The 57,671-nt window shown below is 70.1% G+C and carries 46 protein-coding genes (2 of these 46 running past the window's edge); 33 read left to right on the forward strand and 13 right to left on the reverse strand.

What is annotated here, in order from left to right; genetic code table 11:
• Positions 1–550 carry the 5' portion of a helix-turn-helix domain-containing protein gene (locus ABXJ52_RS22055; RefSeq protein WP_367049175.1) on the reverse strand. It extends 77 nt beyond the left edge of the window, so 550 of the gene's 627 nt are visible here — the first part of the coding sequence; the start codon lies at positions 548–550; its stop codon lies beyond the left edge, outside the window.
• A gap of 191 nt (positions 551–741) precedes the next feature.
• Between ABXJ52_RS22055 and ABXJ52_RS22060 the strand changes: the two genes are divergently transcribed.
• The gene (locus ABXJ52_RS22060) at positions 742–2,232 is read left to right on the forward strand and encodes an MFS transporter (protein ID WP_367049177.1); all 1,491 of its coding nucleotides are present in this window, start codon (positions 742–744) and stop codon (positions 2,230–2,232) included.
• A gap of 379 nt (positions 2,233–2,611) precedes the next feature.
• On the opposite strand, the gene ABXJ52_RS22065 is transcribed toward ABXJ52_RS22060, so the two are convergent.
• A complete protein-coding gene (locus tag ABXJ52_RS22065) occupies positions 2,612–3,856 on the reverse strand; it encodes a methyltransferase domain-containing protein (RefSeq protein ID WP_367049179.1) in 1,245 nt (414 codons plus the stop codon).
• A gap of 82 nt (positions 3,857–3,938) precedes the next feature.
• Between ABXJ52_RS22065 and ABXJ52_RS22070 the strand changes: the two genes are divergently transcribed.
• The 3 genes from ABXJ52_RS22070 to groL all read left to right on the forward strand — a co-directional run bounded on the left by ABXJ52_RS22070 (position 3,939) and on the right by groL (position 7,513).
• Positions 3,939–4,892, forward strand: a complete 954-nt coding sequence (locus ABXJ52_RS22070; protein ID WP_367044339.1) for a polysaccharide deacetylase family protein — start codon at positions 3,939–3,941, stop codon at positions 4,890–4,892.
• Between the two features lie 566 nt (positions 4,893–5,458).
• On the forward strand, positions 5,459–5,767 hold the full coding sequence (gene groES, locus ABXJ52_RS22075) for a co-chaperone GroES (protein ID WP_006347174.1): 309 nt from the start codon (positions 5,459–5,461) through the stop codon (positions 5,765–5,767).
• Between the two features lie 120 nt (positions 5,768–5,887).
• Positions 5,888–7,513 (forward strand): chaperonin GroEL, encoded by a 1,626-nt coding sequence (gene groL, locus ABXJ52_RS22080; RefSeq protein ID WP_367044340.1) that lies wholly within the window; start codon positions 5,888–5,890, stop codon positions 7,511–7,513.
• Positions 7,514–7,658: 145 nt separating this feature from the next.
• On the opposite strand, the gene ABXJ52_RS22085 is transcribed toward groL, so the two are convergent.
• Positions 7,659–8,432, reverse strand: a complete 774-nt coding sequence (locus ABXJ52_RS22085; protein ID WP_367044341.1) for an SDR family oxidoreductase — start codon at positions 8,430–8,432, stop codon at positions 7,659–7,661.
• Between the two features lie 33 nt (positions 8,433–8,465).
• Positions 8,466–9,143 carry an MOSC domain-containing protein gene (locus tag ABXJ52_RS22090; protein WP_367044342.1) on the reverse strand — a complete coding sequence of 226 codons (678 nt, stop codon included), beginning with the start codon at positions 9,141–9,143 and terminating at the stop codon, positions 8,466–8,468.
• A gap of 79 nt (positions 9,144–9,222) precedes the next feature.
• Between ABXJ52_RS22090 and ABXJ52_RS22095 the strand changes: the two genes are divergently transcribed.
• The gene (locus tag ABXJ52_RS22095) at positions 9,223–10,119 is read left to right on the forward strand and encodes a LysR family transcriptional regulator (RefSeq protein WP_367044343.1); all 897 of its coding nucleotides are present in this window, start codon (positions 9,223–9,225) and stop codon (positions 10,117–10,119) included.
• A 49-nt stretch (positions 10,120–10,168) separates the two neighbouring features.
• Here the strand turns inward: ABXJ52_RS22095 and ABXJ52_RS22100 are convergent, their stop codons facing one another.
• Positions 10,169–10,531, reverse strand: a complete 363-nt coding sequence (locus ABXJ52_RS22100; protein ID WP_367044344.1) for a WhiB family transcriptional regulator — start codon at positions 10,529–10,531, stop codon at positions 10,169–10,171.
• A 390-nt stretch (positions 10,532–10,921) separates the two neighbouring features.
• Here ABXJ52_RS22100 and ABXJ52_RS22105 point away from each other — a divergent pair, with 390 nt between their 5' ends.
• The 4 genes from ABXJ52_RS22105 (at position 10,922) to ABXJ52_RS22120 (ending at position 15,315) form a co-directional block, all read left to right on the forward strand.
• Positions 10,922–11,533, forward strand: coding sequence for a response regulator transcription factor (locus tag ABXJ52_RS22105; protein ID WP_003948568.1), 612 nt, complete (start codon positions 10,922–10,924; stop codon positions 11,531–11,533).
• A gap of 266 nt (positions 11,534–11,799) precedes the next feature.
• The gene (locus ABXJ52_RS22110; protein WP_160506701.1) at positions 11,800–12,375 is read left to right on the forward strand and encodes a sigma-70 family RNA polymerase sigma factor; all 576 of its coding nucleotides are present in this window, start codon (positions 11,800–11,802) and stop codon (positions 12,373–12,375) included.
• 152 nt (positions 12,376–12,527) lie between these two features.
• Positions 12,528–14,042 (forward strand): IMP dehydrogenase, encoded by a 1,515-nt coding sequence (gene guaB / locus ABXJ52_RS22115; protein WP_367044347.1) that lies wholly within the window; start codon positions 12,528–12,530, stop codon positions 14,040–14,042.
• Between the two features lie 148 nt (positions 14,043–14,190).
• A complete protein-coding gene (locus ABXJ52_RS22120) occupies positions 14,191–15,315 on the forward strand; it encodes a GuaB3 family IMP dehydrogenase-related protein (RefSeq protein ID WP_344528435.1) in 1,125 nt (374 codons plus the stop codon).
• 93 nt (positions 15,316–15,408) lie between these two features.
• Here ABXJ52_RS22120 and ABXJ52_RS22125 read toward each other — a convergent pair whose 3' ends face one another.
• Positions 15,409–16,662: a nucleotide sugar dehydrogenase gene (locus ABXJ52_RS22125; RefSeq protein WP_367044349.1), complete on the reverse strand. Its 1,254-nt coding sequence runs from the start codon at positions 16,660–16,662 to the stop codon at positions 15,409–15,411.
• A gap of 261 nt (positions 16,663–16,923) precedes the next feature.
• Between ABXJ52_RS22125 and ABXJ52_RS22130 the strand changes: the two genes are divergently transcribed.
• Positions 16,924–18,630 carry a glycerol-3-phosphate dehydrogenase/oxidase gene (locus ABXJ52_RS22130; protein WP_367044350.1) on the forward strand — a complete coding sequence of 569 codons (1,707 nt, stop codon included), beginning with the start codon at positions 16,924–16,926 and terminating at the stop codon, positions 18,628–18,630.
• 26 nt (positions 18,631–18,656) lie between these two features.
• Here the strand turns inward: ABXJ52_RS22130 and ABXJ52_RS22135 are convergent, their stop codons facing one another.
• On the reverse strand, positions 18,657–19,883 hold the full coding sequence (locus ABXJ52_RS22135) for a serine hydrolase domain-containing protein (protein ID WP_367044351.1): 1,227 nt from the start codon (positions 19,881–19,883) through the stop codon (positions 18,657–18,659).
• A 135-nt stretch (positions 19,884–20,018) separates the two neighbouring features.
• Between ABXJ52_RS22135 and ABXJ52_RS22140 the strand changes: the two genes are divergently transcribed.
• The 7 genes from ABXJ52_RS22140 (at position 20,019) to ABXJ52_RS22170 (ending at position 34,400) form a co-directional block, all read left to right on the forward strand.
• The gene (locus ABXJ52_RS22140; protein ID WP_367044352.1) at positions 20,019–22,241 is read left to right on the forward strand and encodes a protein kinase; all 2,223 of its coding nucleotides are present in this window, start codon (positions 20,019–20,021) and stop codon (positions 22,239–22,241) included.
• A gap of 152 nt (positions 22,242–22,393) precedes the next feature.
• Complete coding sequence (locus ABXJ52_RS22145; RefSeq protein WP_367044354.1) at positions 22,394–25,306, forward strand: protein kinase; 2,913 nt, start codon at positions 22,394–22,396, stop codon at positions 25,304–25,306.
• Between the two features lie 133 nt (positions 25,307–25,439).
• The gene (locus ABXJ52_RS22150) at positions 25,440–27,161 is read left to right on the forward strand and encodes a serine/threonine-protein kinase (protein ID WP_367049181.1); all 1,722 of its coding nucleotides are present in this window, start codon (positions 25,440–25,442) and stop codon (positions 27,159–27,161) included.
• A 103-nt stretch (positions 27,162–27,264) separates the two neighbouring features.
• A complete protein-coding gene (locus ABXJ52_RS22155) occupies positions 27,265–28,893 on the forward strand; it encodes a serine/threonine-protein kinase (protein WP_367044355.1) in 1,629 nt (542 codons plus the stop codon).
• An 81-nt stretch (positions 28,894–28,974) separates the two neighbouring features.
• A complete protein-coding gene (locus ABXJ52_RS22160) occupies positions 28,975–30,708 on the forward strand; it encodes a serine/threonine-protein kinase (protein ID WP_367044356.1) in 1,734 nt (577 codons plus the stop codon).
• 176 nt (positions 30,709–30,884) lie between these two features.
• Positions 30,885–32,501: a succinic semialdehyde dehydrogenase gene (locus ABXJ52_RS22165; RefSeq protein WP_367044358.1), complete on the forward strand. Its 1,617-nt coding sequence runs from the start codon at positions 30,885–30,887 to the stop codon at positions 32,499–32,501.
• Between the two features lie 27 nt (positions 32,502–32,528).
• Positions 32,529–34,400: a GMC family oxidoreductase gene (locus ABXJ52_RS22170; RefSeq protein ID WP_367044359.1), complete on the forward strand. Its 1,872-nt coding sequence runs from the start codon at positions 32,529–32,531 to the stop codon at positions 34,398–34,400.
• A gap of 119 nt (positions 34,401–34,519) precedes the next feature.
• Here ABXJ52_RS22170 and ABXJ52_RS22175 read toward each other — a convergent pair whose 3' ends face one another.
• Positions 34,520–35,530 (reverse strand): LAETG motif-containing sortase-dependent surface protein, encoded by a 1,011-nt coding sequence (locus ABXJ52_RS22175; RefSeq protein WP_367044361.1) that lies wholly within the window; start codon positions 35,528–35,530, stop codon positions 34,520–34,522.
• A gap of 250 nt (positions 35,531–35,780) precedes the next feature.
• Between ABXJ52_RS22175 and ABXJ52_RS22180 the strand changes: the two genes are divergently transcribed.
• On the forward strand, positions 35,781–36,194 hold the full coding sequence (locus ABXJ52_RS22180; protein ID WP_367044362.1) for a hypothetical protein: 414 nt from the start codon (positions 35,781–35,783) through the stop codon (positions 36,192–36,194).
• A gap of 149 nt (positions 36,195–36,343) precedes the next feature.
• Positions 36,344–37,162 (forward strand): hypothetical protein, encoded by an 819-nt coding sequence (locus ABXJ52_RS22185; RefSeq protein ID WP_367044363.1) that lies wholly within the window; start codon positions 36,344–36,346, stop codon positions 37,160–37,162.
• Positions 37,163–37,914: 752 nt separating this feature from the next.
• Here ABXJ52_RS22185 and ABXJ52_RS22190 read toward each other — a convergent pair.
• Positions 37,915–38,229, reverse strand: coding sequence for a chorismate mutase (locus ABXJ52_RS22190; protein WP_367044364.1), 315 nt, complete (start codon positions 38,227–38,229; stop codon positions 37,915–37,917).
• Between the two features lie 449 nt (positions 38,230–38,678).
• Between ABXJ52_RS22190 and guaA the strand changes: the two genes are divergently transcribed.
• Positions 38,679–40,262: a glutamine-hydrolyzing GMP synthase gene (guaA, locus tag ABXJ52_RS22195; protein WP_367044365.1), complete on the forward strand. Its 1,584-nt coding sequence runs from the start codon at positions 38,679–38,681 to the stop codon at positions 40,260–40,262.
• A gap of 74 nt (positions 40,263–40,336) precedes the next feature.
• Here guaA and ABXJ52_RS22200 read toward each other — a convergent pair whose 3' ends face one another.
• Entirely contained in the window at positions 40,337–40,864 is a 528-nt protein-coding gene (locus ABXJ52_RS22200) for a pyridoxamine 5'-phosphate oxidase family protein (protein ID WP_367044366.1), read from the reverse strand.
• A 163-nt stretch (positions 40,865–41,027) separates the two neighbouring features.
• On the opposite strand from ABXJ52_RS22200, the gene ABXJ52_RS22205 reads away from it, so the two are divergent.
• The 3 genes from ABXJ52_RS22205 (at position 41,028) to ABXJ52_RS22215 (ending at position 43,905) form a co-directional block, all read left to right on the forward strand.
• The gene (locus ABXJ52_RS22205; protein ID WP_367044367.1) at positions 41,028–41,813 is read left to right on the forward strand and encodes a class II aldolase/adducin family protein; all 786 of its coding nucleotides are present in this window, start codon (positions 41,028–41,030) and stop codon (positions 41,811–41,813) included.
• A 169-nt stretch (positions 41,814–41,982) separates the two neighbouring features.
• Positions 41,983–43,248, forward strand: coding sequence for a hypothetical protein (locus ABXJ52_RS22210; protein ID WP_367044368.1), 1,266 nt, complete (start codon positions 41,983–41,985; stop codon positions 43,246–43,248).
• A gap of 132 nt (positions 43,249–43,380) precedes the next feature.
• Positions 43,381–43,905 carry a DoxX family protein gene (locus tag ABXJ52_RS22215; protein WP_367044369.1) on the forward strand — a complete coding sequence of 175 codons (525 nt, stop codon included), beginning with the start codon at positions 43,381–43,383 and terminating at the stop codon, positions 43,903–43,905.
• Between the two features lie 3 nt (positions 43,906–43,908).
• On the opposite strand, the gene ABXJ52_RS22220 is transcribed toward ABXJ52_RS22215, so the two are convergent.
• Together ABXJ52_RS22220 and ABXJ52_RS22225 are read right to left on the reverse strand one after the other, a co-directional pair.
• Positions 43,909–44,142 (reverse strand): hypothetical protein, encoded by a 234-nt coding sequence (locus ABXJ52_RS22220; RefSeq protein WP_367044370.1) that lies wholly within the window; start codon positions 44,140–44,142, stop codon positions 43,909–43,911.
• Positions 44,129–45,466 (reverse strand): PspC domain-containing protein, encoded by a 1,338-nt coding sequence (locus ABXJ52_RS22225; protein ID WP_367044371.1) that lies wholly within the window; start codon positions 45,464–45,466, stop codon positions 44,129–44,131. Before ABXJ52_RS22225 ends, ABXJ52_RS22220 begins: the two co-directional genes overlap by 14 nt.
• Positions 45,467–45,650: 184 nt before the next feature.
• Between ABXJ52_RS22225 and ABXJ52_RS22230 the strand changes: the two genes are divergently transcribed.
• The 6 genes from ABXJ52_RS22230 (at position 45,651) to ABXJ52_RS22255 (ending at position 53,929) form a co-directional block, all read left to right on the forward strand.
• Positions 45,651–46,940, forward strand: a complete 1,290-nt coding sequence (locus ABXJ52_RS22230) for a PspC domain-containing protein (RefSeq protein ID WP_367044372.1) — start codon at positions 45,651–45,653, stop codon at positions 46,938–46,940.
• On the forward strand, positions 46,937–47,728 hold the full coding sequence (locus ABXJ52_RS22235; RefSeq protein WP_367044373.1) for a response regulator transcription factor: 792 nt from the start codon (positions 46,937–46,939) through the stop codon (positions 47,726–47,728). Before ABXJ52_RS22230 ends, ABXJ52_RS22235 begins: the two co-directional genes overlap by 4 nt.
• A 66-nt stretch (positions 47,729–47,794) precedes the next feature.
• On the forward strand, positions 47,795–49,054 hold the full coding sequence (locus ABXJ52_RS22240; RefSeq protein WP_367044374.1) for an ATP-binding protein: 1,260 nt from the start codon (positions 47,795–47,797) through the stop codon (positions 49,052–49,054).
• A gap of 50 nt (positions 49,055–49,104) precedes the next feature.
• Positions 49,105–49,761: an RloB family protein gene (locus ABXJ52_RS22245; protein WP_367044375.1), complete on the forward strand. Its 657-nt coding sequence runs from the start codon at positions 49,105–49,107 to the stop codon at positions 49,759–49,761.
• 99 nt (positions 49,762–49,860) lie between these two features.
• Positions 49,861–52,704, forward strand: a complete 2,844-nt coding sequence (locus tag ABXJ52_RS22250; protein WP_367044376.1) for a class I SAM-dependent DNA methyltransferase — start codon at positions 49,861–49,863, stop codon at positions 52,702–52,704.
• On the forward strand, positions 52,694–53,929 hold the full coding sequence (locus ABXJ52_RS22255) for a restriction endonuclease subunit S (protein ID WP_367044377.1): 1,236 nt from the start codon (positions 52,694–52,696) through the stop codon (positions 53,927–53,929). The genes ABXJ52_RS22250 and ABXJ52_RS22255 overlap by 11 nt, the downstream gene beginning before the upstream one ends.
• A 2-nt stretch (positions 53,930–53,931) precedes the next feature.
• On the opposite strand, the gene ABXJ52_RS22260 is transcribed toward ABXJ52_RS22255, so the two are convergent.
• The gene (locus ABXJ52_RS22260) at positions 53,932–54,384 is read right to left on the reverse strand and encodes an ATP-binding protein (protein WP_367044378.1); all 453 of its coding nucleotides are present in this window, start codon (positions 54,382–54,384) and stop codon (positions 53,932–53,934) included.
• A 130-nt stretch (positions 54,385–54,514) separates the two neighbouring features.
• Here ABXJ52_RS22260 and ABXJ52_RS22265 point away from each other — a divergent pair, with 130 nt between their 5' ends.
• The 4 genes from ABXJ52_RS22265 to ABXJ52_RS22280 all read left to right on the forward strand — a co-directional run.
• Positions 54,515–55,324, forward strand: coding sequence for a helix-turn-helix transcriptional regulator (locus ABXJ52_RS22265; protein ID WP_367044379.1), 810 nt, complete (start codon positions 54,515–54,517; stop codon positions 55,322–55,324).
• Positions 55,321–55,569, forward strand: coding sequence for a DUF397 domain-containing protein (locus ABXJ52_RS22270; RefSeq protein WP_367044380.1), 249 nt, complete (start codon positions 55,321–55,323; stop codon positions 55,567–55,569). Before ABXJ52_RS22265 ends, ABXJ52_RS22270 begins: the two co-directional genes overlap by 4 nt.
• Before the next feature lie 365 nt (positions 55,570–55,934).
• Positions 55,935–56,927, forward strand: coding sequence for a hypothetical protein (locus tag ABXJ52_RS22275; RefSeq protein WP_367044381.1), 993 nt, complete (start codon positions 55,935–55,937; stop codon positions 56,925–56,927).
• Positions 56,928–57,062: 135 nt separating this feature from the next.
• Positions 57,063–57,671: the start of a type I restriction endonuclease gene (locus tag ABXJ52_RS22280; protein WP_367044382.1), read on the forward strand. Its footprint extends 3,060 nt past the window's final position; the window shows 609 of its 3,669 coding nt (coding positions 1–609); the start codon lies at positions 57,063–57,065; its stop codon lies beyond the right edge, outside the window.

Here is a 57,671-nt window from a genome sequence, read left to right on the forward strand (position 1 = left end):
GTTCCAGCCAGCGGCCGGCGAGCGCGGCCATGTGGGGGAGCTCCTCGGCGTCCGCCTCGGTGAGCATGGCGGGGAAGTGACGCTTGCGGTCCGGCTCATCGGCGCGGCGGTCCATCGCGCCGCGGAAGACCAGGTCACCGTAGACGCAGTACCAGATGGTGCGATAGGCGGCGACGGCCTGGGGCTGGGTCAGTCCGCAGGCCACGCACGTGGCGATGATCTCCTCGACCATCCACAGGGCGCCCCTGTCGGTGAGGTCGCCGAGGCCGAGCACCTCGACCACCCACGGCATCCGGGCCAGCGTGCCGTGCATGTGCAGGGACACCGCGAGCAGCCGGTCGCGCGGGTCGTCGGGGAGTTCGGGGCGCGGGACCGAGTCGGCCGTGCCGGACAGGGTGAGCATCAGGAGCTCGTCCTTGTCGCGTACGTGGTGGTACAACGCCATCGGGGTCGTGCCGACCTCCTTGGCGACCCGGCGCATGCTCAGGGCGGCGACGCCCTCCTCCTGGAGGATGCGGCGCGCGATGCCGACGATCGTGTCGAGGTCGATGCGGCTGGGCCGCCCCCGCTTCTTCTTCTCACCCGGCTTCTGGCCGCCCGGCGTCTCGCCGGGCCTCTCTCCCGGCTTCGCTGCTTCTGGCGCTGGCTTCTCTGCTTCCACGTGGCTCATTGTCGCGCCCGTGCCGGGCGGGTGACGCATGCCGATGTGTTTTCTATACGCGTATAGTAATGTGCGTGGACATGGTGAATACCGCTGACTCGAAGTCCTCGGGGGCGCGTTGGCTGCTGCCTGTGCTGCTCACCGTGCAGTTCCTGGTCTCTCTCGACATGTCCGTCGTGAACATCGCGCTGCCCGACATCGGCGACGACCTCGGCTTCGGGGCCGACTCGCTGCTCTGGGTCGTCAACGCCTACGCGCTCGCCTTCGGCGGCCTCCTCATGCTGGGCGGGCGCCTCGCCGACGTGGTGGGGCGGCGGCGAACCCTGACCGCCGGGTTCGCGGTCTTCGGGCTCGCGAGCCTGGTGGGCGGCCTGGCCCAGGCCCCGGGGCAGCTCGTTGCGGCGCGGGCCGTGCAGGGGGTGGGCGCGGCGGCCCTCGCACCCGTGGCGCTCGCGCTGATCACCGTCAACTACGCCGCCGGGCCCGCGCGTTCACGGGCGCTCGGACTCTGGGGCGCCGCGGGCGCGCTCGGCGGCGCGGTCGGGGTCATGGCGGGCGGATTGCTGACGGACGTGGCGGGCTGGCGTTCGGTGATGCTGATCAACGTCCCCGTGGTGCTCGCCGCGCTCCTCCTCTCCCGGCACGGCGTGCCCGCCGACCGGCGCACCGGGCCCGCGCCGCGCCTGGACGTGGTGGGGGCGCTGCTCGTCACGGCCGGCATGACGGTGCTCGTCCTCGGCCTCGTCCGCTCTCAGACGCACGCGTGGGGCTCCGGGGCGACCCTGGGAACGCTCACCGCTGCCGCCGCGCTGCTCGGCGCGTTCACCGCCGTCGAGTCCCGCCGACGCGAGCCGCTGCTCCGGCTCGGTCTGCTCGGGAACCGTCCCGTGCTCTCCGCGAACGCGTTCGCGCTGCTGATGTCGTCGGGCCAGTTCGCCGCCTTCTACTTCACCTCGCTCTACCTCCAGGAGGTCATGTCGTACGGGCCGACGCGGGCGGGGGCGGCGTTCCTGCCGTTCTGCGTGGGCATCGTCGCCGGATCGGCGATCTCGGCGCGGACGGCGGGGCGGTTCGGGGAGCGGGCGCTTCTGGTGACCGGGGGGCTTCTCGGCGCGGCGGGGTTCGCCTGGTTCGCCCTCGCGGTCGGCCCCTCCGGGACGTTCCTTGGATCCGTCGTGGGGCCATCGCTCGTGGCGAGCGTCGGCATCGGCATGTGCTTCGTGCCGCTGGGTACGGCGGCGACGTCCGGTGTCGCCGCCGAGGAGACCGGCATGGCATCGGGGCTGCTCAACAGCTCCCGCCAGCTGGGCGGTTCGCTGGGGCTCGCGGTCCTGGTGACGGTGGCGTCGGGCGTCACCGGGGACGGCCGGGGGCCGGGTGCGCTCGCGGCCGGGTACGCGACCGCGTTCGGCGTCGCCGCGGCGCTGCTCGCGTCGGCGGCCGTCGCCACGGCGGTGCTGCATCGCGCGCCCACGCGGCCGCGGCCTGCGCGGCCGGACGCGAAAGAAGATTCGTCGCAGACTCTGGGCGACGACGTCGGTCCGGGGGTCTCCCGTTCGACGCATGGGTGAGATGGGTGAGAGGCGAGGAGAAGTCCTCCGCCGCCACCCGATGGGGCATAGGCGCGGGCGGAGTTCGAGCGGGAGGCGGGGGTCACGCGCAATCGCGGGGGCGGAAGTTGCTGCTGGGGAGGGCCGGACGACAGCCTGTCCGGCGTTTGAGGACGAGCTCGGCGGAGCCGGTGATGAAGGGGGGCAGACCCGGGCCCGGGACGCGGCGCCTGCGGCACGGGGGCCGGGGCCGCGGCTGGGTGCCTGCGGTCCGGAGTCGGGGAGGCCGGGTGTCTGGGAGCCCGCGGTCAGGAGTCAGGGAGGCCGGATGCCTGGGAGCCCGTGGCCAGGAGCCGGGGAGGCCGGGTGCCCGGGAGTCCGCGGCCCGGTGCCCGGGGTTTCAGGTGTTTGCCACCGGCTGCCCGATCAGCATCGTCGGCGCCCCCGCCACCCGCGTCAGGAACACCGTCGCCGCGTTCTTGCCCTGCGGCTTCACCTTGCGGCGTAGTTCCTCCGGTTCCACCGCTGAGCCCCGCTTCTTCACCGTCAGGGTGCCGACCTCCCGCTCCCGCAGCAACGCCTTCAACTTCTTCACACCGAAGGGGAGTTGGTCGGTGATCTCGTAAGCCGCCGCGTACGGCGTCGGGTGCAGGGAGTCGGAGGTGGCGTACGCGATGGTCTCGTCGATCAGGCCGCCCTTCACCCGCGTGGCCACCTCCGCCACCAGGTGCGCACGGATGACGGCGCCGTCCGGCTCGTACAGATAGCGCCCGACCGTCCGCACCCGCGGGTCCGGCAGCATCGCGTCGAGCGAGGACCACAGCGACGCCCCCGAGGGCAGCAGCGTGGCGCGGTGCGAGGAGGGGGTGTCCGTGCCGAACCACAGCACCGCCTCCTTCACGTCCCCGGCGTCCGAGATCCACTCGGCCGCGGCGTCTGCGGGGATCGCCTCGTGCGGGATCCCGGGGGCGATCTTCAGCGCCGCGTGCGGAGCCGTGCGGGCGGCCTCGATCGCCCAGGAGAGCGGCGGGGAGTAGGCCTCGGGGTCGAAGATGCGGCCCCGCCCGCCCCGCCGCGCCGGGTCGACGAAGACCGCGTCGTACGCGGACGTGTCGACCTCGGTGACGTCGGCCTCGCGCACCTCGATGAGATCCCCGAGCCCGAGCGCCTCCGCGTTCGCGCGCGCCACCGCGCAGGTCAGCGGGTCGCGGTCGACGGCGAGGACGGTGACACCGGCACGGGCCAGGGCGATCGCGTCGCCGCCGATGCCGCAGCACAGGTCGGCCAGGGCGCGGACGCCGAGGGCCTTGAAGCTCTCCGCGCGATGCACGGCCACGCTCGTACGGGTCGCCTGTTCGACGCCGTTCGGGGTGAAGAACATCCGGCCCGCGTCCTCGGCCCCGAACTTCGCCACCGCACGCCGCCGCAGCCGCGCCTGCGCGAGCACCGCCGTGACCAGTTCCGCCGGGTGCCCGCGGCGCAGGCGGGTCGCGACGGCCAGCTCCCGGGCCGGGTCGGCCTCCCGCACCTCGTCGAGATCGAGCAGGGCCCGGCCTTCGGGGGTGAGGAGCGCGGAGAAGGAGGCCAGGGCAGTCGGGGCAGTCGGGGCAGTCGGATCACGGTCGAGGTCGTTCACCCGGCCCATTGTGGGCCAGTCGGTGGATGGTGTGCGTCCGGCGGCGGTGTCGGCCGGGCAGCGGGGCTGTGAGCTGCAAAGATCCGGCGCCATGCAACTAGTACGACAAAACGACAAATTCAGGGCGAGGCGGAAGGGGCGGGGCCGGGCGCAGGGCCGGGTCAGGGGCCGGGTGCGGGCCGGGGCCGCCGTGCTGACCGCCGCCGCCATCGTCTCCGGCTGCGCCTCGGGCGACGACGGCGGAGCGAACCCCGCCCCCGGTCAGCAGCGCCTGGACGCACCGCCCGCCCGCGCCCTCGACTCCTACGCCCACAAACTCCGCGTCACCCAGGTCGCCCGCGCCGCGGCCGCGAAACGCTGGGGCCTGGCCAAGCCCCCGCTGGCCGCGCCGCCCGCCCCGGCCAAGAAGCCGGCGATCACCACCCGCAAGGGGTTCGAGGTGAAGGGGCAGGCGAGTCTGCCGCCGGTCTTCACGACCATCCCGACCAAGAAGAAGGTCGTCTTCCTGACCATCGACGACGGCGCCGAGAAGGACCCGGCGCTGCTCAAGATGATGAGCGAACTGCAGATCCCGTACACCGCGTTCCTCAGCGACTACCTGGTCAAGGAGGACTACGGCTACTTCAAGAAGATGCAGTCCCGCGGGGTCGCGCTCAACAACCACACCCTGAACCACCCCTACCTGCCGGGACTCTCGTACAAGCAGCAGCGGCGCGAGATCTGCGGCATGCAGGACGTCATCCACAAGCGGTACGGCAAACGCCCCGAGCTCTTCCGGCCGCCGTACGGCAACTACAACGCGGACTCGCTGCGCGCCGCCAAGTCCTGCGGCATCAAGGCCGTCCCGCTGTGGGCGTCCGAGGCGTTCCCCGACCGCATGGACTGGCGCGAGTGGGACCGGGACCTGCACCCCGGCGACATCATCCTCACGCACTTCCGGGGACGCGAGGACTGGAAGGGCACGATGCCCGACATGATCCGCAAGGTCATGAAGACGGTCACCGACAAGGGGTACGCGGTGGCCAGGCTGGAGGACTACCTGTGACCGGGCGGGCGCGGGCGCGGCGGTTCCTCGCCGGCGCGCTCGCGGCAGGCGTGCTCGCGCCCGCGCTGCTCACGGGGTGCGCGCAGTCGGTCGACCCGATCGAGAGGCTGGGGCGGAAGGCGGCGGAGAAGGTCCCGCCGAAGAAGCCCGGTGCGTCGCCCAGCTGCCCTCCGCCTGCGGGGGCGCCGGAAACGGGACGGCGGTTGACGACGGATGCGGGGCGGCGGTCGACGACGGAGGCGGGGCGGCGCACGGCTGCGGAGAAGGGGCACACGGTCACGGATTCGGGGCGGAGCACGGCCACGGAGGCGGAACCGCCGACCGCGGGGACGCGTTGTCCCGAGGGGCGCGGGGGCCGCTCGGCGTCACCACCCGGATAAGACCCGCGTCAGCGAATTAGCAGTCCGCTTGACCGAGTGCTAATCGTCGTCCTAGTGTCAACCCTGGCACTCACCACTGGAGAGTGCCAACAGCGACGGGCAGGTCCGGCACCCGCGACGACGGATCCACCTGGTCGCCACCCCAGACTGTTAACCCCGTAGATCTCCGAAGGGGGAGACCGGATCGTGACGACCGCCAGCTCCAAGGTTGCCATCAAGCCGCTCGAGGACCGCATTGTGGTCCAGCCGCTCGACGCCGAGCAGACCACGGCCTCTGGCCTGGTCATTCCGGACACCGCGAAGGAGAAGCCCCAGGAGGGTGCTGTCCTCGCCGTGGGCCCGGGCCGCTTCGAGAACGGCGAGCGCCTGCCGCTCGACGTGAAGGTCGGCGATGTCGTGCTGTACAGCAAGTACGGCGGCACCGAGGTGAAGTACAACGGCGACGAGTACCTCGTCCTCTCGGCTCGCGACGTGCTCGCGATCGTCGAGAAGTAATTCACCTGCTTCACCAGTATTGCTTTTGAGCTTCGCCCCTGGTCACCCCGCTGCTGATTGCCGGGCGGCGAGGGGCGAAGTTCGTTAAACCCGATTTTTCGAGAGGGCTGAACCGCTCCCATGGCGAAGATCCTGAAGTTCGACGAGGACGCCCGTCGCGCCCTCGAGCGCGGCGTCAACAAGCTTGCCGACACGGTCAAGGTGACGATCGGCCCCCGCGGCCGCAACGTCGTCATCGACAAGAAGTTCGGCGCTCCCACCATCACCAACGACGGCGTCACCATCGCCCGTGAGGTCGAGGTCGAGGACCCGTACGAGAACCTCGGCGCCCAGCTCGTCAAGGAGGTGGCGACCAAGACCAACGACATCGCGGGTGACGGCACCACCACCGCGACCGTGCTCGCCCAGGCCCTGGTCAAGGAAGGCCTGCGCAACGTCGCCGCCGGCGCCTCCCCGGCCGCCCTGAAGAAGGGCATCGACGCCGCCGTCGCGGCCGTCGCCGCGGAGCTCCTCGCCACCGCGCGCCCGATCGACGACAAGGCCGACATCGCGGCCGTCGCCGGTCTGTCCGCCCAGGACCCGCAGGTCGGCGAGCTCATCGCCGAGGCGATGGACAAGGTCGGCAAGGACGGTGTCATCACCGTCGAGGAGTCCAACACCTTCGGTCTGGAGCTGGACTTCACCGAGGGCATGGCCTTCGACAAGGGCTACCTGTCCCCGTACATGGTGTCCGACCAGGAGCGTATGGAGGCCGTCCTCGACGACCCGTACATCCTGATCCACCAGGGCAAGATCTCGTCCATCCAGGACCTGCTGCCGCTGCTCGAGAAGGTCATCCAGACCAACGCCTCGAAGCCGCTCCTGATCATCGCCGAGGACGTCGAGGGCGAGGCCCTTTCGACCCTGGTCGTGAACAAGATCCGCGGCACCTTCAACGCCGTCGCGGTGAAGGCCCCCGGCTTCGGCGACCGCCGCAAGGCCATGCTCGGTGACCTCGCCACCCTCACCGGCGGCACCGTCATCGCCGAAGAGGTCGGCCTCAAGCTCGACCAGGTCGGCCTCGACGTGCTCGGCACCGCCCGCCGCGTGACCATCACCAAGGACGACACCACGGTCGTCGACGGTGGCGGCGACGCCTCCGAGGTGCAGGGCCGCGTCAACCAGATCAAGGCCGAGATCGAGGCCACGGACTCCGACTGGGACCGCGAGAAGCTCCAGGAGCGCCTCGCGAAGCTGGCCGGCGGCGTGTGCGTCATCAAGGTCGGCGCCGCCACCGAGGTGGAGCTGAAGGAGAAGAAGCACCGTCTGGAGGACGCCATCTCCGCGACCCGCGCCGCGGTCGAGGAGGGCATCGTCTCCGGTGGTGGCTCCGCTCTGGTGCACGCCGCCAAGGTGCTCGGTGACTCCCTCGGCAAGGAGGGCGACGAGGCCACCGGTGTCGCCGTCGTCCGCCGCGCCGCCGTCGAGCCGCTGCGCTGGATCGCCGAGAACGCCGGCCTCGAGGGCTACGTCATCACCTCGAAGGTCGCCGAGCTCGACAAGGGCTTCGGCTTCAACGCCGCGACCGGCGAGTACGGCGACCTGGTCAAGGCCGGCGTCATCGACCCGGTCAAGGTGACGCGCTCCGCGCTGGAGAACGCCGCGTCCATCGCGTCGCTGCTCCTGACGACCGAGACCCTGGTCGTCGAGAAGCCGGCCGAGGACGAGGGCGACGCCGCGGGCCACGGTCACGGTCACTCGCACTGACCTCGCCTGACGCTGCCGCGTAGCTGAAACGGAGGCCCGGCACCCCACTTCGGGGTGCCGGGCCTCCGTGCGTTCTCGCGTGCGAGCCCGTCGTGGCTTGTCGCGCAGTTCCCCGCGCCCCTTACGGGGCGCTCCTCCGGGGCCTCTACTGCGGGCCGTACTTCCGTCCCGTACGAGAAGTGACCCCGCCCAGCAGCGCCCTCGGCGTCACCTTCACCACGCCCATCAGGGCCTTGTACCGCGGGTCCGGGATGGACAGGGGCTTGCCCCGCGCCAAGTCGGACAGCGCGGCCGCGACCAGCTTGTCCGCGTCGAGCCACATCCACTTGGGGATGTTCGACGTCCCCATCCCGGCGCGCTCATGGAACTCCGTCCGTACGAAGCCGGGGCACAGGGCCATCAGCCGCACCCCGGAACCGGCCAGGTCCTTCGCCGCCCCCTGCGTGAACTGCACGACCCACGCCTTCGAAGCCCCGTATGTACCGCGCGGCACGAACGCCGCCACCGAGGCGACGTTGACGACACCGCCGCGCCCCCGCTCCCGCATCGACTCCGTCGCCGCCGACGTCAGCCGGAGCACCGCCTCGCAGTGCACCTTGAGCATCGTCAGCTCGTCCTCCATCGGCACTTCCAGGTACTGGCCCTTGTTGCCGAAACCGGCGTTGTTCACCAGGAGGTCGACCGCGTTCCTGCGGTCCGCGAGGCGCTTCTCGACGGCGGCGATCCCGTCGTCGGTCGCGAGGTCCGCGGTGAGCACCTCCGCCTCGATGCCGTGCCGGTCGTGCAGTTCGGTCGCCTGCTCCCGCAGCCGCTCGGTGTCGCGTGCCACAAGGACCAGGTTGTGGCCGTCACCGGCGAGCCGCCGGGCGAAGGCCGCGCCGATACCGGCGGTCGATCCCGTAATCAGAGCCGTAGTCATGGACCAAGGCTAGTGAGATCCGAAGACCTCCGGTCACGGCGTCCGTGAACCGTACTTGTCCGCGTACTTACGAGCCGTCTCGATCAACTCGGGATGCAGCGCGCCCCCGGCGGCGAGCAGACTCGGCAGCAGGTGCTTCTCCGTCATCACCGCCCTGAACTGGAGGGCGACGGTGATGTCGTGCTCCGGGCGGTGCGCGATCTCTATCGCGTCCCCGGCGCGGATCTCACCCGGCTCGATCACCCGCAAGTAAGCGCCGGGAGAGCCCTGTTGAGTGAAGCGTTTGACCCACTGCTTCTCGCCGAGATGGCCTTGGAACGTCTGGCAAGGGATGCGGCTTGACGTCACCTCAAGGAGCAGTTCGTCCCCGACGCGCCAGCGCTCGCCGATCTTCGCGCCGCTCACGTCGAGCCCGGACGTCGTGAGGTTCTCGCCGAAGGAACCGTGGGGCAGCGGGTGGCCGAGCAGCCGTTCCCACGCGTCGAGGTCCTCGCGCGCGTAGGCGTACACCGCCTGGTGGTCGCCGCCGTGGTGCCGCGTGTCGCAGACCTCGTCCCCCGCGAGGCCGCTCCCGCCGACGCCCTTGGGGCCGGGCGCCGCCACCCGTACGGCCCCTTCGGCGGGCCGTTTGTCGATGCCGGTGCCGCCCGAGGGCGCGTCGGTGTACTCAACGGCTCGGAACCGGCCCAGATTCACGGAAAGAAGCTTCATGACGGAAGGCTAGGCGAACTCGCTCAAAGCGTCGACGCATTATTGGTCGGCCCACCCAAGCGTCACTTATGCTTGAGCCATGATCGAGGCCCGTCATCTCCGTGTCCTGCGTGCGGTCGCCGCCACCGGCTCCTTCTCCGCCGCGGCGCGCGAGCTCGGCTGCACCCAGCCCGCCGTCAGCCAGCAGATGAAGGCACTCGAGGCCTCCGCGGGCACGACACTGCTGATCCGCACGGGGCGGGAGATGCGCCTGACGCAGGCGGGCGAGGCCCTGGTCCGGCACGCCGCGGGGATCCTGGCGGGGCTGACGGCCGCCGAGGAGGAGGTCGCCGCCATCGCGGGCCTGCGGGCGGGCCGGGTCCGCCTCGTCTCCTTCCCCAGCGGCAGCTCGACGCTGGTGCCGAGCGCCCTGGCCGCTCTGCGCGCGGCGCACCCCGGCACCCGGGTCTCGCTCGAGGAGGCCGAACCGCCGCGCTCGGTCGAGATGTTGCGCGAGGGCGACTGCGACGTGGCGCTCGCTTTCCGCTACGAAGGCGCTGCCGCCGCCGAGGAGTGGGACGACCTGGTCGTGCGGCCCCTGCTCGCCGACCGGCTCGTCGGTCTCGTGCCCGAGGGGCATCGGCTCGCCAAGGCGGACGCGGTCGCCATCGGGGAGCTGGCCGACGAGCCGTGGATCGCGGGCTGTCCGCGCTGTCGCAGGCAGCTGGTCGAGGTCTGCGAGGGGGCGGGGTTCGCGCCCCGCATCGATTTCGCGACCGACGACTATCCGGCGGTGATCGGCCTGGTCGGCGCGGGCCTGGGGGTCGCGGTGCTGCCCGAGCTCGCCATCGAGTCCGTACGCCCCAAGGGTGCACGCACAGTGACGGTGGAGCCTGCCGTGCAGCGTGAGATCGTCGCGCTCACCCTGCCGGATCTGGCGCAGGTACCCGCCGTGGCGGCCACGCTGGACCACCTCGAGCGCGCCGCGGAGCGCTGAGCGCTGCTGGGCGCCACTGGGTGCTGGGCCCTATCGAAGAAACGTTCCTTCAGGTGTGCGTGATCATGCCGCCGCTGGATGCCCTGTGCGTGGCCGTAGCCGTCGCCGAGGGTGCGGACGTCGTGACGAGGCGGTTGCGCGCGCGGCCCATGAGCTCCTCGCGCTCGTCCTCGGTGAGCCCGCCCCAGACGCCGTACGGCTCCCGTACCGCGAGGGCGTGAGCGGCGCACTCCGCGCGTACCGGGCACCTCATGCAGACCTCCTTGGCGGAGTTCTCACGCGCGCTGCGTGCCGCGCCCCGCTCGCCCTCGGGGTGAAAGAAGAGCGAGCTGTCGACCCCTCGGCAGGCCGCGAGGAGCTGCCAGTCCCAGAGATCTGCGTTCGGTCCGGGAAGGCGGGAGAAATCTGCCATTGCTTGTCTCCTGGTAGCCGTTCTGCGCGGATACGGTGCCCACGACCGTACATCTACTGTCTAAGGAGATGAAAATATGACTCATTGGAAAATCTAGCCACAGACACCAGCAAAAGGGAAGGAAGAGGGCTAAATGGGGCATTGGTTGTGATGAAACGTTGAGGGTCTCTTGCGCTACCTGCTCCGTGTCTGCGCCCTCACGTAGAGTGCCGAAGGAGGCCCACCGCCCCGTAACTCTTTCGGGTGACCGTCGTTGAGAGTGCGGAGGCGGTTGAAAGAACAAGCGCTCGGGCAGATGTCCGAGAGCGTCAACCGCACAGGTGACGAATAAGTACCAGCCTGGAGGCTCAAGGTGACGCGCAGCAGCTGTGAGAGCCGCGGAGGACAGTCATGACATCCGTCCTCGTCTGCGACGACTCCCCGCTCGCCCGAGAGGCGCTCCGCCGCGCGGTCGCGACCGTGCCCGGCGTCGAGCGCGTGACGACAGCGGCCAACGGCGAGGAAGTCCTCCGCCGCTGGGGCGCCGACCGCTCGGACCTGATTTTGATGGACGTACGCATGCCCGGTCTGGGCGGCGTGGAGACGGTCAGGCGGCTGCTGTCCGCCGACCCCGGTGCGCGCATCATCATGCTCACCGTGGCCGAGGACCTGGACGGGGTCGCGCTCGCGGTCGCCGCCGGTGCCCGCGGCTATCTCCACAAGGACGCCTCGCGCGCCGAACTGCGCGCGACCGTCACGCAGGCGCTCGCCGACCCGACGTGGCGACTGGCTCCGCGCAGACTGCGCTCGGCCGAGATGGGCGCGGCGCCCACCCTCACCGCGCGTGAGATCCAGGTGCTGGAGGGCATGAGTCACGGCCGGTCGAACGCCGAGATCGGACGTGAGCTTTTTCTCTCCGAGGACACGGTCAAGACCCACGCCCGGCGGCTCTTCAAGAAGCTCGGCGCCTCGGACCGCGCGCACGCGGTGGCGCTCGGTTTCCGCTGGGGCCTGGTCCGATAGGTGTGCCGCCGTGCGGGCACGGCGATCCCCGCCCGCCGTGTGGTGGGCGGGGTGACGGACGCCCGTCGCTCCCTCTCGGGGGAGCGGTTGCCGTTGCTTCGCCGCCGATGCCGCATCCTTGAGATGTGGAGTTCCTCGGGGACAGGTCGGTCGAGCGGGAGGGGAGGGCGCACGAGATGAGTTCCGGCGCACCTGCTCATAACGCTTCGGTGCACAACTACGGACGTGGTGCCACGGATCAATCGGCGCCAAGGCACCATGGACCGATGCGCGATGACAGGACGACGGTGATCGGTGCCCTCGTCCTTCGCGCGGTCGAGGGTGACGAGCAGGCGACGCACGATCTGCTGGCTCATGTGCACCCCCTGGCGCTGCGGTACTGCCGCACCAGACTCTCCCGACTGCCGGGCGACGCACGGCACTTCGTGGAGGACCTGGCACAGGAAGTGTGCGTCGCGGTGCTTCTCGCGCTGCCTCGCTACAAGGACACCGGGCGCCCCTTCGAGGCGTTCGTCTTCGCGATCGCCGCGCACAAGGTCGCCGATCTGCAGCGCGCGGCGATGCGCCATCCCGGGTCCACGGCGGTGCCCTCGGACGAGATGCCGGAGCGGCCCGACGACTCCCTCGGGCCCGAGGAGCGCGCGCTGCTCAGCAGTGACGCCGAGTGGGCCAAGAAGCTCATGGCCAACCTCCCGGAGAACCAGCGCGAGCTGCTGCTCCTGAGGATCGCGGTCGGGCTCACGGCCGAGGAGACCGGGCAGATGCTCGGCATGTCCCCTGGCGCTGTGCGGGTCGCGCAGCATCGCGCGCTCAGTCGGCTGCGGGCACTGGCCGAGCAGTAACGATCAGCGGTCGCTCGGCGAGCGCCGTCGGTGCCCGTTCATGACGTATGAACGTACGAACCTGATCGATGATCTTGATCGTGGAATGAGACACCCTCCGTTCCCGTTAGCATGGACATCCGCACCGATCAAGGCCATTTGGGGAAGGTGTCATGACTGCAAACGGCGGTTCTTCGACGGGGGTACCCGATAAATTCGCGACGCTCGGGCTGACCTACGACGACGTGCTGCTGCTGCCCGGCGCGTCGGAAGTGCTGCCGAACGCGGTCGACACCTCGTCCCGCATCTCCCGCAATGTGCGTGTGAACATCCCGCTGCTCTCGGCGGCCATGGACAAGGTCACCGAGGCCCGCATGGCCATTGCCATGGCGCGGCAGGGCGGCGTGGGCGTGCTGCACCGCAACCTGTCCATCGCGGACCAGGTCAACCAGGTCGACCTCGTGAAGCGTTCCGAGTCCGGCATGGTCACCGACCCGATCACGGTGCACCCGGACGCGACGCTGGCCGAGGCGGACGCGCTGTGTGCGAAGTTCCGCATCAGCGGTGTCCCGGTGACCGATCCGGCGGGCAAGCTGCTCGGTATCGTCACCAACCGCGACATGGCCTTCGAGAACGACCGCAGCCGTCAGGTGCGCGAGGTCATGACGCCGATGCCGCTGGTCACGGGCCAGGTCGGCATCAATGGCGTGGACGCCATGGAGCTGCTGCGCCGTCACAAGATCGAAAAGCTTCCACTGGTCGACGGGGCCGGGGTGCTCAAGGGCCTCATCACCGTCAAGGACTTCAAGAAGGCCGAGCAGTACCCGAACGCGGCCAAGGACGCCGAGGGCCGCCTCCTCGTGGGTGCCGCGGTCGGCGCCAGCCCCGAGGCGCTGGAGCGGGCGCAGGCGCTGGCCGGGGCGGGTGTGGACTTCCTCATCGTCGACACCTCGCACGGGCACAACAGCAACGCGCTGAGCTGGATGGCGAAGATCAAGTCCAGCGTCGGCGTCGACGTCATCGGCGGCAATGTCGCGACGCGTGACGGCGCCCAGGCCCTGGTCGACGCCGGTGTCGACGGTGTCAAGGTCGGTGTGGGCCCCGGCTCCATCTGCACCACGCGTGTGGTCGCCGGTATCGGCGTCCCGCAGGTCACCGCGATCTACGAGGCGGCACTCGCCGCCCGCGCGGCCGGCGTCCCGGTCATCGGCGACGGCGGTCTGCAGTACTCCGGTGACATCGGCAAGGCGCTCGCCGCGGGAGCCGACACGGTGATGCTGGGCAGCCTGCTCGCCGGCTGTGAGGAGTCTCCCGGCGAGCTCATGTTCATCAACGGCAAGCAGTTCAAGTCGTACCGCGGCATGGGTTCCCTCGGGGCGATGCAGTCCCGTGGGCAGGGCCGCTCGTACTCCAAGGACCGCTACTTCCAGGCCGAGGTGGCCTCGGACGACAAGCTCGTTCCCGAGGGCATCGAGGGCCAGGTGCCGTACCGCGGCCCGCTGGCCAACGTGCTGCACCAGCTCGTCGGCGGCCTTCGCCAGACGATGGGCTATGTGGGCGCCGCGTCCATCGACGAGATGGAGACCAAGGGCCGCTTCGTGCGCATCACGTCGGCAGGTCTCAAGGAGAGCCACCCGCACGACATCCAGATGACGGTCGAGGCGCCGAACTACGCGAACAAGCGCTGACCCGTTTTCGCCGCGCACGCGCGCGTGGGGGCGGTCCCGATTCCCGGGGCCGCCCCCTTCGCGCGCGTCGGGGATACTGGAGCGGCAGACCGAGTGCCGAAGTGCCGAAGAAGTGCGAAGTACCGAAGAAAGCTGAAGGGCCACCCACGTGACTGAGATCGAGATCGGGCGCGGCAAGCGCGGCCGCCGGGCGTACGCCTTCGACGACATCGCCGTCGTGCCGAGCCGTCGTACCCGCGACCCGAAGGAGGTCTCGATCGCCTGGCAGATCGACGCCTACCGCTTCGAGCTGCCCTTCCTGGCGGCGCCGATGGACTCGGTCGTCTCGCCGCAGACCGCGATCCGCATCGGTGAGCTCGGTGGACTCGGCGTACTGAACCTCGAGGGCCTGTGGACGCGGTACGAGGACCCGCAGCCGCTGCTCGACGAGATCGCGGAGCTGGACACCGACAACGCCACCCGCCGCCTCCAGGAGATCTACGCCGCTCCGATCCAGGCCGACCTGATCGGGCAGCGCATCAAGGAGGTGCGCGACTCGGGCGTGGTCACCGCCGCCGCGCTCTCCCCGCAGCGCACCGCCGAGTTCTCCAAGGCCGTCGTGGACGCCGGTGTCGACATCTTCGTCATCCGCGGGACCACCGTCTCGGCCGAGCACGTCTCCGGCGCTGCCGAGCCGCTCAACCTCAAGCAGTTCATCTACGAGCTCGACGTGCCCGTGATCGTCGGCGGCTGCGCCACGTACACCGCCGCGCTGCACCTGATGCGTACCGGCGCCGCCGGTGTCCTCGTCGGCTTCGGCGGTGGCGCCGCGCACACCACGCGCAACGTCCTCGGCATTCAGGTGCCGATGGCCACCGCCGTGGCGGATGTCGCGGCGGCCCGTCGTGACTACATGGACGAGTCCGGCGGCCGGTACGTGCACGTCATCGCGGACGGCGGCGTCGGCTGGTCCGGCGACCTGCCCAAGGCCATCGCCTGCGGCGCCGACTCGGTGATGATCGGCTCCCCGCTCGCGCGCGCCACGGACGCGCCCGGCAAGGGCCACCACTGGGGCATGGAGGCCGTCCACGAGGACGTGCCGCGCGGCAAGCGCGTCGACCTCGGCGTGGTCGGCACGACGGAGGAGATCCTCACCGGCCCCTCGCACATCCCGGACGGCTCGATGAACTTCTTCGGGGCGCTGCGCCGTGCGATGGCCACGACGGGCTACAGCGAGCTCAAGGAGTTCCAGCGCGTCGAGGTGACGGTCGCGGACTCGCAGCACAGCCGCTGACGGTCTCCAACTCAGCTCTACGGAGGGCCCCGGTATGCGCCCGGGTACCGGGGCCCTTTCGTGTGCCTGGATGGGTGCGCGTGCGCGTGCACGTCAGAGGCGGTGTGCCGCGCCCGCCGGTGTCGCGCCCCTGGTGTCGAGGAGCAGCTGGGCCTTCACCGCGAGACCTTGCAGGTCGTACGTGCGGTGGTGCTGGAGCAGGATCGTGAGGTCGGCGTCGGCCGCCGCCTCGTAGAGCGAGTCCGCGCGGGGGACGGGGTGGCCGAGGACGCTCCAGCTGGGCACATAGGGGTCGTGGTAGCTGACGGCGGCGCCCATCTCCATCAGGCGGGTCGCGACCTCCTGTGCGGGGGAGCCCTGCTGGTCGGCGAGGTCGGGCTTGTAGGTGACGCCGAGGAGCAGGACGCGGGCGCCGCGGGCCGACTTGCCGTGCTCGTTGAGCAGGGTCGCTGAGCGCTGGATCACGTACCGGGGCATGCGGTCGTTGACCTGCTGGGCCAGTTCGACCATGCGCAGGGGGCGGGCGCCGCGGCCGGGGCCCGGGATGTCCAGGGGGACGCCGTGGCCGCCTACGCCGGGCCCGGGGCGGAAGGCCTGGAAGCCGAAGGGCTTGGTCTCCGCGCAGCGGATGACGTCCCACAGGTCGATGCTCAGGTCGTGGCAGAGCACGGCCATCTCATTGACCAGGGCCATGTTCACGTGCCGGTAGTTGGTCTCCAGGAGATGCACGGTCTCGGCCTCACGCGGGCCACGCGCGCGTACGACCTTGTCGGTGAGGCGGCCGTAGAAGGCGGCGGCCGATTCGGTGCAGGCCGGGGTGAGGCCGCCGATGACCTTGGGGGTGCCGGCGTAGCCGTGGGTGCGGTTGCCCGGGTCGAGGCGGCCGGGCGAGTGCGCGAGGTGGAAGTCGCGGCCCGCGCGCAGGCCCGAGCCCTCTTCGAGGATGGGGCGCAGGAATTCCTCCGTGGTTCCCGGGTAGGCGGGTGATTCGAGGATGACCGTGGTGTGCGGGCGCAGGCGCGCGGCCAGGGCGCGGGCGGCGTCGGCCACCTGGCTCAGGTCGAGGCTGCGGTCGGCCGCCGGAGGGGTGGGAGCGCAGATGACCGCGGTGCGCACCCGGCCGAGCTGGGCCGGGTCGGTCGTGGGCCGGAAACCCCCCGAGAGCATCCGGCGGACATCGGCGGCGGTGAGGGTTCCCTCGGCGCCGTCGCAGGGCAGGCGTCCGCTTGCCAGGTCGACGGCGCGGACCGGGTCGTAGCCGATGGTGGCGATGCCGCCGGAGACGGCGGCCTGGGCGAGGGGCAGGCCGAGGTGGCCGAGACCGATGACGGCGAGATCTGCGGGCATGGCGGTGGGCCGTCCTCCCAATAGCCGGAGCGGAACGAGCACGCAAGTCCTGTGGACAAGGTGGACCAGCGCAATGTCAGACTAGGAGTAAATATGACCGTTATGCGGCATTGCGCTGCACCGGGCGTCGGAGTGTTGGCCGCGGATCGGCCGCGGGTCGGCCGCAGGTTGTCCACAGGCGGCGGTCGAACTCAGCGGACCTGACCAGAATCTGGGCATGATGTGAGCGCGACCACACCCGACAGCTAACGGGAGGCAGCGGTGAGGACAGCGACCTTGGGACCGGCGGAGCGTGCCGAGTCACTTGCGGGAATGGCCGAGCGGGAGCTGGATGTCCTGGTCGTGGGCGCGGGAGTGGTCGGTGCGGGCACCGCACTCGACGCCGTGACCCGCGGCCTTTCCACCGGTCTGGTCGAGGCGCGGGACTGGGCCTCGGGCACGTCGAGCCGGTCGAGCAAGCTGATCCACGGCGGACTGCGCTATCTGGAGATGCTCGACTTCGCGCTGGTGCGGGAGGCGCTGAAGGAGCGCGGCCTGCTCCTGGAGCGGCTCGCCCCGCACCTCGTGAAGCCGGTGCCGTTCCTGTACCCCTTGCAGCACAAGGGCTGGGAGCGGATCTACGCCGGGTCGGGCGTCGCGTTGTACGACGCCATGTCGATGTCACGCGGACACGGCCGCGGCCTTCCCATGCACCGCCACCTGACCCGCCGTCACGCCCTGCGTGTCGCCCCGTGCCTGAAGAAGGACGCACTGGTCGGGGCGATGCAGTACTACGACGCCCAGATGGACGACGCCCGCTATGTCGCGACCCTGGTGCGCACCGCGTCGGCGTACGGTGCCAAGGTCGCCAACCGCGCCCGTGTGACGGGCTTCCTGCGCGAGGGCGAACGCGTCGTCGGCGCCAAGGTGCAGGACGTGGAGGGCGGCGGGGAGTACGAGGTCAGGGCCAAACAGGTGGTGAACGCCACCGGCGTGTGGACGGACGACACCCAGGCGATGGTCGGGGATCGGGGACAGTTCCACGTCAGGGCGTCCAAGGGCATCCATCTGGTCGTGCCCAAGGACCGGATCAACTCGACGACCGGGCTGATCCTGCGGACGGAGAAGAGCGTCCTCTTCGTCATTCCGTGGGGACGGCACTGGATCGTGGGGACGACCGACACCGACTGGGACCTGGACAAGGCGCACCCGGCGGCCTCCAGCGCCGACATCGACTATCTCCTCGAGCACGTGAACTCGGTGCTCGGTGTGCCCCTCTCACGGGACGACGTCCAAGGGGTGTACGCGGGGCTGAGGCCGTTGCTCGCCGGTGAGTCGGACGCCACGAGCAAGCTGTCCCGCGAGCACACGGTGGCGCATCCGGCGCCCGGCCTCGTGGTCATCGCCGGCGGCAAGTACACGACGTACCGAGTCATGGCGAAGGACGCCGTGGACGAGGCGGTGCACGGCCTCGACCAGCGGGTCGCCGACTGTGTCACCGAGGACATTCCGCTGGTCGGCGCCGAGGGGTACAAGGCGCTGTGGAACGCGCGCGCCGGAATCGCCGCCCGCACCGGACTTCATGTGGTGCGCGTGGAACATTTGTTGAACCGGTACGGCTCGCTGGCGGAAGAGGTCCTCGCACTCGTCACCGCCGACCCCACCCTGGGGGAGCCGCTGCCCGCCGCTGACGACTATCTGCGCGCCGAGATCGTCTATGCCGCGTCGCACGAAGGGGCACGGCACCTGGACGACGTGCTGACCCGGCGCACACGGATCTCGATCGAGACGTTCGACCGGGGCACGCGCAGCGCCCGCCTTTGCGCGGAGCTGATGGCGCCGGTCCTCGGCTGGGACAAGGACCAGGTGGAGAGGGAGGTCCAGCATTACGAGAAGCGGGTGGAGGCGGAGCGGGAGTCGCAGCGGCAGCCCGACGACCTGACGGCGGACGCGGCGAGGCTGGGGGCGCCGGACATCGTGCCGCTCTGACGAGGGCGGATCTAGCGAGGGCAGCTCTAGCGAGGGCAGAACTGCGCCGTCAGGAGGGCCCGTTCGAGGGCCGGGTCCGCGAGTCCGTCCGTGTTGACCCGGAAAGTGAGGACGCGGCCGCCGTCGCGGGTGGCGGCCGTGCGGACGTAGCTTCCGGGGATGCGGCCGTTGTGGCCCCAGGCGGTGGTGCCGCAGGGCAGCTTCTGCGGGTAGAGCCCCATGCCGTAGTGGCCCTGCGCGGCGCGGGTGTTGAGCATCTGGCGTAGCTGGGACGCGGGAAGCAGTCGGCCTGCGAGGAGGGCGGCGTAGAAGCGGTCCAGGTCGGCCAGCGTGGAGATCAGTTCCCCGGCCGCGCCCGCGATGCCCGGGTTGAGGGCGGTGACGTCCCGGCCCTCGCTCGTGTACGCGCGGCCGTGCGGGGGCGGGAGCGTGGTGCGGGTGCCGGGGAAGGAAGTGCCGGACAGGCGAAGGGGGGTGATGATGCGGCGCGCGGTCTCGGCGGCGTACGAGCGGCCGGTGACCTGCTCGATCACCATGCCGAGGACGACGTAGTTGGTGTTGGAGTACGACCAGCGGCCGGGTGGGGTCGCGGGAAGGGCGAGGGCGGTGCGGACCGCCTCCACCGGAGTGAGGGGGACGAGGCCTTTGGCGCCTGTGGTGTAGTCGGCGAGACCGCTGGTGTGGGTGAGCAGGGCGCGCAGGGTGAGAGTCCGGCCGTCGAGACGCTTGCCGCGGATGAGACCGGGCAGGTGGCGTTCCACGGGGGCGGACAGGGACAGACGGTGTTCGGCGGCGAGTTGGAGGACGACCGTCGCGATGAACGTCTTGGTGATGCTGCCTGCGCGGAAGTGGTCGGTGCGGCGGATGCGGGTGGCGGCGCTGTTCGCGCTGCTGCTGCCGCTCCCGTTGCCGGCGTCGGTGCTGCCGCCGGTGTCGTAACCGGCTTCGGGTGCTGGGTTCTTGTTCGTTCCCGGGGCGGGCGCGTCGGCTGAGGCCTTGTTGACGTGGGCGAAGTGCCAGTGTGGCTGTTGGGCCGGCTGCCGGTCCGGTTGAAGGTCCGGGGCTGCCGTCTCGGTCGTCGACCATGGGGCTTCGCGGGTCAACAGAGCCGCGGCGGGGGCCTTGCCTCGGGTCACGAGCAACGGAAGAGTGGCGTCCGTGGCCGGTTCGGCGGCCGGCGGCGCACTGGCGGAAGTCAGCCCGATGAGGGCCACCACAAGGGGTAGGGCCAGCAGTGTCCGTGAAATGGGCATGGCGGTCCCTCCTTATGCGGAGCCCATCATGAGGGACGTTGGACCCTGGGCGTGGACCGGTCCCCGAGTGAGGGACAATGGAGGCTCTGTCAGGGCGGGTTGCGCAGGTAGCAGCGGTAGCAGCAGAGGGGACGCATGTCGGACGCGGAGAAGACGGGTCAGTCCCGTCAGGACCAGAGCGAACGTCTCCTCTCCGGGCGCTACCGGCTGGGCGAAGTGCTCGGCCGCGGCGGAATGGGAACCGTCTGGCGCGCCAAGGACGAGACACTCGGCCGTACGGTCGCGGTGAAGGAACTGCGCTTTCCCTCGAGCATCGACGAGGAAGAGAAGCGGCGGCTCATCACGCGAACGCTGCGTGAGGCCAAGGCGATCGCGCGGATCCGCAACACCAGCGCGGTGACCGTGTACGACGTGGTCGACGAGGACGACCGGCCGTGGATCGTGATGGAGCTGGTCGAGGGCAAGTCCCTCGCCGAGGCCATTCGCGAGGACGGGCTGCTCACGCCGAGGCGAGCGGCCGAGGTCGGGCTCGCGGTGCTCGACGTCCTGCGGTCCGCGCACCGCGAGGGAATCCTGCACCGTGACGTGAAGCCGTCGAACGTGCTGATCGCCGAGGACGGGCGGGTCGTTCTCACGGACTTCGGCATCGCGCAGGTCGAGGGCGACCCGTCGATCACGTCCACCGGCATGCTCGTCGGCGCTCCTTCGTACATTTCGCCCGAGCGGGCGCGCGGCCACAAGCCGGGCCCCGCGGCCGACCTGTGGTCGCTTGGCGGCCTGCTGTACGCGGCCGTGGAAGGCGTTCCTCCGTACGACAAGGGGTCGGCGATCGCCACCCTGACCGCGGTGATGACCGAGGACGTCGAACAGCCGACGAACGCGGGACCGTTGGAGAAGGTCATCTACGGCCTGCTCGCCAAGGACCCCGAGCAGCGGCTCGACGACGCGGGGGCGCGGGCGCTCCTGCTCGACGTGATTCACGCGCCGGAGGTCAAGGAAGAGCCGGAGCCGGTGGACGCGACGAAGGTCGTGCCGTTGCCTCCGGTGCCGCCGACGTCCGGTGCGGGGAAGCGGTTCGGCAAGGGCACCGGCAAGGGCAAGGGAAGCTCCGGGCGGGCCGGTGCGACGGCTGGGGCTGCTGGTTCGGCGGATGGGGCTGAGGGCTCTGGAGCCTCCGGGGCTGTTGGGTCTGCTGGGGCCGCCGAGTCCTCCATGGATTCCGGCCGTAAGGGCGAGGAGGCTGGCGAGCGGCTCAAGGGTGCGCTGCGTTCGGTGCGGAAGGCCGCGGCTGCGGCCACCGCGCGGGGCGCGGCGACGGGGGCGGCTGCTTCCGGCTCTGCTGCGGCGTCCGAGGCCGGGGCTGGTTCTGAGACCGCTGCTGGCTCCGGCTCCGCTGCTCGCTCCGGTGCCGGCTCTGGTGCCGGCTCCGGATCAGGTTCTTCTGGTTCCGGGTCCAACTCTCGCGCGGCTGCTGCCTCTGCCGCCGTCCCCGCCTCCCGTTCTGGTCAGGCTTCCGGGGGGTCGAAGACTCCTGCGGCTCCCGCGACGCCGCCGCGTGCGGCGCAGCCCAAGGCCTCGCTCACCGACGTGGTGCCGCGGCGCACGCTCGTGATCTTCTCGCTGGCCCTCGCCCTCGCGGTGCTCGGGACCGTGCTCGCGTTCGCGCTGAGCGGGAACGAGAGCGGCGCTGGGGACAGCAAGAACGGCGGCGACAAGGCCGCGTCCAGTGGCGCGACCGCGGGCAGTGGCGAAAAGGAGAACGAGAACGAGAAGGGCGCCGGGCAGGACGGCGGTGCCGACCAGGACGAGGGCAAGGGCAAGGACGAGACCGACGCGAGCGCGGGAGCGAGCCCCGGTTCGGGCGAGGGCGAGCCGGGCGAGAGCGGCGACGGCGAGGGCGACGACTCCGGCAAGAAGCCGGGAGACGGCGCGGAGTCGACGTACAAGCACTCCCAGGGCTTCTCCGTGGGTCTGCCCAAGGGCTGGAAGTACCAGTCCACGAGCGCCGCGGGCGCGCGTTTCTCCGGGCCGGACGGGCAGAAACTGCTGATCGGCTGGACTCCCACCCCCAAGTCCGACCCGGTGGGCGACTGGAAGGGCCAGGAGAGGTACATGGTCCGGTCGCAGTACAAGCGGATCCGGATAGAGAAGGTCGACTTCCGCGGCTGGAACACGGCCGACTGGGAGTTCACGTACGTCGACGGCGGCACCAAGTACCGGTCGATAGACCGCGGGTTCGTCGTCAACGGCAACCTGGGCTACGGACTGATGTACACGGCCAAGGCGGACAAGTGGGACGGGGACGAGCGCAAGGACGCTTGGCGGACCTTCACGAAGACGTTCGAGCCGAAGAAGTAGTGATCGGGTGCATCCGGTCTATCCGGTGAGATCTCGTATCCCCTCAATGTGGTTTGCCTCCGGCACGTATCGTGAGTGCTTGCGGACCGTACGCAGCCGCAACAGGGCGTAAGACGAACGGAATTGACCACCGTGCGGACGGGGGAGGCGTCGTGGACGAATACGCGGGGCGGGTACTCGCCGACCGCTATCGCCTGCCGCTGCCTCCCGCGGATGAGTACGAACTCGCGGAGACGCGGGCCTTTGACACCTACAGCGGGCAGGAAGTCCTGGTCAGGCAGGTGCCGTTGCCCGAGGTCGTCGACGCGGAGGTGCTCGAACTCGATGAGCGCGACCTGCCGGAGGGGGAGCTTCCGGCAGGGTTCGTGAGCGCCGGGGCGGTGCGGCGTCCCTCGGCGCGTACCACCCGGCGGCCGTCGGATCCGGCGGTGCGCCGCGCGATAGAGGCGGCGCAGGCCGCCGCGCAGATTCCCGACCATCCGCGGCTCGACCAGGTTTTCGACGTGTTCGCCGAGGGCGGTTCGCTGTGGGTAGTGAGCGAGTTGGTGGCGGCGAGGCCGCTGGCCGCGCTGCTCGCCGACCGGCCGCTGAGTCCGTACCGCGCGGCGGAGGTCGCGTCCGACGTGGTGACGGCGCTGCGGGTGCTGCACGCGCACGGCTGGGTGCACCGGAACATCACCGCTCGTACGGTCCTGGTCTGCGACGACGGCCGGGTGGTCCTCACGGGCCTCGCGGCGGGCGCGGCGGAAGAGGCGCTGTGCGGGTACGACCCTCGGCCCGAGGAGTTCCTCGGGGGGTTCGAGGGCGGGGGCGACTCCGGTGCGGATGCTGGTGGTGGGGCCGAGGCGGACGTTTCGCAGCCTGGCGGTTCAAGTGAGCCTGTCGCCATCGAGGCCGCCCCGGCTCCGACTCCGGAGCCCGGCGGTGACGTGCGGGCCGCGCATTCCAGCGCCATAGCCGCGTATCGCGCCGGGGCGCGTGCCGCGGCGCGTGTGAGCGAGGCCGAAGGGCGGCGGGGCGCGGAGTTGCCGGGGCCCAGGACCGGCGGGACGTACGGGGCGAGCCAGGGGTCGGGCGAGAGCGGTGACCCGGTGGGGGCCGGGGGAACAGAGACCAAGGGAAGCGGGGCAGAGGCCGAGGCCGCGGGGCGGATCCTCGACCCATACGGCGTCGCGGGCACGAAGCCGTGGCACGGGGCCGTGCCGAGGGGCGGAGGCGCGGGCCCTTCGAGTCCCGGTGAGGGCAGGGCTGTTGGGGGCGTCGGAGTCCCTTACGCGAGTTCTCCGGCTGGGCCTGCTGGACCTGCGGGTGGACCCGCTGGACCTGCGGGAGGGCCCGCGGAAGGGCCCGCGGGAGGGCCCGCGGGAGGGCCCGCTGAAGCCTCCGTCGACGAGGGCGCGGACGTCGCCCACGGCGAGCGAGGCCCTGCGGGCGGCCCTGGCGCTGGCCACGGCTCCGGCCCCGGCCCCGGCGCTCTCACCCCCGCCCCCCGTCACGCCCCCGCCCCCGCCCACGACGCCTCCGCGCCCCCCTCCGCCTCATCCGGGCACAGCTACTGGGACGCCCTCGTCGCCGAGCGGAGTGGGGCTCGGCGTGGGCCCGCGACCGCTCTTGCCGCGGAGCGGGCCCGCCACGCACGGATGACCGTGGTCGGCGGCGTGACCGAGCGGTGGGCGCCCGAGCAGGCCGGGCCCGTGCACGAGAACTGGCAGCTCGCCCCGCCCATCGGGCCCGCCACCGATCTCTGGGCGCTCGGCGCCTTGCTGTTCCGGGCCGTGCAGGGCCACGCGCCCTACCCGGAGGAGAGCACCTTCGAGCTCGTCCAGCTGGTCTGTGCCGAGCCGCCCGCCTACGCGGAGGAGTGCGGGCCGCTGCGGCCCGTCGTCGAGTCCTTGCTGCGTCAGGACCCTACCGAGCGGCTCGACATCGAGGAACTGAGCGGCTGGCTGCGGTCGTTGGTCCGTTCCGCGCCCGAGCCGGAGGCCGGTGCGAACGTCGTGCCGGCGCCGCCGTTCGATGCCCGCCGCCTGCCCGTCGTACGCCGCCGCGGTGATCTCGTACGGCGTAAGAAGAGGCGCGCGGCCGCACCCGCCGCCCCGGTGGCGAACTCCCGGCAGAACGGGCGCCACAAGCACAAACACAAGCGAGGCCGGGAGGGACGGGAGGGCCGGGCGGGCCGGGAAGCCAGGCAGCCGACCGCCGCGGCCCCCGCGCGCCCCGCGCGCCCCGCGCCCAAGCGGACAGCCGCCGCCCCCGCACCCGAGCGCCCCGCGCCCAACCGCCCCGCGCCCAAGCGGAGCGGTACGGGCCGGCCGCGTTCCCTGGGGCGGCTCCTGCTGCTGCTCATCCTGGTCGGGCTCGCCGCGGCAGTCGCGTACGCCCTGGTTTTCATGCCCAAGGCGGGGGAGAACGACGGCGGTGAGCGCGCCGGCTCCGCGGGCGACCCCGGCACCAGCCAGGCCCCCGACACCGGCAGCAGCTCCAGCGCCCGCCCCAGCGAGGATGACGGCAAGGACGGCAAGGACGGCAAGGACGGCAAGTCCGGCGAGCCCAGTGACAAGCCCGAGAAAAGCCCGAGCTCGCAGAAGCCGCAGACCAGCGGGCCCGAGGTCCCCCAGGGTTTCACCCTCCGCAAGGACGCCGAGGGCTTCCGGATCGCCGTCGCGAGCGGCTGGGACCGGCAGCCCAAGAACGGCCGGGGTCAAGTCGTGTACACGCGGGGCGACTTCGAGCTCATCGTCGTTCCGGGGCGGGACGGCACGGACGAGTACGGCAGCGACCCCATGAAGTACCAGCGCGAGCACGAGCGCGAACTGCAGCCGTTCCGCGACTCGACCTGGGCGGAGTCCTCGGGCATGCGCAGGATCGACGTGGGCGGACGGGTCATGGGCGAGGGGCAGTTCACCTGGCAGGGTCCGGGCGGCGGCGAGATCTTCGTACGCAATCTGGCGATGATCGTCGGCGGGAAGTATCACGTCGTGCAGATCCGTGGGCCCGAGGGCGAGCGTGACGAGGTGGACCGGCTCTACGAGCAGGCCTCGTCGACCTACGAGGTCACCGATTGAGCGTCAGATCACGCCCGTCGCCGTTGCGTCGCGCGTCACAGTGAGGTCTCCGAGCACCCCCGGAGGTTCCCCGTTCGCCGACCGCTCCCTAATCTGGGCCATGTCAGAACCAATGCGGGGGAACGTGAATCAGATGCAGGGCCTGCTCCTCGCGGGCCGCTACCGGCTCGGAGAGTCCATCGGCCGCGGTGGCATGGGCCGGGTGTGGCGCGCACAGGACGAGGTGCTGCACCGGACCGTCGCCGTCAAGGAACTGACGGCCGCGCAGTTCGTGGCGGAGGCCGACCGCGCGATCCTCTTCGCCCGTACGCACGCCGAGGCGCGGGCCGCCGCCCGGATCAACCACCCCGCCGTCGTCACCGTCCACGACGTCCTGGAGTACGACGACCGTCCCTGGATCGTGATGGAGCTGGTCGAGGGCCGCTCGCTCGCCGACGCCGTCAAGGAGCGGGGCCGCATCGACCCCGTCGAGGCCGCCCGCATTGGCCTCTGGACGCTGAAGGCACTGCGCGCCGCGCACGCCGCCGGGGTCCTGCACCGCGACGTCAAGCCCGGCAACGTACTCCTGGCCGATGACCGGCGCATCCTGCTCACCGACTTCGGGATCGCCGCGATCGAGGGGGACTCGACGATCACGCGGACCGGCGAGGTCGTCGGCTCCGTCGACTATCTGGCGCCCGAGCGGGTCAGCGGCGCCAACCCCGGCCCCGCGTCCGACCTGTGGGCGCTCGGCGCCACGCTGTACACGGCGGTCGAGGGGAACTCCCCGTTCCGGCGCACGTCGCCGCTGGGCACCATGCAGGCCGTGGTCACGGAGGAGCCCGCGCCGGCCGAGTACGCGGGGGTGCTCGCCCCTGTCATCAGCGCGCTCCTGCGCAAGGACCCGGAGACCCGGCCGACCGCGGAGGTCGCCGAGCTGATGCTCGCCGAGGCGGCCGAGGGGCGCAGGCCGAACTCGGCGCAGGCTTACGTGCCGACGCAGATCCACGCCACGTCCCATCAGCCCCAGCCGCAGCCCCAGCCCCATCAGCAGTCACAGCCGCAGCCGTACGGGCAGCCACGCACCCAGCAGCAGGCCCACACTCCGCCGTTCGGCCACCATTCCTCGGAGCCCGGCACCGTGGTCACCGGGAACGGGAGCGGGAACACCGCCGGTTCCTCCGTCTCCTCCGGCACCGTCGTCCAGGGCACCCACCAGCCCCCGTCCCACGCTCACACCCACCCCCACGCCGGCCCCGCCCTCAACCCCCCGAAGCGCCGCAAGCGGTCCGCGATCGTCGCGGCCGTGGCGGCGGTCCTGCTGCTCGGCGGCGGAACCGCGGGCTACCTGCACTACGCGGACGGCGACGACGGCGGTGCGCGGCAGTCCAGCGACGAGGAGCAGGGCGAGACCGTCGGCGGCATCCCCAAGGACTGGCACCGGGTGAAGGACGCCGAGGGCTTCAGCATGATGCTGCCCAAGGGCTGGGAGCGCGAGGCCGACGGCAGCCAGATCGACTACACGCCCGACCACGGACGTCACTTCGTACGTATCGCGATCGACCGCGACTCCACGTGGGAGAGCCCCTACACGCACCAGCTCGACCTGGAGAAGAACCTCAGCGTCAAGCTGCCCCGCTACAAGCGGCTGCAGCTCGACCAGAACACCTTCCGCGACCGGCCGGGCGCGCTGTGGGAGTTCAGCTGGACGGCCGGCGCGAACGACACGACCGCGGGCCCACGGCGCGCGATCGAGCAGTCGTATCTCAGCCTTGACGGCGTCGAGTACGTGATCTACATGTCGTCCCCCGCGGAGGACTGGAACACGGCGCGCCAGCAGTTCGACGCGATGCTCCGGGGCTGGCGGGAGCGCTGAACGTGCTCGCCCGCGGCCGGGACGGTCGGGACAAGCGGCCGGAACCGGTCCGCCCCACAGGCCGACAGGGTCCGTCCGCACACCTGTGGGGCATGATGGCCGCATGGGGAGCGTGGGGGACAACGCCCGGGTCATAGCTGGCCGTTACCGCCTGGACGCGCGGCTCGGCAGGGGTGGCATGGGCGTGGTCTGGCAGGCCACGGATCAGTTCCTCGGCCGCCGGGTAGCCGTCAAGGAACTCGCCCTCGACGACACGCTCTCCGAATCCGACGCGGCGCAGCAGCGCGAACGGACCCTGCGCGAGGCGCGGGCGGCGGCGCAGCTCAGACATCCGCACATCATCGTCGTCCACGACGTCGTCGTGCAGAGCGACCACCCGTACATCGTCATGGAGTTGATCGAGGGCGGTTCGCTGGCCGGGCGGATCGCGCGGACGGGTCCGATGAGCGCGCGGGAGGTCGCCCGCATGGGCATCGCCCTGCTGGGCGCGTTGCGCGTCGCGCATGGAGCCGGGGTCCTGCACCGGGACATCAAACCCGCGAACGTCCTCATGGAGGAGGCGACCGGCAGGGTCGTCCTCACCGACTTCGGGATCGCGCAGGTCAGCGGGGCGACGACGCTCACGGAGATCGGGTCGTTCGTGGGCTCGCCCGAATACACCGCGCCCGAGCGGATGTCGGGTGAGCGTACGGGGCCCGAGTCCGATCTCTGGTCGCTCGGCGCGCTGCTCGTCACGGCGATGACCGGTGAGTCGCCCTTCCGCCGGGACTCGATCAGCGGTGTGCTGCATGCCGTCGTCTTCGACGAGATCCGCCCGCCGCCCGCTGCCGCCCCGCTGCTGCCCGTCATCCTCGGGCTCCTCGAACGCGACCCGGACCGACGGCTCGGCGCGCAGGACGCCGAGCGGCTGCTGCGGACGTACGTCGAGACGGGGCGGATGCCGTCGACGCCCGCGGGCCGGGCCGGCGGCCAGCCCTCCGCGCTGCCGGGCGGGCGGCTCGGCGGCTACACGCCCACCTACCGTGACCTGCCCACGCGCCCGCCCGCGCAGCCCGCGGGTCCTTCCCGTCGCCGCCGCCGGGCCATGCTGCTCGCCGCCGCGCTGGTGGCCGCGGTGGCCGGGGCCGGGGTGTCCGCCGCGCTCCTGACGAGCAGGGACGGTGGCGGTGACGGCGGTGAACCGACGGCCACGGCCACGCAGTCCGCGGCGACGAACACGGTGAGCCCCTCGCCGACCCCGACGGTGACGGTCACCCGTGGCTCCCGCACCCCCAAGCCCTCCACTCCCGAAGCCCCGGATGGCTACCGCGTGACGAAGGACCCCCGCGGCTTCACGCTCGCCGTGCCCGAGGGCTTCACGCGCGAGGTGGAAGGGCCCCGCACCTTCTACAAGTCGGCGGGCGGTACGTTCCGCATCGGCATCAAGGAGTCGGCCCCGGAGCCGGGCGGCCCGCTCGCCGTGCAGCGCCGCTCCGACGCCAAGGGGCCGGAGAACAACCCGGGTTACCGGGACGGCGAGGTCACGGAGACCTCGCACAACGGGAGGCCCGCGGCCCTGTGGCAGTTCAGCTGGGACGGCTTCACGGCCGCGGAGGGCGACCGGCACACGTACGACCTGTGCTGGGAGGAGGGCGGCCGGATGTTCGACGTGTGGGTCTCGGCGCCGGTCGGCAGGGCGGAGGAGGGCCGGCGGTACTTCGACACGGCGGTCGACTCGTTCGTACGCCGGTGAAGTTCCCCTCGGCGCATCACCCCGGTCACAAGTCAGTGACCCTGGTGGAACGGGGGCCGTCGGCAAGGTACTGATGTGTGCATGAGTAATGACGGGGGAGCCTCCTACGGTCCGTACGAACCGACCAGTTACGGACTGCAGCCGCCACAGCCACAGCCGTACCAGCCGACCGCGCAGCACCCGGCCGGCCCGCAGCAGCCCGGCGCTCCCGGCCCGCAGCAGCCGAACGCCTCCGGCCCGCAGCAGCCCGGCGCGCCGACGCCGCCCCCGTCGCCCTACGCCCAGCCCACCCAGGTGGTGCCGAATCAGCCGTCCGAGCCGGACCCGGGTGCGGGGCGCCTGATCGCGGGCCGCTACCGCCTGCTGTCCAAGCTCGGCCACGGCGGCATGGGCACGGTCTGGCGCGCGAAGGACGAGACGGTGGACCGCGAGGTCGCCGTCAAGGAACCCCGCATCCCCGACCACCTGCCCGAGCGTGAGCGCGCCAACGTCTTCGAACGGATGCGCCGAGAGGCGCGCGCCGCGGCCCGCCTCGACCACCCCGCCGTGGTCAACGTCCACGACGTGGCGGTGGAGGACGGCCAGCCGTGGATCGTCATGGAGCTGGTCCAGGGCCGCTCGCTCGGCGCCGCGCTCCAGGAGGGCACCCTGGGCGCCCGTGACGCCGCCCGCATCGGTCTCGAGGTGCTCGGCGCCCTGGACGCGGCCCACCAGGCGGGCATCCTGCACCGTGACGTCAAGCCGGACAACGTGATGCTGGGGCAGCACGACCGCGTCGTCCTCACCGACTTCGGCATCGCCCAGATCGAGGGCGAGACGAACCTGACGGACACGGGCGGCTTCGTCGGCTCGCCCGAATTCATCGCCCCGGAGAGGGTGTTGGGCCAGCGCCCCGGCCCGGCTTCGGACCTCTGGTCGCTCGGCGTGGTCCTCTACGCCGCCACGGAGGGCGTGTCGCCGTTCCGGCGCAACAACACTCCCGCGACGCTGCAGTCCGTCCTGAACGCGACGCCCGCGGCGCCCGCATCGGCCTCGGGTCCGCTCGCGCAGGCGATCAACGGCCTCCTGGCCAAGGACCCGGCCCGGCGCCCGCGTGCCGCGCAGGTCCGCGCCCTCCTGGAGGAAGCGGCGAAGCCGCCGGAGCCCGCGCCGACGCGGGTCGTCACGGTCGCCGGTGACGCAGGCGGCGGCAAGGGCGTCTTCGTCAGCCGCAAGGCGCTGGCCGTCATCGCGGGGGTGGTCGTCGCGGCCGTGGCGGCGGGCGTCCTGATCGCCGTGAACCCCTTCGCGGGGTCGGAGGCGGAGGGCTGGAAGGACCACGAGGCGAAGGTGGTCGCCGCCACCGTCTCCGCGCCGCAGCACTACGTGGAGAGCAAGCCGGAGGACGTCGACTCGGACAAGACCTGGATCAGATACACCGATCCCAGCGGGGCCGTCTTCATCACGCTCGATCTCACGGAGAAGCAGGACACCACCAAGGAGATCCTCGGGTCGGCCGCCTCCCAGGCGTACGCGGACATGGAGGACTTCAAGGCGAGCGGCGAGTCCAAGTTCAGCAGCATGGCCGGCGATCCCGTCCCCGACGGAACGACGAAGGACAGCACGTACAAGGAGCGGGACGCGGCCGAGAACACGGTCAAGTACACCGACTCGGAGTCCGAGCAGCCGCACGAGGCCAAGATCTTCTACTACCGGACCGAGTCCGGGAACATGTACCGGCTGTGGATCGACTATCCCGGCAAGGGTGACTTCACCGAGCGGGGCCGTGAGGTCGCAAGGACCGCCATCGCGAATCTGGAGATCGACAAGCTCTGACCCACGGCGGTCGGCGACGGGGACGCGTGAATTTTCGCGTCCCCTCTTGATCAACTCCCACTAACCCCCTGATCAGGCCCTTTACCGCCAGTGAACGCTGGCACCATGTGTCCGCCCGGTGAAAGTGGATTACCGACGGGTACCCAAAACCCTGACCTGGGCCTACGCTCACCACCATGACGGACTCGCAGGCCATCGCAGTGCCCCTCGGAACGAACCCGATAGCCACCGCTCCCGAAGGCGCGCGCACCGCCGCCGACGTGGTGACTCCCGAGCTCATCGCGCAGCTCACCCGAGATGTGATCGGTTCGGGCCGGACCGCCAACCACATGCCGTTCACCGGCGAGAAGCTGGCCGACCTGCCCGAGTCCACCCCCGACGACGTGGCCACCGCCTTCGAGCGCGCCCGGGTCGCCCAGATCGCCTGGGAGCGCACCCCCGTCCGCCACCGCGCCGCGGTCCTGCTCCGCTTCCACGACCTCGTCCTGCAGCGCCAGGCCGAGGTCCTCGACCTCATCCAGCTGGAGACCGGCAAGGCCCGGCTGCACGCGCACGAGGAGCTGCAGGCCGTCGCCGTCGCCGCCCGGCACTACGGCCGCAAGGCCCCCGCGTACCTGAACCCCAAGCGGCACACCGGCGTCGTACCGACCCTCACGAAGGTCACCGAGAACCGCCAGCCGCGCGGTGTGGTCGGCCAGATCGCGCCCTGGAACTACCCCTTCGAGCTGTCCATCGGCGACGCCCTTCCCGCACTCGTCGCGGGCAACGCGCTGGTGATGAAGCCCGACACGGAGACCTGCCTGACCGCCCTGTGGGCGCGTGACCTGATCATCGAGGCCGGGCTGCCCGCCGAGGTCTTCCAGGTCGTCATCGGTGACGGACCCGTCGTCGGCCCCGAGATCGTCAAGCACGCCGACTACGTCTCCTTCACCGGCTCCACCCGCACCGGCCGCGAGGTCGCGCAGGGCGCTGCGGGCCGCCTCGTCGGCGTCTCGCTCGAACTGGGCGGCAAGAACGCCATGCTGGTGCTCCACGACGCCGACATCGACAAGGCCGCCGCGGGCGCCGTGCGCGCCTGCTTCTCCTCCGCGGGCCAGCTGTGCATCTCCATCGAGCGGCTGTACGTGCATGAGTCGATCGCCGACGAGTTCGTGGAGCGCTTCGCCACGCGCACGAAGGCGATGCGGCTCGGCCACTCCCTCGCGTACGGCGCGGAGATGGGCTCGCTGGTCGGCGAGCGGCAGCTGGAGACCACCAAGCGGCACGTCGACGAGGCGGTCGCCAAGGGCGCCACGCTGATCGCGGGCGGCGTGGCACGGCCCGACATCGGCCCCTTCTTCTACGAGCCGACGATTCTGGACGGCGTCGAGTCCCCGATGGCCGTGTGCGGCGAGGAGACCTTCGGCCCGGTCGTCTCCATCTACCGCTTCACCGACGAGAACGAAGCCGTCGACCTCGCCAACTCCACGTCGTACGGACTGAATTCCTCGGTCTGGACGAAGGACGGCAGCCGCGGACGCAAGATCGCCGCCCGGCTGCGCACCGGCACGGTCAACGTGAACGAGGGCTTCGCGCCGGCCTACGGCAGCGTGCAGTCACCGATGGGCGGCATGAAGGACTCGGGCCTCGGCCGCAGGCACGGCTCCGAGGGCATCCTGAAGTTCACCGAGGCGCAGACCGTCGCCCACCAGCGGCTGATGCCGCTCGCGCCGTCCTTCGGCATGGACGACGAGAAGTACGCGGCGTTCATGAGCCTGAGCCTGAAGGTCATGAAGTCCCTGCGGCTTCGCTAGTGCGTTAGTTCTCAACGAGGAGAGTCAATGTCACAGGAGAGCTCTGTCCAGGAACAGGCGGACGGTGAGGCGGGTAGGCACGGCGGGGTCGGCGGGGTCGGAGGGGACGGCGGGGGCGGCGACGCGTCGTACGACTACGACGTCCTCGTCGTCGGATCGGGCTTCGGCGGTTCCGTCTCCGCCCTGCGTCTGACGGAGAAGGGCTACCGCGTCGGCGTGCTCGAAGCGGGGCGCCGCTTCACCCGTGAGTCGCTCCCGAAGAACTCCTGGGACCTCAAGAACTACCTCTGGGCACCGGCGCTCGGCCTCTACGGCATCCAGCGCATCCACCTGCTCGGCAACGTGATGGTGCTGGCGGGGGCGGGCGTCGGCGGAGGTTCGCTGAACTACGCGAACACGCTCTACGTACCCCCCGCGCCGTTCTTCAACGACCCGCAGTGGAAGGACATCACGGACTGGCAGAACGAGCTCGCCCCCTACTACGAGCAGGCCAAGCGCATGCTCGGGGTGAGGCTCAACCCGACCACGACTCCGTCCGACATCCACCTGAAGGCGACCGCCCAGGCCATGGGAGTGGGCGACAGCTTCCACATGGCGCCGGTCGGCGTCTTCTTCGGAGACGAGCACGACGCCTCGGGTACTACAACGGCCAAGCCGGGCGAGGAAGTTCCCGACCCCTACTTCGGGGGAGCGGGCCCCTCCCGCAGGGCCTGCAGCGAATGCGGCGAGTGCATGACGGGCTGTCGGCACGGCGCGAAGAACACCCTCAACGAGAACTACCTCTACCTGGCGGAGAAGGCCGGCGCCGTCATCCACCCGATGACGTCGGTCGTCACCGTCACCGAGGACTCGCGGGGCGGGTACGCCGTCGCCACCCTGCCGACCGACGCCAAGCGCAAGGGCAACGGGCGCACGTTCACGGCCCGGCACGTCGTCGTCGCGGCGGGCACCTACGGCACGCAGACGCTTCTGCACCGCATGAAGGACACCGGTCTGCTGCCGCGCATCTCGGGGCGGCTCGGCGCGCTGACCCGCACCAACTCCGAGGCGCTGGTGGGCTCCCAGACCACCGACCGCCGCTACCGCAAGCAGCACGGCGCCGAGAAGGTGGACTTCACCAAGGGCGTCGCGATCACCTCGTCGATCCACCCGAACGCCACCACGCACATCGAGCCGGTCCGCTACGGCAAGAAGTCCAACGCCATGGGCGGCCTTACGGTCCTGCAAGTTCCGTACAGCATCAAGGGCGGCAAGGCGCGGGTCGCCGGATGGCTCGGCAATGTCGCCAAGCACCCCTGGCTGACGGTCCGTTCGCTCTCCAACCGGCGCTGGTCGGAGCGGACCATCATCGGCCTGGTCATGCAGACGCTCGACAACTCCCTGACCACGTACCGCAAGGAGAAGGGCATCGGCAAGGGCCTGCTGACCGCCCGGCAGGGTCACGGTGCGCCCAACCCGACGCAGATCCCCGAGGCCACCGAGGCCGCGACGCTGCTCGCCAAGGAGATCAACGGCTTCGCGGGTTCGAACGTGGGCGAGCTGATGGGCACACCGCTGACCGCGCACTTCCTGGGCGGCTGCCCGATCGGCGACAGCGCGGACACCGGGGTCATCGACCCCTACCACCGCCTCTACGGCCACCCCGGCATCTCGGTCGTCGACGGCGCCGCGATCACGGCGAACCTGGGCGTGAACCCGTCCCTGACGATCACCGCACAGGCCGAGCGCGCGATGTCGTTCTGGCCCAACAAGGGCGCCGAGGACACGCGTCCCGCACAAGGTTCCGCGTACGTGCGTCTCGCCGCCGTCGAACCGAAGTCCCCGGCGGTACCGGCGGACGCGTTCGGCGCGCTGAGGCTCCCGTTCCTGGGGATGCCCGCGATGCCGGCGAAGAAGTAGCCGGGGCGGCCATAGCGGCCGGATACGCGAAAGGACCTGCGCCCCCCTCCGAGCGCAGGTCCTTTCGCGTGCTTGAGGTGCCGTTTCCGGCGTAGCGGCCCAGCTGCCTACCGGCGTGGTTACGCGGTGGCGTCGGTCTTCTTGCGACGGACGACGAAGACCGCGCCCGCACCGGCGATGACGGCGGCACCGCCGACGAGGCCGATGGTCGGCAGCATGGAGCTGGAGCCGGTCTCGGCGAGGTTGCCGGTGACCGCGATCTCCTTGGCGCCGCCGATGGGCGTCTTGCCACCGTTGGGCGTCTTGCCGCCCGTGTTCTCGTCGGCCTCGCCCGGGTTCTCGTTCTCGCTGCCGGCCTTCAGGACCGTGAACTCGTAGAACGCGAACGCGTTGTGCACGCAGTTCTGCTCGGAGTCGAGGTAGCCGCCGAGGCCGAGCGCGTAGCCGTCGCCGGCCGGGGCCTTGGCGCTGACGTTGAGACGCAGCTTGATGTCGACCTTCTCCTTGGCACCCAGCTCGGTGGTGCCGAAGTAGAGGCCGCCCGAGACCTCGTCCGCGATGGATTCCCAGGCCTTGGTGTCGGGGTTGAAGTACTGGATCTGCGCGTAGTTGGCGAGCCAGTCCTTCTCGTCCTCGCTCTCCGTGAAGTTGTCCACGGCGGCGAGCCACTGGACCTCGCCGAGGTCCTCGTCGGTCGGGTTCGAAGCGGTCAGCTTGAACTGGTGCCAGCCGCTGCCCGCGACGATCTTGCCGGGCAGACCCGAGAGCCCCATCTTCAGCTTCGAGTCGGCGTCCTCGCCGTCCTCGTCGACCGGGCAGTCCGTGGGCTCCACGGTGGGCTCGTCGGTCGGCTCTTCGGACTCGGAGGGGTCTTCGGGCTTGCCCGTCTCGGTGGCCGACGCGGTCGGCGATGCGGTGGTCGACTCGGTGGCCGACGGGGTCGGCGTCGCCGACTGGGACGGCGTGTCGGTCGGGGTGGCCGTCGCACTGGGCGTGGCCGACTCGGTGGCCGTCGCGCTCGGGGCCGGCGTGGTGTCCTCGGTCGCGAAGGCGGCGGGAGCCGAAAGCAGCGCGATCGGGGCTATGGCAGCGGTCGCGGCCGCGGCGGCCATGACACGGCGAAGCTTCATGAAGACCTCAGGGAGTCCGGCGTATCACCTGGTGGGTGACACGGAGGTGGAGGCCTCCGCGGTGGGGTCGCGGGTGTGGCCGTTGTTACGCATGCATGACCTGCGTCCCCTGTGAATGGTTGTCCTCGAACTCACAGAATTCTTATGTGGTTTGGATCACACGGCTTGTGCGTGCGTTGCCGGGTGCCGTAGAAATTCCTCCGCTCGACGGCGATCCGCCGGGGAGCGAGGGGCATCAGGAGGGGGCGGCGTGGCGGAGCCGGATGAGATACGGGACGAGATGCCGGGGGAGATACCGGACGACGTGTGGGAACGGTTCGAGCGCGACAGTCTGCGCGACATCCGTACGTCGGCGCCGAAGGAACCGTCCGCACGGGCGCGCATGGTGGCCGAACGGCTGCGGCGCCTCGACGAGGAGGCGGCGCGCCAACAGGCCGCTGACTCCCGTGCGCTGGGCCGCCGGCGCAGGAAGCGCAGGGCGGCGCGGGGGGAGGGAACCGCCGGGGCGTGGCGGCCCGACGAGTGGCGCGCGGCGCCGACCGGGCCGGGGCGCGACGCGCGGTCGGAGCGCAGGCGCCGGGTGTGGAGCGTGGTGATCGTGGTGGGCGGCATGGCGCTGGCGATCGTTTTCCTGAGCCCGTTCCGCTTCTGGATCTGGCAGTAGCGGGAACTTGGGCGGGCCGGGTCGGGGGCCTTGTTGGGCGGGGCGTGGGTGCGGGAACCGCTCGTAACGATCTTCCGTCGTAGAAGGGGTGCGGGTGACTCCGCACGATGCGTACGAAACGGTGCGTACGAAATTGGGGGAGCGGAAACGTGAAGTCAGCTGTGTCGCGTGGCGTGGTGGCTGTCTCGACCGTGGCGGTGCTCGGCCTCACGGCGGCGTGCAGCGGTAGCGGCGGCGACGGTGACGGCAAGGACGAGAAGCCCGCGCGAGCGGAGGCGACCTCTGCCGTGGCGAAGCTGGAGAAGGCGGCGCTCGCCTCGGGTGACGTGAAGAAGTACAAGATCGAGGCCGGTCCCGGAGAGGCCACAGGACAGGCCTCGGGACAGGCCTCAGGACAGGCCAAGGACAAGGCGCGGCCGTCGATGGGACGCGTGAACCCGACCGAGTGCCGCCCACTGGCCGAGATGCTCACGGCTGCCGCCCCGGCGAAGTCGAAGGCGCACGTCAGCCGCACGCTGAGCAGCACCGACGTCGCGGACACCACGACGACCGAGGTCGTGCTGCTTGCTTACGGCAAGGCCGACGCCGAGAACACCATGGACACCCTGCGTGGGGCGACGAAGTCGAAGAAGTGCGCCACGTTCGGGGACGGCGGCCGTCGGTACATCGGTGTCAGGCCGCAGCCCGGGCCGGTCGACGGCGACGAGGCGGTTTCATACAAGCTCGCGAGCCGGACCGGGAAGTTCCTGCACCGGGATCGCGTCACGGTCGTACGCAGCGGCTCGACGCTGGTCGCTTTCCGCGCCTCGAACGTCTTCGACCCGGAGTCGGCCCGCGCCGACGAGGAGGGCGGGGCCTCCGGACTGCCGGAGAAGCTGCGTGACGCGAAGACGGGTGACCCGAAGGTGGCCGACGCGATCGTCGAGGCCCAGCTCGCGAAGCTGGCAGGGCAGGCCGGAGAGAAGTAGCAACGCAACGCCCGGAGCAGCCCGGAGCAGCCCGGAGCGGGGTGGCGGCGGCAGAGCGAAGGGCCCCGCGGGACGGATCCGCGGGGCCCTTGGCCGTCAGCACCGACGTCAGGGCAGCGTCGGTGCCACGGAGCGGCGCCGGGGGGAGTGCGCCGCGGGCTTGAGGGGCGCCGGTGGCCTACCCGGCGCACGAGGGGCGCACGGGTGGTCTCGACCAATGGCAATGGAGTTGTGCGGCGCTGTGCGCGCGCCTGTCCTGTCACGCATCGTGCTGGATGCGCCGTGACCCGCGCAACCAGTTCGGCATGATCCAGACGGATGGGGACAGCCGGGTCTTTCGTGCGGGGACGGAGGAGCCGAAAAGCTGAGGGACCTGGGGACCGGGGGACGGTTGGGAGAGGCGACCGTTGGGAGAGGTGACCGGCTGGGGAGGCCGGTCGAGGCCGGTCGGCTTCGGGCGTCCCCGAAGCCGACCGTTCCCTGGGTGACCGGGCTGCTGTCCCCTGCCGTCCGGTCACGTCTCTGGAGCGAGGTCCCACGGCGCACACGAGGTGTGCGCCTCATCGCTCCAGCGGAGCCACGCGTGGTTTTTCCGTGCCCGCCCCTGGCTGGCACGGACATCGGGACCAACGAAGTCCCTCCGGGCCCGGTCACGCGCCGTACGGGTGAGAGCGGACCCGAACTCAGATCCGGTGGTGTCCGCCTGGCCGTGGTGGCCGCGGTGCGCCGGGAGGTGCCGTGCCGGGAGGCGCTCAGACCCGGCCCCTGCACAGTTCGAGGAGCGTCATCGCGAGCGACGTACCCGGCTTGCCGAGCGCGTCCCTGTAGTGGGCGAGGACCTCCATCTCGCGCGAGAGGTTGACCCGACGACCGCCCGAACCGATGCGGGCGTCCTGGATGACGGCCGACACGGCCATCCGTTCCTGTACGAGACCGATGATGCGGTCGTCGAGTGCGTCGATGCGGTCACGTGCGCCTTCGATCACATCAGCGGCCTCGGGGGTGCGGGCGCCGGTCTTGTCGGTCTTACCGGCCGTGGCGGTGGTGGCGGTCGTGGCGATGGTCATGTGGGGCTCCTCGTCGGTGGAGTGCCCCGGAGCGACAAGGTCCGGAAATGACAGAACGCCCCGGGCCTTGTCGGCCCGGGGCGCCTGGGAAGTCGCTTGTCAGTGGATCAAGCAGCTCGACCATGGCAGCCGGCGGGCCGGTTGCCATAGGTAAAGAGGAAGCTGAGGTGCTTGGTCACGAGGCCAGTATGCCCCCACGCGCGCGTGCCCGGTCAACACGGGTTCCGTGACGGCTCGGATACTGAGACGTCGAGCACCGCCACGTGCGCGGGAACGACCCCAGGGGGTCCTCAGCGAGCGGTCCCAGGGGCGGGACGGCCGCGGCTCCGTCGGATGCGACGAATGGGGTGCCCGTGAGCCCGTTAGAATCGACAAATACAGACCCCCTGCTCACGCACGAGCCCCAGCTCATCGCTCAAGCTCACGCTCAACGCCGGAAGGCCGCCGCCGTGCCATCAGCGACCCCCGCTGCCGCCCCCGACACCGTTCTGGTCGTCGACTTCGGAGCGCAGTACGCCCAGCTCATCGCCCGCCGCGTCCGGGAGGCCCGCATCTACAGCGAGATCGTGCCGAGCAGCATGCCGGTCTCCGAGATGCTCGCCAAGAAGCCCGCCGCGATCGTCCTCTCCGGTGGCCCCTCGTCGGTGTACGCGGACGAGGCCCCGCGCCTGGACCGCGCGATCTTCGAGGCCGGCGTCCCCGTCTTCGGCATGTGCTACGGCTTCCAGCTGATGGCGACCACCCTCGGCGGCACCGTCGACAACACGGGCGCGCGGGAGTACGGCCGTACGCCGCTGGCCGTCTCCAAGCCCGGCTCGACGCTCTTCGAGGGCACCCCGTCCGAGCAGCCCGTGTGGATGTCGCACGGCGACGCGTGCAGCGCGGCGCCCGAGGGCTTCACCGTCACCGCGTCCACGGACGTCGTGCCGGTCGCGGCCTTCGAGAACGACGAGAAGAAGCTGTACGGCGTGCAGTACCACCCCGAGGTGATGCACTCCACGCACGGCCAGCAGGTGCTCGAGCACTTCCTCTACCGGGGCGCGGGCCTGAAGCCCGACTGGACCACCGGCAACATCGTCGAGGAGCAGCTCACCGCGATCCGTGAGCAGGTCGGCAACAAGCGCGCGATCTGCGGCCTGTCCGGCGGCGTCGACTCCGCCGTGGCCGCCGCCCTGGTGCAGAAGGCCATCGGTTCGCAGCTGACCTGCGTGTACGTCGACCACGGTCTGATGCGCAAGGGCGAGACCGAGCAGGTCGAGAAGGACTTCGTCGCGGCCACGGGCGTGCAGCTCAAGGTCGTCGACGCGCAGGAGCGCTTCCTCAGCGCCCTCGCCGGGGTCTCCGACCCCGAGGAGAAGCGGAAGATCATCGGTCGCGAGTTCATCCGCGTCTTCGAGCAGGCCCAGGCGGAGATCGTCGCCGAGGCCCCGAACGACCAGCCCGTCGAGTTCCTCGTCCAGGGCACCCTCTACCCCGACGTCGTCGAGTCCGGCGGCGGCACCGGCACCGCGAACATCAAGTCCCACCACAACGTGGGCGGCCTCCCCGAGGACCTCGAGTTCCAGCTGATCGAGCCGCTGCGCCAGCTCTTCAAGGACGAGGTGCGCATGGTCGGCCAGGAGCTCGGCCTGCCGGACGAGATCGTCCAGCGCCAGCCCTTCCCCGGCCCCGGTCTCGGTATCCGCATCGTTGGTGACGTCACCAAGGAGCGCCTCGACCTGCTCCGTGAGGCCGACGCGATCGCCCGCGAGGAGCTGACGGCGGCCGGTCTCGACCGTGAGATCTGGCAGTGCCCGGTCGTGCTGCTCGCGGACGTGCGCAGCGTGGGCGTGCAGGGCGACGGCCGGACGTACGGCCACCCGATCGTGCTGCGGCCCGTCTCCTCCGAGGACGCCATGACGGCCGACTGGACCCGCATGCCGTACGAGGTCCTCGCGAAGATCTCGACGCGCATCACGAACGAGGTCGCCGACGTCAACCGCGTCGTCCTCGACGTGACGAGCAAGCCGCCGGGCACCATCGAGTGGGAGTAGCACTCCCGGCGCGAGCCATCGCGCAGCGCTGACACGGCGCCGTCCACCGAGGTGGGCGGCGCCGTCCGCGTACGTCAGGTCCGCCTGGTCGTCCGCGTCGGGGCGCCCGGCTTCCACACCCGCACCACCATGTACTTCTCGTCCTCGATCGACGTCCTGACCACCTCCGTCAGCTCCGTACGGAAGAGGTGGAACGCGTCCGGGTCCGGCGGGTCCACCTCGCCCGTGTACCGCGCGATGACCTCGGGGTCCTTCACCTCGATCGCCCGCCCCGAGATCCGGATGTCGCCGCCGGCCATCTCCGTGCCCGGCCCCGGGTTGGCCTGGATCGAGAAGCGCGGATCGCGGCGCAGGTCGAGGGCCTTCATCGAGCCCGGCATCATGCCGAGCCACAACTCCCCGTGCAGGAAACGCACTTCGAGTCCGGTCGTCCGTGGTGATCCGTCCTTGCGGAGTGTGGCGAGGACGTGATGCGTGAACAGGCCGAACCGCTCCTCGGCCGTCCGCGCGAAGGCGGGTTCCGCCGCGCTGAAGGATGCCCAGTCCGTTGTGGCGTGCTTCCTCGTGTTCGGCGCCGTGTCCGACGCTGCGTTCGTCGTCATACGGTGAGTGTCGCGTCGATACCCGACACCTCCTGTCCGGCTTGTCGCGCCGATCCGGCCCCGGCCCCGCGCCCCGATTGCGCACTCTCTTCACAGGGACCCCCTGTCTTCCTGCGCTGACCGGCGGTAACTTCCGCTCCGTACAGCCAGGAATGGAGGACACATGCAGGCGCCCACACCGATACCCGTCGAGCGGTTGCAGTTCGCGATGCCGCCGGTGCACGACTCGTTGGCGGACGAACGGCGCTACCGCAAGGAACGGCTCGCGGGGGCGCTGCGCATCTTCGGACGGCTCGGATACGAGGACGGGGTCTCCGGGCACATCACGGCGCGGGACCCGGAGCACGAGGACTGTTTCTGGGTGAACCCCTTCGGGATGCCCTTCAAGCACGTCACCGTGGGCGATCTGGTCCTCGCCAACGCGCAGGGGCAGGTCGTCGAGGGCCGCCACCACGTCAACCAGGCCGCGTTCACCGTCCACGCGCAGGCGCACCTGGCACGGCCGGACGTCGTCGCCGTCGCACACTGTCACTCCCTGCACGGCCGCGCCCTGTCCACACTCGGGGAACTCCTCGACCCGATCACCCAGGAGTCCTGCGCCTTCTACGAGAGCCACGCGCTGTACGACGGCTACACAGGCGTCGTCGTGGACTCGGACGAGGGCCGGCGGATCGCCACCGCGCTCGGCGACCACAAGGCCGTCATCCTGCGCAACCACGGGCTGCTCACCGTCGGCGATTCCGTCGACGCCGCCGCCTGGTGGTTCCTCACGATGGAGCGCTCCTGCCAGGTACAGCTGAGCGCTCGGGCCGCGGGCCGCCCGATCCTCATCGGCCACAAGCAGGCGGTGGCGACGCGCGAGCAGCTCGGCAGCGATCTCGTCGCGTGGATCAACTACCAGTCCCTGTGGCAGGACATCAGCCGCAGCGAACCGGATCTGCTGGCCTGAGCCCGCCCCGGAGCCGACAGCCCCCGCCGTCAACGCGCGTACGGGGAAATCACCCTCGCTGACCTGACCCGGGGAACCCGATCGTGTTCCAGTACGGCACAATCCCCTTTCATCGCAAGGAAGTTCACGTTTCGGTGCTCGAACGAGGGCGGGGAAGGCGGCGTACGCGGTGGCGGTGCAGGAGGCGCGGCAGGGCGCACACGGGGGCGGCTGCACATGCGGCGACTGCCCGCACGGCGCACGCGAGGGGCATCGGCGTGCCGTGGCGGCGTTCCTCGCCAAGCGTGACGAGCTGGCGGCGGGGCAGGGGCTTCCCGCGGCGGTCGCCCACTCGGCGGGCGCTTCCCGGCAGTGGGTGTCGGACGAGCTGACCCAGTCCGCGCGCGCCGTCGCCGAACGGGGCAGGGCCGAGGGCGAGGCCTGGCTCGGCCTGCTCTGGCGCCGCTCGGCCACCGTGATCTGGGTGGCCGTGGGGGCGCTTCTCCTGGTCCAGGCGCTCACCGCGATCGGCACAGGGTGGAGCATCGCCCGGACCGCCGGGCTGCTCGCGGCCGTGGTCGTCGGTGGTCTGCTGACCGGCGCCGGATACGTGCACCGGGCGCGCGGCGGCATCCTCGCGCCGTTGGTCGGGGAGGACAACCGCCTCTCCACCTCCCGCGCGGTGGCCGCCTGTTGGGTCCTCCTCGTCGTCTTCGCCGTGCTCGTCCTCGTCGGGGAGCTCGCGGGGGCATCGGGACCCCGTGAGCGCGACGAGCTGATCGCCGGGCTCGACCTCGGCCGCGCCGCCGGCGCCCTGACCGTCCTCGCCGTGGCCTGCGGGATCGCCGTGCTCGTACGCCGTGTGGTGGGTCTGCGCGTCCTCGGCCAGCGGCTGCAGAAGGTGCCCGCCGACCGGCCCCGGGCCGCCGACCTGCTCACCGACGACGCGGGCCGCGGCAGCTTCGCGGACGCGCAGTACGTCCTGGTCAGCGCGGCCGCCATGATCTTCACAGCCGTACGCCTCGCGCGCCGCCCCGAGCAGCTGCCCGACCTGCCGTGGGGGCTCGCCCTCCTAGTCCTGGTGTCGGCGGCGACGTACCTCGCGGGCAAGTACGCCGAGGGTGGCCGGCCCGTGATCCTCTCCGTGGTGCGCGCCCGGGAGGCGGGCGATCTCGACGCACCCATCCGCACGGGAGACGACATCGAGGTCCGCGGCGCCGGATTCGTGCCTCCCGGCGCACAGACCGCCGATCGTCTCGCCCGGATGGTCGTTCGCATCGGAACCGTGCACGTCCATGTGCCGCTCGTCCCCGTCCCCGGCGGGTTCACCAACCCGACCGACACGGCCCTGACCGTCCCCGTCCCGGTCGACGTGGAGCCGGGGCGCGTCGACGTCCAGGTGATCACCGCCGCGGGTGTGGAGACGAACCGCTGCACGATCGACGTGACGGACTGAGCGCCCCGGCCCATCGCCGGGCCGGTCCTCGCGAATTCGGTGCAAGCCACTGAGCAGGCCCCCCTGTTCGTACGTATCGTCAGAAGACGGGTTCATGGGCGAAGCGGGTCAACGGGAGAGGCGGCGAGAGCGATGGCTCATGGCATGCGCACCGACAGCCACACCAGCTACGTCAGAAGCACCGGCTGGAGGGAGAGCGCCTCCCGATACGCCCTACTCCCGCTCCGGATCTTCCTCGGCGTCACCTTCATCTACGCGGGCCTGGACAAGCTCACCGACAGCGCCTTCCTGTCGGCCGACGGAGATGGTTCCATCGGCCGGCAGATGCAGGACATCCGCGGTCTCTCCGCCATCCCGGAACTCGTCGACCTCGCCCTCAAGAGCCCCGTCGGCTTCGGCTACGCCATCGCCCTCGGTGAACTCGCCGTCGGCATCGGCACCCTCATCGGCCTGTTCGCCCGGATCGCCGCGCTCGGCGGCGCGCTGATCTCGCTCAGCCTCTGGCTGACCATGAGCTGGTCCATCGAGCCGTACTACTACGGCAACGACCTGGCCTACCTGATGGCGTGGCTCCCCCTGATCCTCGCCGGGGCGGCCATCTTCTCGGTCGACGCGATGATCGCGACCCGTCGCAGATACCGCTCGAGACTCGGCTGAGCGTCAGGCCTCCGTGGAGTCCGTCCGGCCCTTCGCGCGGGCGGTGGGCCGCCCGCGTATGCCGTAGGACACCGCTGCCGCCGCGCCCGCGAGCAGCAGCCCCGCCAGCAGGAGCGGGAACGCCACGAACCAGGGCGTGTCCCAGATGCCGCCCGCGTCGCCCGCGTAGGCGATGGCCGCTATCAGCAGGAACAGACCGAGGACCAGCTTGCCGGGATGGAACTCATGACGTAGCACGGCTCACCTCCGCCTGTCCGACGCCGACCTCGACGTGCAGCTCTAGCCTGCCGCCGTCCTTGCTGCCCGCGGGCGGGTCCAACGTCACCGACTTCTCCTTGCCCGGAGCGATGTCCACGTCCCCCTTGCGGTCGTCCGGCAACTGGATGTCGCCGACGCCCACTTCGATGTTCAGCTCCACCGTGCTGTTCCGCGGCAGGATCACCTTCAGCTGACCTGCTCCCACCTCGGCGCTGGTGCTCAGGGTCTGTCCCTTGCCGGGGCCGGCGCGGGTCAGGTCGAGCGTGCCGACGCCTGTCCCCAGTTCGTACTGGGGCCGGACCTGCTCCACCGCGGTCGGCTTCCATTCCGTCTCCGCCCAGGTGGTGGTGATGTCCTTGGGCAGCGCGGCCGAGCCCGCCAGCAGCCCGGCCGTGATCACCGCGAGCACGATCGAGCCCACGCCGGTGCGCCCGAGGAAGGCGCTGATCGCGATGCCGATGCCGAACACGGCGAGCGCGAGCGCGAGGCCGGTCTGCAGGCTGGTGCCGAGGGGCTGCTCCGCCCACGTGAGGCCGGTGCCGAGACCGCCGGCCAGCAGCGCTCCCAGGAAGATGAGGCCGCCGATCCAGCGCGGGCCCCGCGGCTTGGGCGGCCGCGGCGCTTCGGGCTGCCACTGCCGTATCGGCCCGTGCGGGGGGTCGGGCTGATACCCGACGGTCACTCCCTCGGGCCCCCAGAAATAGCCCGAGATCCCGTCGTGCGTGCCGTCCTTGATGATCGGGTCCCGCCACCAGGAGGGGGCGCCGGCAACCGGTGGTGCCTTCGCCTCGGGCGGGGCGTCCGCCGCGGCCTGGGCCGCCACCGGGTCGGGGTCGGTCGTGCCGCGCTGCTGCGACCAGTACCCCGCACCCGCGAGGAGCAGCGCGAGGCCGGTCGCGAAGGTGAGCGCACCGCCGTTGTTCAGGAGGGAGAGGAAGACCCCGCAGCCGACGAGCGCGAAGAGCACGGCCGTCAGGGCCTGGCCGTCCACCCGGCCGGAGAGGAGCCTGCGCGCCTCGTTCTCCTCCTCGTCGTCGAAGGGGACGAACAGCCACGCGAAGCCGTAGAAGACAAGGCCAAGTCCGCTGGTGACGGAGAGGAGCGCGAGCCCGATCCGGAAGATCACCGGATCCATGTCGCAGTGCTGACCGAGCCCCGCGCACACACCGCCCAGCTTTTTGTGCCGGCGGTCGCGGCGGAAGCCCCGCACGACCATCGGCCCGCCCGGCTCCCGCGCCGTGGCGGTGAGGGGATCGCGCGGCGCGGCCTGCGGGCCCGTCCCGGCGGGCTGCTCGTCTGTCATGTGTCCATGGTGACGGGCCGAAGGCCGCCGCGGCAGTCGGGACAACCCTGGCCGAACCCTGAGATCGTCCCTGACACACCCCTGCCCCGACCTCCGGGCCCCTGCCGTCCGGGTCGTAGATCAGGGACGTCTCGGGGGTCGACCCTGATGCCCGCGCACGCGTACGCGTGTGAATATCGGAGACATGCCGGAAGCCGCAGCAGTACCCATCGAAGACGAGCGGCCGCTGCGAAAGCTCTATCGCAGCGGTGACGGCCGTTGGCTCGGCGGTGTCGCGCGCGGCCTCGCCGGCCATCTCGGCCTTCCCGTCGTCTGGGTGCGGCTGATCTTCGTCGGACTGTTCATGGCGGACGGGCTCGGCGCGCTGTTGTACGCGGCGTTCTGGTTCTTCGTGCCGCTGGGAGTCGGCGGCGTCGACGCCCAGCGGCCACCCTCACCCGTCACCGCGGAGATATCGCCCGACGGGCGACGCAGACTCGTGGCCCGCAAACCGGACAAGGGCCAGCTCGTCGCGTTGCTCGCGATGGTGATCGTCGCCATGGTCTTCGTCGGCAACGTGGACCTGGGCAGTTCGACCAAGGCCTATCTCTGGCCGACCCTGCTCGTCGCCGCCGGTGTCGCCCTGGTCTGGCGGCAGGCCGACAACGCCCGCCGGGCCCGCTGGATGGCCGTCGGCCGTCGCAGGCGCACCCTGACCATCGCCCGCGCCGGGGCGGGAGTGCTGCTGGTCGGCGCCGGCGTCTCCGGCATAGTCGTGCTGCAGGGCTCCACCTCGCACCTCAGCTCCGTGCTGCAGGCCGCGCTCGCCGTTCTCGTCGGCGTCGCGCTGCTCGCCGGCCCCTATCTCGTGCGCATGATGCAGGACCTCTCCGAGGAGCGGCTGATGCGCATCCGTGCCCAGGAGCGGGCAGAGGTCGCCGCTCATGTGCACGACTCGGTCCTGCACACCCTGACCCTGATCCAGCGCAACGCGGAGAACGCCGGAGAGGTGCGCCGCCTGGCCCGCGCCCAGGAGCGCGACCTGCGTCAGTGGCTCTACAAACCGGAGGGGACGGGCAAGGACGAGGCGGACGAGCCCGACACCCTCGCCGAAGCGGTGCGGCGCAACGCGGCGGAGGTCGAGGACAAGCACGGCGTCCCCATCGAGGTCGTCGTCGTCGGCGACTGCCCGCTGGACGACCCGCTCACGGCGCAGATGCAGGCCGCGCGCGAAGCAATGGTGAACGCCGCCAAGTACGGTGGCGAGGGCGGCGCGGTGCAGGTCTTCGCCGAAGTCGACGGGCAGACGGTGTTCGTGTCCGTCCGCGACCGTGGCCCCGGCTTCGATCTGGATTCCGTGCCGGACGACCGCATGGGCGTACGAGAATCGATCATCGGCCGTATGCAGCGCAACGGCGGCACGGCGCGGCTGCGCGCGGTGCCGGGGGGCGGCACGGAAGTCGAGCTGGAGATGGAGAGGACGGCGACGACATGAGCGACGCGAGTGAGCCCGAGGGGCCCAGGGGCGGAACAGAGGGTGCGGCCGAGTCGGCACAGCCCGCCGAAGCGACGGCCGACGCGGCTGAAGCGACGGGTGCCGCCGCGGGCGGTGCCCCGGAGGGCCGCCGTGCGCGCGTCGTCCTCGTCGACGACCACCGGATGTTCCGTACGGGCGTCCAGGCGGAGATCGGCAGGACAGCGATCACCGGCGTCGAGGTCGTCGGCGAGGCCGCGGACGTCGACCAGGCGGTCACGGTCATCACGACGACGCGCCCCGAGGTCGTTCTCCTCGACGTGCATCTTCCGGGCGGCGGCGGTGTCGAAGTGCTGCGCCGCTGTGCGCCGTTGATGTCCGATGCCGAGCGGCCTGTGCGGTTCCTCGCGCTCTCCGTGTCGGACGCCGCGGAGGACGTCATCGGAGTCATCCGTGGCGGGGCCCGCGGCTATGTCACCAAGACGATCACCGGCACCGACCTGGTCGACTCCATCTTCCGCGTGCAGGACGGGGACGCGGTGTTCTCGCCGCGGCTCGCCGGGTTCGTCCTCGACGCCTTCGCGTCGACCGACGCGCCCCCGGTCGACGAGGACCTGGACCGCCTCACGCAACGCGAGCGCGAGGTGCTGCGGCTCATCGCGCGCGGGTATGCGTACAAGGAGATCGCCAAGCAGCTGTTCATCTCCGTTAAGACGGTCGAGTCGCATGTGTCGGCGGTCCTGCGCAAGCTCCAGCTGTCCAACCGGCACGAGCTGACGCGGTGGGCGACGGCGCGGCGGCTGGTCTGACCTGACCGTCCGGTAGGCGCGTATGCGATCACGCGGTTACCCTGTGCGCGACGAGAGGAGGACGGAGTGCTGCTGAGGTTCCGCACGGCAAACGTACGGTCGCTGCGCGAGGAGCAGGAGCTGTCCTTTGTCGTCCCGTCGGGTGAGGAGTCGGACGCGGCGCGAGCTCTTCCGCTGTCTGACGGGAAGTCCCTCCAGGTCTATCCGGTACTCGGCATCTTCGGCGCGAACGCTTCGGGCAAGTCCAATGTCATCAAAGCGTTGAAGAAGATGCGGGAAGCCGTCCTCAGTTCCTATGGGCCGTGGACCTCATACACGGGAGTACCTGACCGCGAGCCCTTCGGACTCGATGCGAAGGCGACAGCCGAGAGCACCTTCTACGAGGTCGACTTCGTGCTGGATGACGGCGTGCGGTGGACGTACGGCTTCGAACTCGGTGACAAGCGAGTCGAGTCGGAGTGGCTCCATGCCTACCCCAAGGGGCGGCGGCAGGTGTGGATGGACCGCGACGCCTCCCGCCAAAACGCATACGACTTCCCGGGCGAACGGGTACAGGACCGCGCCCGGCTCGCGCGCACGACACGCCCCAATGCCCTGCTGCTCAGCCGGGCGGCCAGTGACAACCACCCTCAACTCTCGCGAATCTACGACTGGTTCAGGTCGAACCTGTGGGACATCTCCCCTGAGGTGGAGCTGAAGCAGCGCGAGGCCTACACGGCTGAAAGGCTGCTCGACGAAGAGACGCGAGACCGCGTACAAGAGCTGCTCCGTGTTGCCGACCTGGGCATTCGAGGTGCCGAGGTCGAGCGGCAACCGGGAGGTCGGGCGCCAGCGGTCAAGCTGTTGCACGAGGGCAGTGGGGATGAGCCCGTAGCCTTCGACTGGTCGCACGAGTCGTTCGGAACCCGCTCCTGGTTCGCGTTGATCGGGCCACTTCTGCTGGCGCTGGACAGCGGAGCCGTTCTGCTGATCGACGAGCTGGACGCCAGCCTGCACCCGCGGTTCGCGGCAGAGGTGGTTCGCCTCTTCCAGGCGCCCTGGTCCAACACCAAGCAGGCGCAGCTGCTGTTCACGTCTCATGACGCGTCGCTGTTGAAGACACCCCGAGGTGGCAGGTCGTTGGACCCAGGCCAGATCTGGCTCACTGAGAAGGACAAGGGCGGGGCCACGGAGCTCTATCCGCTGAGCGATGTCGATCCGGGGCCCGAAGAGGATCTCTCGGATTCCTATCTCGCGGGGGCTTTCGGAGGGGTGCCGAAGGTGAACCAAGGGCAGATCGGACGAAGAGTGCTGACCGCACTGACAGGGGAGGCCGAGCGTTCCTGATGGCGAGGGATAGGGGACGGGACAACCCGGGGCGGAGCAGGAAGCCGAAAGTGCTGCGGCGCGAGGTGTACGTCTTCACCGAGGGCGAGGTCACCGAGCCGGAGTTCGTCACGTTCGTGACGGACAAAGGCACACGAGCGGAGCCGGACCGCGAGATCGTCTGCACCGTCGAGAATCTGAGCGCGCCGTCCAAGCGCCGTAAGCCCTTGCCGCTCGTGGACGAGGCGATCGACAAGTGGATCGACGTCGAGCGAGCCGCGAAGAAGGCGAAGTTGAAGCCGGACGACTGGAACTGGCCTCAGGTGTGGTGCCTCTTCGACCGGGATCAGCATGAGGACATCCCCACCGCGTTCGCACGGGCGAGGCGGGCGAAGCTGCACGTGGCCTACTCCCACCCCTGCTTCGAGCTGTGGCGTCTGCTCCACTACAAGGACTCCACGAGTTCCTTCGGCGGGGTCTGCGACACCGCCGCGGACCGGCTCAGGCAGCAGCCCGGTTTCCCCCAGACCTACGGGCCCACCATTCAGTCGGTATCCAAGGAGCAGGCCAAGCGGGTCATGCCGAAGCAGCTCAGCGGGAAGTATGCGAAGGCACGGCAGTACGCCAGGGCGCTCCCCGCACACACCGGACCAGATCAGAGTCGGTGGGATCCCTACACCGACGTGTGGCGCTTCGTCGAGGACGGCTTGGACGTCGTGGATTACTGAAGGTGACTTCCCGTACGCGGTGAAATCCGGGTTGGCTGAAGCCGTAGGCTTCCCGGTGCAACCGGACGGAAAAGCCAGTCATCTCAGGGAGTGCCGTACGTGGCCAAGCTCACGCTCGCGCAGCTGGAACGCCATCTCTTCGCGGCGGCAGACATTCTGCGCGGCACGATGGACGCCGCTGAGTACCGCGACTTCATCTTCGTGCTGCTCTTCCTCAAGCGCGTCAATGATGAGTTCGAGGCCGCGCGCGAAGTGGTCATCAACGAACGATTGGCGGAGGGCGACAGCCAGGAAGAAGCCGAGGACGAGGCTGAGTCGTACGAGTGGTACGGCCCGCTCGGCGCGATCTTCGTCCCGGAGGACGCCCGCTGGGACAAGCTGGCGGGGGCGGTCGACAATGTGGCGACGGAGTACCTCCAGCCCGCCCTGACCGCTCTTGAGACGCAGAAGGGCAACAGCGAGCTGCGCGGCCTCTTCGCGCACGTCAACTTCAACCGCATCGGCGGTGGCGGCAGCGGCAAGGGCTCGGCAGCGGCGCTGGCCGACAAACGCCTCGCGGCACTCATCGAGCACTTCGGCAGTATCCGGCTGCGTGGCGAGGACTTCGAGTTCCCCGACATGATCGGCGCCGCGTACGAGTACCTGATCAAGGACTTCGCGGACTCCGCCGGCAGCAAGGGTGGTGAGTTCTACACCCCGCGTGCGGTCGTCCGGATGATGGTGGAGCTGGCCCGCCCGCACGGCGGCATGCGGGTGTACGACCCGTGTGTGGGATCCGGCGGAATGCTCATCCACGCGATGGAGTATGTCGACGAGCACGGCGGCGACTCCCGCAATCTCGGTCTCGCCGGGCAGGACGCCAACAGCGGCTCCTGGGTCATGGCCACCATGAACATGCTCTTCCACGGCGCCAAGAAGTTCTCGCTGCGGACCGGGGACACCCTCACCAACCCGCTGCATCCGGAGAGCGATTTCGACCTGGTCCTCAGCAATCCGCCCTTCTCCATGGACTACAAGGCGGAGGAAGTGCCGCGCCTGACCGAGCGCATGCCGCACGGCCAGACTTCCGAGCGCGGCAAGGCCGACCTGATGTTCCTCCAGCACATGCTGGACATGGTGAAGAAGAAGGCCGGTGCGGTCTTCACGGTCATGCCGCACGGTGTGCTGTTCCGCGGCGGCCAGGAGCAGAAGATCCGGGCGAAGCTGCTGATGGAGCACGACCTCATCGAGGCCGTGATCGGGCTCGCCCCGAACCTCTTCTACGGGACCGGCATCCCGGCGTGCGTGATCGTGCTGCGCCCGCCGGGCCAGCGGCGCCCGGACCGTCGTAACAAGGTCCTCTTCATCAACGCGGACCGAGAGTTCCACGCGGAGCGCGCCCAGAACGTACTCCTCCCAGAACACATCGAGAAGATCGTCTCGACCTTCCACGCCTTCGAGGACGACGAGGTGTTCGAGGACGTCGACGGCTTCGCGAAGGTGGTCGACCGCGAGGAGCTGGAGCGCAACGACTTCAACTTCAACATCCGCCGGTACGTCGACAACACCCCGCCGCCCGAACCGCAGGACGTACGGGCGCACTTGGTGGGCGGCGTGCCGCTCGCCGAGATCGAGGCGAAGAAGCCGCTGCTCGACGCGTACGGGATCGGGGTGCGGGACCTGTTCGCGGCGCGGGCGGATGACCCTGCGTACGTCGACTTCCTGGCCGAGGGTGAGCGACCGGACGCGGCGCGGATCGGGGAGCTGGCGGCTGGTCGCGAGGCCGAGCTGTGGGCTGCTTTCGAGGAGTGGTGGACGTCCGAGACGGACCAGATCGCGACGCTGGAGCCGGTGGAGGGCGACGACCGCACGGAGGAGGAGCGCAAGGCTCAACTAGCCCGGCTGCGGGGCGACTTGATCGGGTCATTCCGGGAGCGTCTGCTGGCTGTAGGGCTGCTTGACCAGTACGCGCTCGCGGGCGCGGTCGCCGGGTGGTGGCACGATGCGAAGAACGAGCTGAAGGCCCTGTCGGTCAACGGTTTCGCGGGCGTCGTGGACGGCTGGGTCGAGACGGTCGAGACGCTGCTCGCGGCCGAGCCGGACCCGCGTACGGGTGGAGCGCGGGACCGTTCGGCGGCGGAGCGGCGTCAGGCGTACGACCACAAGGTGGTGGCGGCCATCGCTCCTGGGTTCCTGGAGGACCTGGCGTCGGCGGAGCGTACGCATGCGGCGCTGGACGCGAAGGTGAAGGCTGCGCTTGAGGCGGAGGCGGCGGTTGCTGCGGCGCGGGCTCTTGCCGAGGGCGGCTCCGAGGATTCTGAGGGCTCGGGATCGGGCTCGGGCTCCGGGGAGGTTGATCCGGAGCTGGTCAAGGCGGTGCTCGACAAGGCCGAGATGCGGGAGCTGACGAAGAAGCGGGCCGAGGCGAAGAAGGCCATCGAGGTCCTTGAGGACGACTTCTGGCCGGTGCCTGCGGTGCAGCGTAAGCGGGATGAGCAGCGGGAGAAGGTGGCTAAGAAGGCTGCGGGGGGCGTGGCTTCTGGCTCGGCATCGGCGTCGGCTTCGGCGAAGGGGCGGGCTCGGGCTGCGGAGCAAGTTGCTGCGGGGCAGGGGGCGTTGATGGAGCTTCCGGAGGCGGGCTCGGGTGTGGAGGCTGTAGAGGGGGCGTCCGCTGCTGCTGGTTCTGGCTCTGGGGCTGGTGCAGTGAAGAAGGCGGGGCTCACGCGGGCTAGGGAGGAGTTGGCCGAGGCCGGCGGTGAGCGGGACGTGGTGCTCGGCATCCTGCGGGATGACCTGTCCGGGAAGCTGGGCGGGCATGTGGTGCGGCGTCAGCGGGAGTTGGCTGAGGCGTATCGGGTGTGGGAGGGGAAGTACGGGGTTTCTTTGCGGGAGATTGAGGGGCGGCGGGAGAGGGCTGCGGGGGCGTTGGAGGGGTTCTTGGAGGAGCTGGGTTATGTCGGCTAGCGGGGCTTTTCCTTACGAGACTCTGTCTGACCTGGCTGATGTATCCGGTGGAGTGACCCTGGGGCGCGCTGTTCCAGAGGGCGCGAGCGTTGAACTTCCGTATCTACGTGTTGCCAATGTGCAGGACGGATACATCGACACTGCCGACATGAAAACGGTCCGGGTTCTTCAGTCGGAGGTGTCGCGGTTTGCTGTCCGGCGAGGTGACGTTCTCCTAACGGAGGGCGGGGACTTCGACAAGCTTGGGCGTGGGGCCGTCTGGGATGGGCGGCTGGAGCCGTGCCTGCACCAGAACCACGTATTCCGAGTGCGGTGCAGAGAGTCGGTGCTGCTGCCTGAGTACCTCGCCTTGTATTTGGCCTCTGACGAGGGGCGTCGCTACTTTTTGAGCATCGCCAAGCAGACGACGAACCTGGCGACTATCAACTCATCGCAGTTGAAGGCGATGCCTATCTTGTCTCCTCCGCTGGCTGAGCAGCGGCGCATTGTCGAAGTGCTCGCGGCGTTGGCTCTCGAAGAGCGGGCTATCGAGGCGGCTATCGCCAAGCTGAACACGGTGCGGCATGGCGTGCTGATCTCGGCGATCCCAGTTGCGTCAGACGTCGTCAGTGATGGTGACGGCGCTTGGCCGACGGTGCGTGAGGTCGGCGAGGTGCGTATGGGTAAGCAGCTGTCGCCGAGCAGCAAGGCTTTCGGCACGCAGCTTCCGTACCTCCGGGTAGCCAATGTCTTCGAGGGGGAGATCTCGTATGGCGACGTCAAGGAGATGGGGTTCTCGCCGTCGGAGCGCCAGACGTACAAGTTGGAGCCGGGTGACATTCTCCTAAATGAGGGTCAAGAAAACCTGCACATGGTGGGGCGCAGTGCTATTTACGAGGGAGCCCCTGGCGCGTACTGTTTTCAAAACACTCTCATTCGCTTCCGCCCGGGTGTAGATGTGTTGTCCGACTACGCTCAGGCGGTTTTCGTTGCTTGGCGTTGGCGGGGCGTGTTTGCGCGGGTGGCCGAGAAGACGAGTATCTCCCATCTGGGGGGCACGCGCTTCGCTTCGCTAGCCTTTCCCAAGGTTTCGCTCGAATCGCAGCGGAGTATTGTGGGGAAGCTCGCGGCATGGGATGAGCGGATTGCTAGTGAGCAAGGTGCACTAGCCAAACTGCGTAGCGTGAAGAGTGGCGTGATTGATGACTTGCTGTCGGCGAGGGTGCGCTTGCGTGATGTCGCGTAGGTCTACGGCTGAGACGTAACGCGGAGTTCGAACCACACCGTCTTGCCGACGCCGCACTCCCGTAGCTCCGCATCCCACTCATCCGCCAGCATCGCCACCAGGGTCAGCCCCCGCCCCGACTGGTCCTCCGATGAAGCCCTTCGCGGCACCGGGAGCGTGTTGTTCGCGTCCGTCACTGAGACGCGGAGGCGGTCCTCCGTCAGTACGCAGCGGGCCCAGAGCTCGCGGCCGGGGGCGGCCTTGGCGTGGCGGTAGGCGTTTGTCATCAGCTCGCTCAGCAGGAGTACCGCCGTGTCCGTCACATCGGGCGGGAGCTTCCATGAACTGGCCTGCTCCGTGAGGAGAGTTCGGGCTCTGCTCACGCTTCGCGCGTGGCGGGGGAGGCGCCACTCGACGTCCTGAGGGAGCGAGGGCGTAGCGGGGTGCGACGTGGAGTGTGTACTGGGCGTCGGCATGCGCAGGTCCTTGCGTGTGAGCTTTCGTCGTTCGGCGAGTTCACAGTCGTGGCTCGCGCGTAGCCTCTGGAGTAGCGGCGCGGGTACAGAGGGTGGTTGTACCCGCCGTGGACCCGGGGAGGTGAGCGCGGTGGCCGAGGCGAACTCACAGCCGCCGATCGCTTGGCGCTACTGCGGTAGTCAGATCAAGCTCTGGCGTACGGAGGCCGGCGTCAGCCGGGAGGCGCTGGCGAAGGAGGTCGGCTACGACTACGAGTACGTCAAGTCCATGGAGAACGGCCGCCGTCGGCCGACGATCCTGTTGCTTCAGGTCGCTGATCAGTTGTGTAGGGCTGGCGGAAAGCTTGTTGCCGCTCAGGAGTACCTGAAGCCGGAGCCGTTCCCGACTTTCTCGCAGGACTTCATCCGCTACGAGTCCGAGGCCATCGTCCTGAGCTCATACGAACCTCTGCTCATCCCCGGACTGCTGCAGACTGAAGGAACGGCCCTTGCTCTCCTCAAGGCGCACTGGCCACCCTTGGATGACGAGACAGTCGAGGAGCGGGTGTCGGCTCGGATCAAGCGTCAGGATGTACTGGTCAGACAGACCAGGTCGTTCAACTTCGTGATCGGGGAGATGGCACTCCGCAATCGAGTCGGTGGCCGCGATGTCCATCAGCGACAACTATGGCACTTGCTGAAGTCTGGACAACGGCGAAATGTGACGCTTCAGGTCCTGCCGATGGCTGGCGCCCACCCTGGACTCAACGGACCGATCGTTCTTGTCGAGACCGCAGAGCATGAGCACCTTGGCTACGAAGAGGGACAAACCACAGGCGTGCTCTACTCGGATCCCGAGAGGGTCAGCATTGTTTCCCAGCGCCATGCAATGATCCTTCGGCAGGCCCTGATTCCGTCCGAGTCGGCGCGATTCATCAGCGAGTTGGCGGAGGAGCGATGAGCACCGGACTTACGTGGTTCAAGTCCAGCTACAGCGGCACCGAAGGCGGTAACTGCCTCGAAGTCGCCTTCGACTGGCGCAAGTCCACCCACAGCGACGCCAGCGACAACAACTGCGTAGAAGTCGCCGCCTGTCCCCACACCATCCACATCCGAGACTCGAAGCTCGGCTCCCGAAGCCCCCGCTTCGCCGTCCCGGCCGCCGCCTGGGACGCCTTCGTCTCGCACGCCCGAGGCCAGGGCTAGCGAAGTCCGCGCCGTCGCGATGGCGGCCGCGCCGACTGCAGCAAAGTCCCACCCACGCCGCGGATTTCGTGGGCCTGCCGCGAGAATTTCCTGCACCCCGCGCCGCCCCCGCGCATCCGCCACCACGCATCGGGCGCTGAGCTCCGAGCTTCGGACCCCAACATCCGAGCCCCGTTTGTTAGGAATGGGTAGTTGGATTCCAACCGCCCGCCCCGCCAACTCCCGTTCGTATCAGCACAGATGACTTTTCGTGATCGGCTTGCCACGCCGCGTCGCGACCCTCTAGCGTTCGCAGCAACAAACAACCCCGACAGGTGCTATCAACACCCGCCGGGGTCTCACCCCAAGATCGAAAGAGCGATCTCGTGGCTTACGAAGACTCTAACGCCGCCCTGCCCGCGCCCGCACACCCCATGGCCAACCCCGGCTACGGCAAACGCTCCGCCCCGGACTCCGACGACGAGCCCCGCCGCCTGGCCGACTTCAGCCGCCTCCCCGTCCGTGAGGGCTATCTGGCCGCCCTTCTCGACAGGCTCCCCGACGGCGCCGCCATGGACGCGAAGACCCTCGCCAAAGCGCAGCCGCTCTACGGACAGCAAGCCGTACGCACCGCCCTCAACGAGCTCTCCCGCGCAGGGCATCTGCGCCGCGTCCGGCAGCTCGCCGCCAGCGACGGCACCGGTATCCGATGGGTATTCCGCAGCTACTGGTCCCGTACCGCACGTGACAGCGAATGGTGGGCCCGCTTCCTCGGCGGTGACGTCACACCCCAGGGCGCCCACATCGACGTACTGCCGAAGACGCAATCAGCAGCCGCACGCCCGACAGGCAGGCCTCAACCGCACCCCCGCCAGACACCCGCCCCCACCTCCTCCACCGCCTACCAAACCCTCGCCCAACTAGGCCTCACCGACCCCCGCTTGTCCCTCTCCACAACCGACTGCGACGCCCTCGAAAGCCTCGCCGCCGAGTGGTTCGCCCGAGGAGCCACCAGCACCCAGCTGACCAGCGCCCTCACCTCGGGCCTCCCAGAAGCCGTCCACGCGCCCCGCGCCTTCCTGGCCCACAGGCTCCGCGACAAGCTGCCGCCGGAGCCGATCCAGGCCGCGTCCCGCACGCCCCGCCTCATCCTGGAGTGCACCGAGTGCGGTGTGCCCGGCCGCCCCGAAGCTCTGCCAGAGGGCCTGTGCCGGGCATGCCGAACAGTCGTGATCGGCGCGGGCAGTGAGCGAACGATTCACGCTCCGGAAGCCGACGTACACCGCCACGCAGCCGGGATGCGGGCCATCCTCATCGCCCGCCGCGACGTGCCCCAGCCATCTCGGCCACTCCTCTTGGCCGGAACTCGCCCGCGCTGAACTGACCTTCTCCGCCCCGCATTCACCCCATCGCGCGCAGAATAGAACAGCCGTCGAAGCGGCTGCCTTCGCAGTGCGTCGACGTACACACATGCACACGTACGCGCGAGAGACACCGGGGAAAGGCGCCAGTACATGCAACGCGGCACGGCCGAGCGTGACGAGGTGGAGCAGCCGATCATCGATCAGCTGAAGTCGATGGGCTGGCAGCACGTCCACGGGCCGGATCTCAGCCGCAGTCAGGGCGACCACGACCACGAAGGCGACGGGCGCGCTTACGGTGATCTGCTGCTCGCCAAGCGGCTGCGCTCCGCCGTCCGGCGTCTCAACCGCGTCCCCGGCACGGGGCAGGCATGGATGGACCCGTCGGACGCCGACGCCGCCATCGACGCCCTCGCGCGCGCCGCGCGGAACGTCGCCACCGCGCCGCTCAAGGACGTCAACAGTGATGTCACGAGCCTGCTCCTGAGCGGTACGCCCGCCACCGGGCACGAGGTGCATCACCAGGGCAAGACCGTGCATGTGCAGTACGTCGACTGGGAGTTGGAGGGCGTCGGCGACGAGGAGATTCTTCGTAGGAACGAGTTTCTCGTCGTCGATCAGCTGCGGGTGATCACGCCCGACGGGCGCGACGCAGTCCTCGACCTGGTCTTGTTCGTGAACGGCATCCCCGTCGCCGTCGTCGAGTGCAAGAGTCCGGACATCAAGGACCCGATCGGCTCCGCGATCCGTGATCTGCGCGCC

This window comes from Streptomyces sp. Je 1-332 (assembly GCF_040730185.1).
In the GTDB taxonomy this organism is placed as follows: Bacteria; Actinomycetota; Actinomycetes; order Streptomycetales; family Streptomycetaceae; genus Streptomyces.

Coding starts and splice junctions, on each gene's coding strand:
- ABXJ52_RS22060 (WP_367049177.1), top strand. CDS start 742: ATGGTGAATACCGCTGACTCGAAGTCCTCGGGGGCGCGTTGGCTGCTG.
- ABXJ52_RS22065 (WP_367049179.1), bottom strand. CDS start 3,856: ATGGGCCGGGTGAACGACCTCGACCGTGATCCGACTGCCCCGACTGCC.
- ABXJ52_RS22070 (WP_367044339.1), top strand. CDS start 3,939: ATGCAACTAGTACGACAAAACGACAAATTCAGGGCGAGGCGGAAGGGG.
- groL (WP_367044340.1), top strand. CDS start 5,888: ATGGCGAAGATCCTGAAGTTCGACGAGGACGCCCGTCGCGCCCTCGAG.
- ABXJ52_RS22085 (WP_367044341.1), bottom strand. CDS start 8,432: ATGACTACGGCTCTGATTACGGGATCGACCGCCGGTATCGGCGCGGCC.
- ABXJ52_RS22090 (WP_367044342.1), bottom strand. CDS start 9,143: ATGAAGCTTCTTTCCGTGAATCTGGGCCGGTTCCGAGCCGTTGAGTAC.
- ABXJ52_RS22095 (WP_367044343.1), top strand. CDS start 9,223: ATGATCGAGGCCCGTCATCTCCGTGTCCTGCGTGCGGTCGCCGCCACC.
- ABXJ52_RS22100 (WP_367044344.1), bottom strand. CDS start 10,531: ATGGCAGATTTCTCCCGCCTTCCCGGACCGAACGCAGATCTCTGGGAC.
- ABXJ52_RS22105 (WP_003948568.1), top strand. CDS start 10,922: ATGACATCCGTCCTCGTCTGCGACGACTCCCCGCTCGCCCGAGAGGCG.
- ABXJ52_RS22110 (WP_160506701.1), top strand. CDS start 11,800: ATGCGCGATGACAGGACGACGGTGATCGGTGCCCTCGTCCTTCGCGCG.
- guaB (WP_367044347.1), top strand. CDS start 12,528: ATGACTGCAAACGGCGGTTCTTCGACGGGGGTACCCGATAAATTCGCG.
- ABXJ52_RS22125 (WP_367044349.1), bottom strand. CDS start 16,662: ATGCCCGCAGATCTCGCCGTCATCGGTCTCGGCCACCTCGGCCTGCCC.
- ABXJ52_RS22135 (WP_367044351.1), bottom strand. CDS start 19,883: ATGCCCATTTCACGGACACTGCTGGCCCTACCCCTTGTGGTGGCCCTC.
- ABXJ52_RS22140 (WP_367044352.1), top strand. CDS start 20,019: ATGTCGGACGCGGAGAAGACGGGTCAGTCCCGTCAGGACCAGAGCGAA.
- ABXJ52_RS22150 (WP_367049181.1), top strand. CDS start 25,440: ATGCAGGGCCTGCTCCTCGCGGGCCGCTACCGGCTCGGAGAGTCCATC.
- ABXJ52_RS22155 (WP_367044355.1), top strand. CDS start 27,265: ATGGGGAGCGTGGGGGACAACGCCCGGGTCATAGCTGGCCGTTACCGC.
- ABXJ52_RS22160 (WP_367044356.1), top strand. CDS start 28,975: ATGAGTAATGACGGGGGAGCCTCCTACGGTCCGTACGAACCGACCAGT.
- ABXJ52_RS22165 (WP_367044358.1), top strand. CDS start 30,885: ATGACGGACTCGCAGGCCATCGCAGTGCCCCTCGGAACGAACCCGATA.
- ABXJ52_RS22170 (WP_367044359.1), top strand. CDS start 32,529: ATGTCACAGGAGAGCTCTGTCCAGGAACAGGCGGACGGTGAGGCGGGT.
- ABXJ52_RS22175 (WP_367044361.1), bottom strand. CDS start 35,530: ATGAAGCTTCGCCGTGTCATGGCCGCCGCGGCCGCGACCGCTGCCATA.
- ABXJ52_RS22190 (WP_367044364.1), bottom strand. CDS start 38,229: ATGACCATCGCCACGACCGCCACCACCGCCACGGCCGGTAAGACCGAC.
- ABXJ52_RS22200 (WP_367044366.1), bottom strand. CDS start 40,864: ATGACGACGAACGCAGCGTCGGACACGGCGCCGAACACGAGGAAGCAC.
- ABXJ52_RS22205 (WP_367044367.1), top strand. CDS start 41,028: ATGCAGGCGCCCACACCGATACCCGTCGAGCGGTTGCAGTTCGCGATG.
- ABXJ52_RS22215 (WP_367044369.1), top strand. CDS start 43,381: ATGGCTCATGGCATGCGCACCGACAGCCACACCAGCTACGTCAGAAGC.
- ABXJ52_RS22225 (WP_367044371.1), bottom strand. CDS start 45,466: ATGACAGACGAGCAGCCCGCCGGGACGGGCCCGCAGGCCGCGCCGCGC.
- ABXJ52_RS22230 (WP_367044372.1), top strand. CDS start 45,651: ATGCCGGAAGCCGCAGCAGTACCCATCGAAGACGAGCGGCCGCTGCGA.
- ABXJ52_RS22235 (WP_367044373.1), top strand. CDS start 46,937: ATGAGCGACGCGAGTGAGCCCGAGGGGCCCAGGGGCGGAACAGAGGGT.
- ABXJ52_RS22255 (WP_367044377.1), top strand. CDS start 52,694: ATGTCGGCTAGCGGGGCTTTTCCTTACGAGACTCTGTCTGACCTGGCT.
- ABXJ52_RS22260 (WP_367044378.1), bottom strand. CDS start 54,384: ATGCCGACGCCCAGTACACACTCCACGTCGCACCCCGCTACGCCCTCG.
- ABXJ52_RS22270 (WP_367044380.1), top strand. CDS start 55,321: ATGAGCACCGGACTTACGTGGTTCAAGTCCAGCTACAGCGGCACCGAA.